50 protein-coding genes and 1 tRNA gene (2 of these 51 only partly in view) are annotated in these 57,671 nt (G+C 62.5%); 28 read left to right on the top strand and 23 right to left on the bottom strand.

What is annotated here, in order from left to right; genetic code table 11:
* The 4 genes from LAN70_09075 to LAN70_09060 form a co-directional block, all read left to right on the top strand.
* A protein-coding gene (locus LAN70_09075; protein ID MBZ5511312.1) for a DUF47 family protein crosses the window boundary here: on the top strand, positions 1-373 show its 3' portion. The gene continues 242 nt to the left of window position 1, outside the view; 373 of the gene's 615 nt are visible here — the last part of the coding sequence; the start codon falls outside the window, past its left edge; it ends in the stop codon at positions 371-373.
* 61 nt (positions 374-434) lie between these two features.
* Positions 435-1,469 carry an inorganic phosphate transporter gene (locus LAN70_09070; protein ID MBZ5511311.1) on the top strand — a complete coding sequence of 345 codons (1,035 nt, stop codon included), beginning with the start codon at positions 435-437 and terminating at the stop codon, positions 1,467-1,469.
* A gap of 141 nt (positions 1,470-1,610) precedes the next feature.
* Entirely contained in the window at positions 1,611-2,777 is a 1,167-nt protein-coding gene (ribB, locus tag LAN70_09065; GenBank protein ID MBZ5511310.1) for a 3,4-dihydroxy-2-butanone-4-phosphate synthase, read from the top strand.
* A gap of 206 nt (positions 2,778-2,983) precedes the next feature.
* Positions 2,984-4,792, top strand: coding sequence for a glycosyltransferase family 39 protein (locus LAN70_09060; GenBank protein ID MBZ5511309.1), 1,809 nt, complete (start codon positions 2,984-2,986; stop codon positions 4,790-4,792).
* Positions 4,793-4,809: 17 nt separating this feature from the next.
* On the opposite strand, the gene LAN70_09055 is transcribed toward LAN70_09060, so the two are convergent.
* A complete protein-coding gene (locus LAN70_09055) occupies positions 4,810-5,814 on the bottom strand; it encodes a Gfo/Idh/MocA family oxidoreductase (protein ID MBZ5511308.1) in 1,005 nt (334 codons plus the stop codon).
* A gap of 561 nt (positions 5,815-6,375) precedes the next feature.
* Here LAN70_09055 and LAN70_09050 point away from each other — a divergent pair.
* The 7 genes from LAN70_09050 to LAN70_09020 all read left to right on the top strand — a co-directional run bounded on the left by LAN70_09050 (position 6,376) and on the right by LAN70_09020 (position 15,034).
* Complete coding sequence (locus LAN70_09050) at positions 6,376-7,731, top strand: homocysteine synthase (GenBank protein ID MBZ5511307.1); 1,356 nt, start codon at positions 6,376-6,378, stop codon at positions 7,729-7,731.
* Between the two features lie 2 nt (positions 7,732-7,733).
* Entirely contained in the window at positions 7,734-8,858 is a 1,125-nt protein-coding gene (locus LAN70_09045) for a homoserine O-acetyltransferase (protein ID MBZ5511306.1), read from the top strand.
* Between the two features lie 207 nt (positions 8,859-9,065).
* Positions 9,066-9,320 carry a 4Fe-4S binding protein gene (locus LAN70_09040; protein ID MBZ5511305.1) on the top strand — a complete coding sequence of 85 codons (255 nt, stop codon included), beginning with the start codon at positions 9,066-9,068 and terminating at the stop codon, positions 9,318-9,320.
* A 240-nt stretch (positions 9,321-9,560) separates the two neighbouring features.
* Positions 9,561-12,629, top strand: a complete 3,069-nt coding sequence (gene fdnG, locus LAN70_09035; GenBank protein MBZ5511304.1) for a formate dehydrogenase-N subunit alpha — start codon at positions 9,561-9,563, stop codon at positions 12,627-12,629.
* 13 nt (positions 12,630-12,642) lie between these two features.
* Entirely contained in the window at positions 12,643-13,524 is an 882-nt protein-coding gene (fdxH, locus tag LAN70_09030) for a formate dehydrogenase subunit beta (GenBank protein ID MBZ5511303.1), read from the top strand.
* Entirely contained in the window at positions 13,521-14,219 is a 699-nt protein-coding gene (locus tag LAN70_09025) for a formate dehydrogenase subunit gamma (protein ID MBZ5511302.1), read from the top strand. The genes fdxH and LAN70_09025 overlap by 4 nt, the downstream gene beginning before the upstream one ends.
* 11 nt (positions 14,220-14,230) lie before the next feature.
* The gene (locus tag LAN70_09020; GenBank protein ID MBZ5511301.1) at positions 14,231-15,034 is read left to right on the top strand and encodes a formate dehydrogenase accessory protein FdhE; all 804 of its coding nucleotides are present in this window, start codon (positions 14,231-14,233) and stop codon (positions 15,032-15,034) included.
* 62 nt (positions 15,035-15,096) lie between these two features.
* Here LAN70_09020 and LAN70_09015 read toward each other — a convergent pair whose 3' ends face one another.
* Positions 15,097-16,092: a hypothetical protein gene (locus LAN70_09015; protein MBZ5511300.1), complete on the bottom strand. Its 996-nt coding sequence runs from the start codon at positions 16,090-16,092 to the stop codon at positions 15,097-15,099.
* Between the two features lie 300 nt (positions 16,093-16,392).
* Here LAN70_09015 and LAN70_09010 point away from each other — a divergent pair, with 300 nt between their 5' ends.
* On the top strand, positions 16,393-16,920 hold the full coding sequence (locus tag LAN70_09010) for a DinB family protein (GenBank protein ID MBZ5511299.1): 528 nt from the start codon (positions 16,393-16,395) through the stop codon (positions 16,918-16,920).
* 200 nt (positions 16,921-17,120) lie between these two features.
* Here the strand turns inward: LAN70_09010 and LAN70_09005 are convergent, their stop codons facing one another.
* Positions 17,121-17,702, bottom strand: coding sequence for a hypothetical protein (locus LAN70_09005; protein ID MBZ5511298.1), 582 nt, complete (start codon positions 17,700-17,702; stop codon positions 17,121-17,123).
* 15 nt (positions 17,703-17,717) lie between these two features.
* On the bottom strand, positions 17,718-18,962 hold the full coding sequence (locus LAN70_09000; protein ID MBZ5511297.1) for a hypothetical protein: 1,245 nt from the start codon (positions 18,960-18,962) through the stop codon (positions 17,718-17,720).
* 568 nt (positions 18,963-19,530) lie between these two features.
* Between LAN70_09000 and LAN70_08995 the strand changes: the two genes are divergently transcribed.
* Positions 19,531-21,534 carry an ATP-binding cassette domain-containing protein gene (locus tag LAN70_08995; protein MBZ5511296.1) on the top strand — a complete coding sequence of 668 codons (2,004 nt, stop codon included), beginning with the start codon at positions 19,531-19,533 and terminating at the stop codon, positions 21,532-21,534.
* Between the two features lie 106 nt (positions 21,535-21,640).
* The gene (locus LAN70_08990; protein MBZ5511295.1) at positions 21,641-22,363 is read left to right on the top strand and encodes a Crp/Fnr family transcriptional regulator; all 723 of its coding nucleotides are present in this window, start codon (positions 21,641-21,643) and stop codon (positions 22,361-22,363) included.
* A 118-nt stretch (positions 22,364-22,481) separates the two neighbouring features.
* Here the strand turns inward: LAN70_08990 and LAN70_08985 are convergent, their stop codons facing one another.
* From LAN70_08985 to LAN70_08955, 7 genes are all read right to left on the bottom strand, one after another.
* Positions 22,482-22,826 (bottom strand): hypothetical protein, encoded by a 345-nt coding sequence (locus tag LAN70_08985; GenBank protein MBZ5511294.1) that lies wholly within the window; start codon positions 22,824-22,826, stop codon positions 22,482-22,484.
* A 105-nt stretch (positions 22,827-22,931) separates the two neighbouring features.
* Positions 22,932-24,209, bottom strand: a complete 1,278-nt coding sequence (locus LAN70_08980) for a hypothetical protein (protein ID MBZ5511293.1) — start codon at positions 24,207-24,209, stop codon at positions 22,932-22,934.
* Positions 24,210-24,426: 217 nt separating this feature from the next.
* Positions 24,427-25,602, bottom strand: coding sequence for a polysulfide reductase NrfD (gene nrfD, locus LAN70_08975; protein ID MBZ5511292.1), 1,176 nt, complete (start codon positions 25,600-25,602; stop codon positions 24,427-24,429).
* A 2-nt stretch (positions 25,603-25,604) separates the two neighbouring features.
* Positions 25,605-26,366, bottom strand: coding sequence for a 4Fe-4S dicluster domain-containing protein (locus LAN70_08970; GenBank protein MBZ5511291.1), 762 nt, complete (start codon positions 26,364-26,366; stop codon positions 25,605-25,607).
* A gap of 52 nt (positions 26,367-26,418) precedes the next feature.
* On the bottom strand, positions 26,419-27,084 hold the full coding sequence (locus LAN70_08965; GenBank protein ID MBZ5511290.1) for a glycine cleavage system protein H: 666 nt from the start codon (positions 27,082-27,084) through the stop codon (positions 26,419-26,421).
* 319 nt (positions 27,085-27,403) lie between these two features.
* Positions 27,404-28,459, bottom strand: coding sequence for a hypothetical protein (locus LAN70_08960; GenBank protein ID MBZ5511289.1), 1,056 nt, complete (start codon positions 28,457-28,459; stop codon positions 27,404-27,406).
* Between the two features lie 23 nt (positions 28,460-28,482).
* Complete coding sequence (locus tag LAN70_08955) at positions 28,483-29,682, bottom strand: thiolase family protein (protein MBZ5511288.1); 1,200 nt, start codon at positions 29,680-29,682, stop codon at positions 28,483-28,485.
* A 496-nt stretch (positions 29,683-30,178) separates the two neighbouring features.
* On the opposite strand from LAN70_08955, the gene mazG reads away from it, so the two are divergent.
* Genes mazG through menC form a run of 3 tightly spaced genes read left to right on the top strand, consistent with a single transcriptional unit; the run spans position 30,179 to position 32,996 of the window.
* Entirely contained in the window at positions 30,179-31,081 is a 903-nt protein-coding gene (gene mazG, locus LAN70_08950; protein ID MBZ5511287.1) for a nucleoside triphosphate pyrophosphohydrolase, read from the top strand.
* Between the two features lie 47 nt (positions 31,082-31,128).
* Positions 31,129-31,845: a GNAT family N-acetyltransferase gene (locus LAN70_08945; protein MBZ5511286.1), complete on the top strand. Its 717-nt coding sequence runs from the start codon at positions 31,129-31,131 to the stop codon at positions 31,843-31,845.
* A 38-nt stretch (positions 31,846-31,883) separates the two neighbouring features.
* Positions 31,884-32,996, top strand: a complete 1,113-nt coding sequence (gene menC / locus LAN70_08940) for an o-succinylbenzoate synthase (GenBank protein ID MBZ5511285.1) — start codon at positions 31,884-31,886, stop codon at positions 32,994-32,996.
* A gap of 60 nt (positions 32,997-33,056) precedes the next feature.
* Here the strand turns inward: menC and LAN70_08935 are convergent, their stop codons facing one another.
* Complete coding sequence (locus LAN70_08935) at positions 33,057-33,950, bottom strand: hypothetical protein (GenBank protein ID MBZ5511284.1); 894 nt, start codon at positions 33,948-33,950, stop codon at positions 33,057-33,059.
* 406 nt (positions 33,951-34,356) lie between these two features.
* Between LAN70_08935 and LAN70_08930 the strand changes: the two genes are divergently transcribed.
* Complete coding sequence (locus tag LAN70_08930; protein MBZ5511283.1) at positions 34,357-34,890, top strand: polymer-forming cytoskeletal protein; 534 nt, start codon at positions 34,357-34,359, stop codon at positions 34,888-34,890.
* Positions 34,891-34,959: 69 nt separating this feature from the next.
* Complete coding sequence (locus LAN70_08925; GenBank protein MBZ5511282.1) at positions 34,960-35,637, top strand: class I SAM-dependent methyltransferase; 678 nt, start codon at positions 34,960-34,962, stop codon at positions 35,635-35,637.
* A gap of 31 nt (positions 35,638-35,668) precedes the next feature.
* Here LAN70_08925 and LAN70_08920 read toward each other — a convergent pair whose 3' ends face one another.
* From LAN70_08920 to LAN70_08900, 5 genes are all read right to left on the bottom strand, one after another.
* Entirely contained in the window at positions 35,669-36,352 is a 684-nt protein-coding gene (locus tag LAN70_08920) for a methyltransferase domain-containing protein (GenBank protein ID MBZ5511281.1), read from the bottom strand.
* A 109-nt stretch (positions 36,353-36,461) separates the two neighbouring features.
* Positions 36,462-38,309: an ABC transporter ATP-binding protein/permease gene (locus LAN70_08915; GenBank protein ID MBZ5511280.1), complete on the bottom strand. Its 1,848-nt coding sequence runs from the start codon at positions 38,307-38,309 to the stop codon at positions 36,462-36,464.
* A gap of 148 nt (positions 38,310-38,457) precedes the next feature.
* Complete coding sequence (locus LAN70_08910) at positions 38,458-38,925, bottom strand: cytochrome c (protein MBZ5511279.1); 468 nt, start codon at positions 38,923-38,925, stop codon at positions 38,458-38,460.
* Between the two features lie 29 nt (positions 38,926-38,954).
* The gene (locus LAN70_08905) at positions 38,955-39,317 is read right to left on the bottom strand and encodes a cupredoxin domain-containing protein (protein ID MBZ5511278.1); all 363 of its coding nucleotides are present in this window, start codon (positions 39,315-39,317) and stop codon (positions 38,955-38,957) included.
* Between the two features lie 9 nt (positions 39,318-39,326).
* Positions 39,327-40,298 (bottom strand): metallophosphoesterase, encoded by a 972-nt coding sequence (locus LAN70_08900; GenBank protein MBZ5511277.1) that lies wholly within the window; start codon positions 40,296-40,298, stop codon positions 39,327-39,329.
* Between the two features lie 118 nt (positions 40,299-40,416).
* Between LAN70_08900 and LAN70_08895 the strand changes: the two genes are divergently transcribed.
* Complete coding sequence (locus LAN70_08895) at positions 40,417-40,968, top strand: sigma-70 family RNA polymerase sigma factor (protein ID MBZ5511276.1); 552 nt, start codon at positions 40,417-40,419, stop codon at positions 40,966-40,968.
* Between the two features lie 9 nt (positions 40,969-40,977).
* Positions 40,978-41,730, top strand: coding sequence for a zf-HC2 domain-containing protein (locus tag LAN70_08890; GenBank protein ID MBZ5511275.1), 753 nt, complete (start codon positions 40,978-40,980; stop codon positions 41,728-41,730).
* 48 nt (positions 41,731-41,778) lie between these two features.
* On the opposite strand, the gene lptF is transcribed toward LAN70_08890, so the two are convergent.
* Positions 41,779-44,097, bottom strand: coding sequence for an LPS export ABC transporter permease LptF (gene lptF / locus LAN70_08885; protein MBZ5511274.1), 2,319 nt, complete (start codon positions 44,095-44,097; stop codon positions 41,779-41,781).
* Between the two features lie 204 nt (positions 44,098-44,301).
* On the opposite strand from lptF, the gene LAN70_08880 reads away from it, so the two are divergent.
* Positions 44,302-46,584, top strand: a complete 2,283-nt coding sequence (locus LAN70_08880) for a glycoside hydrolase (protein ID MBZ5511273.1) — start codon at positions 44,302-44,304, stop codon at positions 46,582-46,584.
* A gap of 48 nt (positions 46,585-46,632) precedes the next feature.
* On the opposite strand, the gene LAN70_08875 is transcribed toward LAN70_08880, so the two are convergent.
* Genes LAN70_08875 through LAN70_08860 form a run of 4 tightly spaced genes read right to left on the bottom strand, consistent with a single transcriptional unit; the run spans position 46,633 to position 48,625 of the window.
* Entirely contained in the window at positions 46,633-47,421 is a 789-nt protein-coding gene (locus tag LAN70_08875; GenBank protein ID MBZ5511272.1) for a hypothetical protein, read from the bottom strand.
* A gap of 11 nt (positions 47,422-47,432) precedes the next feature.
* The gene (locus LAN70_08870) at positions 47,433-48,125 is read right to left on the bottom strand and encodes a hypothetical protein (GenBank protein ID MBZ5511271.1); all 693 of its coding nucleotides are present in this window, start codon (positions 48,123-48,125) and stop codon (positions 47,433-47,435) included.
* Complete coding sequence (locus tag LAN70_08865) at positions 48,122-48,460, bottom strand: redoxin domain-containing protein (GenBank protein MBZ5511270.1); 339 nt, start codon at positions 48,458-48,460, stop codon at positions 48,122-48,124. The genes LAN70_08870 and LAN70_08865 overlap by 4 nt, the downstream gene beginning before the upstream one ends.
* 18 nt (positions 48,461-48,478) lie before the next feature.
* On the bottom strand, positions 48,479-48,625 hold the full coding sequence (locus tag LAN70_08860; protein MBZ5511269.1) for a hypothetical protein: 147 nt from the start codon (positions 48,623-48,625) through the stop codon (positions 48,479-48,481).
* A 375-nt stretch (positions 48,626-49,000) separates the two neighbouring features.
* Between LAN70_08860 and eno the strand changes: the two genes are divergently transcribed.
* The 6 genes from eno (at position 49,001) to LAN70_08830 (ending at position 55,797) form a co-directional block, all read left to right on the top strand.
* Positions 49,001-50,308 carry a phosphopyruvate hydratase gene (gene eno, locus LAN70_08855; protein ID MBZ5511268.1) on the top strand — a complete coding sequence of 436 codons (1,308 nt, stop codon included), beginning with the start codon at positions 49,001-49,003 and terminating at the stop codon, positions 50,306-50,308.
* 205 nt (positions 50,309-50,513) lie between these two features.
* A complete protein-coding gene (gene gpmI / locus LAN70_08850) occupies positions 50,514-52,118 on the top strand; it encodes a 2,3-bisphosphoglycerate-independent phosphoglycerate mutase (GenBank protein MBZ5511267.1) in 1,605 nt (534 codons plus the stop codon).
* A gap of 134 nt (positions 52,119-52,252) precedes the next feature.
* Positions 52,253-53,239 (top strand): D-2-hydroxyacid dehydrogenase, encoded by a 987-nt coding sequence (locus LAN70_08845; protein ID MBZ5511266.1) that lies wholly within the window; start codon positions 52,253-52,255, stop codon positions 53,237-53,239.
* An 85-nt stretch (positions 53,240-53,324) separates the two neighbouring features.
* Positions 53,325-55,265, top strand: a complete 1,941-nt coding sequence (locus LAN70_08840) for a PAS domain S-box protein (protein MBZ5511265.1) — start codon at positions 53,325-53,327, stop codon at positions 55,263-55,265.
* Positions 55,266-55,385: 120 nt separating this feature from the next.
* Positions 55,386-55,462: transfer RNA gene (locus tag LAN70_08835), tRNA-Met, on the top strand.
* A 41-nt stretch (positions 55,463-55,503) separates the two neighbouring features.
* Positions 55,504-55,797, top strand: coding sequence for a GIY-YIG nuclease family protein (locus LAN70_08830; GenBank protein ID MBZ5511264.1), 294 nt, complete (start codon positions 55,504-55,506; stop codon positions 55,795-55,797).
* A gap of 284 nt (positions 55,798-56,081) precedes the next feature.
* On the opposite strand, the gene LAN70_08825 is transcribed toward LAN70_08830, so the two are convergent.
* Positions 56,082-57,671 carry the 3' portion of an ABC transporter permease subunit gene (locus LAN70_08825; GenBank protein MBZ5511263.1) on the bottom strand. Its footprint extends 54 nt past the window's final position, so 1,590 of the gene's 1,644 nt are visible here — the last part of the coding sequence; its start codon lies beyond the right edge, outside the window — the gene reads right to left on this strand; it ends in the stop codon at positions 56,082-56,084.

Raw genomic sequence — 57,671 nt, 5'->3', positions numbered from 1 at the left:
CTCGTCGCTGGATGATGTGCTCGATTTCGTCAATGCCGCCGGACAGCGCCTGGTGCTCTATAAAATCCGCCGTGCTCCGAGTCCGGCCGCTGCACTGGCCGGGTTGATCGTGCGCCAAAGCGAGGAGCTGACCAAGGCGGTCTCCCTGCTGGAGAAGAACAAGCACGTGCTGGAGCACTGCGTCGAGATTAACCGTTTGGAAGACGAGGCCGACAGCGTGTGCCGCGAAGCTATCGCCAACTTGTTTGAACACGAAAAGGACCCGATTGAGCTGATCAAGATGAAGGAACTGTATGAGGTGCTCGAAATGGCCACCGACAAGGCCGAAGACGCCGCCAACGTGCTGGAAGCCGTCGTCCTGAAGAGCGCCTGATCCGCAGCCAAATCAATTCCAACCCACGGGGAACACAAGGCTGGTGAACTCGTCACTCCTACTGGTCGGTGTCACGGTTCTGTTTGCGCTCGCGTTCGATTTTCTGAACGGTTTTCACGACGCCGCCAACAGCATCGCCACCGTGGTTTCCACCCGCGTGCTTTCCCCCAAGCTGGCCGTGGTCTGGGCCGCGTTCTTCAATTTCGCCGCCGCCTTCTTTCTCGGCACCGCCGTCGCGCACACCATCGGCAAAGGCATGATCCAGCTCGACATTGTCACCCAATACGTGGTGCTCGCCGGGCTGATGGGCGCCATCGTCTGGGACTTGCTGACCTGGTTGTTGGGCCTCCCGACCTCCTCCTCGCACGCCTTGATCGGCGGCTATGCCGGGTCCGCCATGGCGCGCGCCTGGGTGTTGACCGGCGATTTTCACCGCACGGTGGGGGTGATCATTCCCAGCGGCTGGACCAAGACCCTGGTGTTCATCGTCGTGGCGCCGTTCATGGGACTGTTCCTCGGCTTCGGATTCATGGTCGCCGTTTCGTGGATTTTCCACCGCAAAGCACCGCGCCAGGTGGACGGCTGGTTTCGCCGCCTGCAATTGCTTTCCGCCGCCGCCTACAGCCTCGGCCACGGCGGTAACGACGCGCAGAAAACCATGGGTATCGTCGCCGGCGCGCTGTACACCGCCGGCATCATGACCAAGGCCGATATGACAGGGAGCTGGGGCAAGTTCAAGTGGCCCATCATCCTGGCCGCCCATGCCGCCATCTCCGCCGGTACCTACTTTGGGGGATGGCGCATCGTGCACACTATGGGCTCGAAGATCACCAAGCTGAAACCCGTGGGCGGCTTCTGCGCCGAAGCCGCCGGCGCCATCACTTTGTTCGGAACCGCGCTCGCCGGCATTCCCGTCAGCACCACGCACACCATCACCGGCGCAATTGTCGGCGTCGGATCCACCCAGCGACTTTCCGCGGTGCGCTGGGGCGTGGCGCGCCGCATCGTGTGGGCATGGGTCCTCACCATCCCGGCTTCGGCCGGCGTTGCGGCGCTCACCTTCTGGCTGATCCGGCTGTTTCACCCCGGCGCGTGAGGCATTTGGTAATTTCGTAATTTGACAATTTGACGACGTGCTGCATGGTGCACGTGTATCGCGACGGTTTTCAAATTACCAAATTACGGAATTACCAAATTACGAAATGGGCCATTCGCCCGTGTAGAATTTCGGTATTCCATGCCTCCCACCTCGCCATTTACCGACGTTCCGGCCTCGATTGAGGAGATCCGCGCCGGGCGCATGGTGGTGGTAGTGGACGACGAGGATCGCGAAAACGAAGGCGACCTCACCTTGGCCGCCGAGAAGATCACGCCTGAGGCGATCAATTTCATGGCCAAGTTCGGCCGCGGGCTCATCTGCCTGGCGCTCACCGAGGAGCGCCTCGACCACCTGCGCATCGGGCCCATGACGGCGGAGAACACCTCGCAATTCGGCACCGCGTTCTGCGAGGCGATTGATGCGCGCGAGGGTGTCACCACCGGCATCTCCGCTCACGATCGGGCGCGCACCATCCGCGTCGCCATCGATCCCGCCTCTCGTCCCGGCGACCTGGCGCGGCCCGGACATGTGTTCCCGCTGCGCGCGCGCCGCGGCGGCGTGCTGGTGCGCGCCGGCCAGACGGAAGCCGCGGTGGACCTGGCGCGGCTGGCCGGCATGGTCCCCGCCGGCGTGATCTGCGAAATCATGAATGAAGACGGCACCATGTCGCGCGTTCCCGACCTGGTGAAATTTTGCGCCCTGCACCATCTGAAAATGCTCACCGTCGCCGAACTCATCCGCTACCGCATGCAGCACGAGCGCTATGTGCGGCGCATCGGCGAGGCGCTGGTGCCGACGCGCTTTGGCGAGTTCCGCATGATCGCCTACGAGAGCGAGGTGGACGGCGGCGAGTCGCACATCGCGCTGCTGCGCGGCGACGTCGAGCATGCCGCCGCTCCCGTGCTCGTCCGCATGCACTCGCATTGCCTGCTGGGCGACGTCTTCGGCGCCACCTGGTGCGGATGTCACCACGTGATCGAGGGCGCGATGCAACGCATCGCCGATGAAGGGCTCGGCGCACTCATTTATCTGCATCAGGGTTCCCAGGGATTCACCCGCGAAAAGCTCGGCGACACCACGGTGCTGACGTTCCATCGCGAACATCGCCTGCCATCGCTGCCGGAGAGCGAGCGCAAGACGCAGCGCGAAATCGGCATCGGCGCGCAGATTCTTTCCGACCTCAACCTCAGCCGCATTCGCCTGCTCACCAACCATCCGCGGAAGGTGGTGGCGCTGGAGGGTTTCGGCATCGAAATTGTCGAGCAGGTCGCAATCCCGTCCTCCAACGCCGTCACCGCCGGCTAACACGTGGGTTGGAGCGCGCTCGCCCCCGAGCGCGACGGTGCGGGTTCGCAGAACCGACAACCGCAAACCGATAACCAACAACCGATAACCGACAACCGACCACCGCACCTGTTATCATTTCAATCTGACGTGCAATGGCGATCCTGCCCCAGACAACTGACACCACTGTTCCCCCGCCGGACCTAGCATCCTCAAGTTCATCCCGCTTGCGCCGTTGGGCGCCGCTGTTCCTGCTGCTGCTCTCCGCTGCGGTCTATCTGGGCGCGGCGTCGCGCCCCGCGCTGCTCGATGACGCCGATGCCTCCCATGCCCTGGTCTCCCGCGAGATGTTACAGCGCGGCGACTACGTCGTCATGTTCCTCAACGGGGTTCGCTACCTGCAGAAAGCGCCGATCCATTACTGGATGGTCGCGCTCGACTACAAAATCTTCGGCCAGACCGAATTCGCCACCCGGCTGCCGGTTGCACTGGCGATGATCGGCCTCACCCTGATGGCCTTTGAATTCGGGCGCCGGTTCTTCAGCGAACGCGCCGGGCTTTACGCCGGGCTGGCCACCGCCACCAGCGTCGGCATGTTCATGTTCACCCGCATCATGATCCCCGAGGCGATCTATGCCTTGGAGTTCACCGCCATCTTCTATTTATTCTTGCGCGGCTGGACGGGATCGTTGCGGCCGCGCAGCGCCTACTGGGGCGTCGCTGTGCTCACGGGCTGCGCTGTCCTCACGCGCGGGCTGATCGGAGTGCTGTTTCCGGTCGGAACCATCGTCGGGTTCATCATCCTGACACGCGGATGGAAACGCTGGCGCGAGCTGCACGTGGTTTCCGGCACGCTGATCTTTCTTGCCATCGCGGTGCCGTGGCACGTCATCGCCGAGTTGCGCGCCCCGGGATTCCTCTGGTCCTACTTCATCAACGAGCACGTGAAGCGCGCCCTGGGCACGCGCTGGCCTCCGGACTACGACGCTACCCCGCTTCCCATCTGGTGGGCGGCGCACCTGGCGTGGTTTTTTCCGTGGAGCCTCTTTCTGCCGCTTGCCATCAAGCAGTTTCCGTCACCGCGGACCTGGTGGAAGCAAATGACGGTAGAAGCGCAAGCGCGGCTGCTGCTGTTCATCTGGTTCGGGTTGGTGTTCATTTTCTTCTCGCTGGTGGTCGGTTCGCGGATGGAGTACTACGCGTTCGGGGGATGGCCCGCGGTCACGATCCTGATCGGCCTCGGCATGGCGCGCGCGGAAGAGCGGTGCGACAAATGGCTGCCGCGCTTGCAGGCCGTGCTCGCCGCCATCGGCCTCGCGCTCGGCGGCGTTTTGACCTGGGCGGTCTGGCAGGCGGCGCGCGTCCGCGCCACCGGCGACATCTCAACCCTGCTGAAGACGCACCCCAACGATTTCTACCGCCTCAGCATGGGACACCTGTTCGACCTGACGCCCCAAGCCTTTGCCGACCTGCGCACGCCCGCGCTGATCGCCGCCGCCTGCTTTTCCGCCGGGTTCGTGGCCACCTGGCTGGTCGGCCGCACTCGCCGCGTGATGACCAGCGCGGTTGTGCTCGGCGTCACCATGGCGGTGTTCATCTTCGCCGCCAATCTCGCCTACGGCGTTTTCGAGCCGCACATGTCGTCGCGCCCGCTGGCGGTCGCCATTCTGAAACATTTGCGCACCGGCGATCAGATTGCCGTCTATGGCGAATTCGATCCCGCCTCGAGCGTGTCGTTCTATACCCATCGCCAGTTGTTGATCTGGAACGGCCGTTACAACAATCTGGAACTCGGCTCGCACTATCCCGATGCGCCCAGGATTTTCTTCACCGACCAGACGTTTCCCGCCATGTGGATGGGTCCGCTGCGCATGTTTCTCGTGGTGCCGCAGGAACAGCGCGCAGCCGCCTACCAGCGCCTGCCGAAAGATCACACCTGGCTGTTAATGGAGAGCGGGGGCAAAGCCGTGTACGTCAACCATCCCCTGACGCCCGGCCAGCCCTCGCTGGCGCAATCGCAGGTCGCCTCGAACTGAGGATTCTGAAGGGCGCTTTAGATCGCCAGATCACCCGATGGGATCGCTTCCGCCCGCCCGCTCTTCATGCTGCGATACGCCGCGTCGAGGATGAGCTGATTTTTCCAACCTTCCTCGCCGGGAACCGGAAAAGCCGCGCGGCCTTCCAAGGCACCGGCAAACGCATCCACCTGCCGGGCATAGGCCAGTTCATTCGAAACCTGTTCTGTCTCGACGCCGCCGGCACGGCGCAATTCAATGGTGATCGGCCCATCCACCCTGAGCCCATTGTCGGCGCGGAGCACGCCGCGTTCACCGACGATCTCGATCGGCGTTCGATACTCCGCCAGCGAGGACACCAGCACCGCTCCCAACCCCGAGCGCCGGAATTCGAGTAACACCAAGGCCGCAGCTTCCATGCTGCCGACCGCGCTGGGGAACGCGCTTGCCGACACGCGGGCAACTTCGTCGTCGAGAATGAAGCGCAGCGCGTCAATGCAGTGCACCCCGACATCGGCGACCGGCCCGCCCCCGGCGACGGTCGCGTCATGGATCCAGGTGCGCGCGTGCGCCGCCACAAGATAGGAAAATTCCGAGCGCGCGAACACCACGCGGCCAATCTCGCCCGCCGCGATGCGCTGGCGGAGCCTCCGCGTACTGTCGGCGAAGCGAAAGATCTGCGCGATTCCCAGCAGCAAGCCCTTCGCCCGGGCGCGCTCTACTATCTGCGACGCCTCGCCGGCGTTCATTGCCATGGGCTTTTCCAGCAGGACCGGCTTGCCGCATTCCAGCGCAAGCAGCGTGTCGCCCAGGTGGCAGTTGTTCGGCGTCGCGATAAAAACGGCGTCCACCTCCGGCGACCGGCACAACTCCTCGGCCGACGCGAAGGCCTGGGGGATGGCGTGCTCACGCGCGGACGACGCGGCCTTTTGCGCATCCCGCCGCGACAGCGCGGTCACGCGCGCGTTTTGAGCCCGGCGGAAGCCGGGCATCAACCGCTTTGCCGCATGCAGGCCGAAGCCGATGATTCCGAAGCGCACCATTTCAATGTGGGTCTCGAAATTACCAATTACCAGCTGCCAATTACAAATTGCCGTCGTCACTCCCGCTGGTGACGTGGGTCACGGAACGGTAGGGCAGAGGGGACCAGACTACAGCTAGAGGTGCCCTGTGCCCATCCTCTTCATGGCGCTGATCGCGCTCGCCGTCTTCCTGGTGATGGGCGGATTGGTGTTTTACGCCGCCTACGCCGAAGGGCGCACGGCTCACAAGGACGACGCGGCCAAGCCGGCGGCGCGTCCCTAGGCGGGATGATCCGCGCCACGACGTCACTGACCGTCACGTGATTTTGTGACTTGGCTCACCGGCCGGTGTATTGACAGATTTTTTCGGACGAGTAATACTTTACGTTCAATGTTCGACGTTGCCCACAACACGACCATGGCCATGTGCACCATTATTAAGTGCATGTGTCGTGGTCTGTGGGTTGCGCGGACGAGCGGCAGAAGCTGAAGCGGTAGCCGCAAAAGTTCAACGACCCACGGTCCACCCGGATCGCGGGTCGTTTTTCTTTTGGCGCCAACAAATTCGAGGAGAGTGCAGCGATGAGCAACGACAACGGCAACCCTCAAAGACGTTTTGCCACCCTGGCGGTGCACGCCGGCCAGGCGCCCGATACCGCCACCAAGGCGCGGGCCGTCCCGATTTACCAGACGACCTCCTACGCCTTCGACGACGCCGATCATGCCGCCCGGCTGTTCGCGCTCAAAGAGTTCGGCAACATCTACACCCGCATCATGAACCCGACCACCGACGTCTTCGAGAAGCGCATCGCCGCTCTGGAAGGCGGCATCGCGGGGTTGGCGCTCGCCTCCGGCCAGGCGGCGGAAACGCTCGCCATCATCACCCTCGCCTCGGCCGGCGACGAAATCGTCTCCACTACCTCGCTCTACGGCGGCACCTACAACCTCTTCCACTACACGCTGCCGAAGCTCGGCATCAAAGTCCGGTTTGTCGATGCCGAAGATTTCGACGGCCTGCGCGCCGCCGTCAATTCGCGCACCAAAGCCGTGTACACCGAGAGCGTCGGCAATCCCAAGCTGGATATTCCCGACCTCGAACGCCTGGCCGCGATCGCGCACGAGTACGGGCTGCCCTTCGTCGTGGACAACACCACTCCGTCGCCCGCTCTCTGCCGCCCCATCGAGTGGGGCGCCGACATAGTGGTCAATTCGGCGACGAAGTTCATCGGCGGCCATGGCACCTCGATCGGCGGCGTCATCGTAGACAGCGGGAAGTTCGACTGGAAAGCGTCGGGCCGCTTCCGCGATTTCGTCGAGCCCGATCCCTCCTACCACGGCGTCAGCTACGCCGAGGCATTCGGTCCGGCGGCGTTCATCATCAAGGCGCGCGTGCAGGGCCTGCGCGATACCGGCGCTTGCCTCTCGCCCTTCAATTCCTTCCTGCTGCTGCAGGGCGCCGAGACTCTGCATCTCCGCATGGAGCGCCACTCGCAGAACGCGCTCGAAGTTGCGCGCTTCCTCCAGACGCATCGCGAAATCGAGTGGGTCAATTATCCCGCGTTGCCGCAGGGCAAGTATTTCGAGCGGGCGCAGAAATACCTGCCCACCGGCGCCGGCTCGCTGGTTACGTTCGGCATTCGCGGCGGCTACGAGGCCGGGCGCGCGCTCATCAATTCGCTCGAACTCTTCAGCCTGCTGGCCAACATCGGCGACGCCAAGTCGCTCGTCATCCACCCCGCTTCCACCACCCACCAGCAACTCAGTGAAGAAGAGCAGCGTTCCACCGGCGTCACGCCCGACCTGGTGCGGCTCTCGGTCGGCATCGAGGACGTGCGCGACATCATCGCCGACCTCGACCGGGCCCTGGGGAAGGGAAGCGCGAAATCGGCGGCGGCGGCGCGCCCGTCGCACGTTGCGGCACAGGCCGCGGGAGACTGACAATGGCTTCAATCGAACCCACTGCCGAAGCAAACTGTAGGCTCGAAGGCGCCTTCCGCCTCGAGGCCGGCGGGGAACTGCCTTCGCCGGATGTGCGTTACGCCGTGTATGGCGAGCTCAACCGCCGCCGCGACAACGCCATCCTCGTCTGCCACGCGCTGTCCGGTTCGGCGCGCGTGGCCGACTGGTGGCCGGAGCTGTTTCCCGGCGTGTTCGACACCTCGCGCTACTGCGTCATCGGGACCAACCTGATCGGTTCCTGCTATGGCGCCACCGGACCGGGCTCACTCAGTCCCGTGACCGGCGTCACCTATGGGCCGGACTTCCCGCTGGTCTCCATCCGCGACATGGTGCGCGCGCAGGCGGGCGTGCTCGACCACCTCGGCATCGAGCGCCTGCATACCGTGGTGGGCGGCTCGATCGGCGGCATGCAGGCGCTGCAGTGGGCGGTGGACTTCCCGCAACGGGTGGAACGCGCCATCGCCATCGGCGCCGCGCCGCTCTCCGCCATGGGCCTGGCGCTGAACCATCTGCAACGTCTCGCCATTCAACTCGACCCCGCGTTTCGCGGCGGACACTACGCCGCCGACGAAGGTCCCGAGGCCGGGCTCGCGCTGACGCGCGGCATCGCCATGCTGTCGTACAAGTCGCCGGAGTTGCTCGGCGAACGCTTCGCGCGCCGCCCCAACCGCAACGGCGAAGACCCGTACCGCGCCTACTCGGACCGCTTCGACGTCGCCGGTTACCTCGATCACCAGGGCAAAAAATTTATCGCCCGCTTCGACGCCAATTCCTACCTGGTGCTGTCGAAGGCGATGGACACCTTCGATCTCACGCGCGGGTATGAGTCGGAACGCGAGGCCCTGCGGCGCATCCGCGCGCGCGTGCTGCTGGTCGGCATATCCTCCGACTGGCTGTTTCCGCCGGAAGATGTGCGCGACCTGGCGCAACGCGTCCGCGCCGCCGGACACGCCTGCGACTACGCCGAGCTGAAGTCGTCGCACGGCCACGACGGCTTTCTCGCCGACATGGATCAACTGGCCCCGTTTATCACCGCCGCGCTCTGGCGCCCGGCGGGTAATCCGGTGCCGATCACGCGGCCGCATCTGGCGCGCGCGGCCAACTAGGAGCGTGCCCCAGAACCTGCTGCGCGAATCTGAACCGCGGCTCGGGGCTCGGCGTCTGACCCAGGACGTGCGCTATCTCACATCCAATAGTGAGCGGCATCACCGCCGCTGGTGCGTCTCCCCGGTACCTTCATAGATAGACGAGGTGCACCGTCCGGACATCCGCGAGCGGCAGCGCCCTGGAAATTTCATCGGGAGAATTGAACCATGGCTTACGTAATTACCGATACCTGCCTGAAGGACGTGCTCTGCGCTGACGCCTGTCCCACCGACTGCATTCATCCCAAGAAGGACGAACCGCAATTCGAGGCCGCGACCCAGATGTACGTGGATCCCGAAGGCTGCATTGACTGCGGCGCCTGCGTCTCGGTCTGCCCCTCGAATTCCTTGTTCCCGGCTGAAGAAGTGCCCGAGGACAAGAAGGATTTCGTCGAGAAGAACGCCAAGTACTACGCAAACTAGTCAGACGGTGTACACCCAACCGGCCCGGGTTCTCCGGGCCTTTTTTGCTGCATGTCATCTGCAGCAGCCTATCGCCTTCGGCCCGACGCCTGAAGCCGGAAGCCACCTTTCAGCCATTCTGCTTGACACGCCTCCGAAAAAGCGATAAACCGTTGGCCACTTTTTGTGGGTGGATGTGTCCCTGTGCGCCGTAAGCGCCACCGTATCTGACCGCAACCGTTTGGGGAGGGAAAGGTCAGTATGAAAACGTCGCGAAGAGATTTCCTGAAAGTCAGTACCGTCGGAGGCGTTGCCGCGTCGGTACTTGGCTTTGACCTCACGCAAGCTCACGCCGAAGTGCGGGAGCTTAAAATCGCCCGCACCACCGAGACCCGCTCCACCTGCCCGTATTGCGCGGTGGGATGCGGGGTGATCATTCACACCCTCGGCGACAAGAGCGGCAACGTCAGGCCCGCGGTCGTCCACGTCGAAGGCGATCCCGACCATCCCATCAACCAGGGCGCGCTGTGTCCCAAGGGCGCGACCATCAAGCACAACATCGTGAACGACCGCCGCATTACCAAGCCGATGTACCGCGCGCCGGGCAGCGACAAGTGGGAAGAGAAGTCATGGGACTTCATGGTGGACCGCATCGCCCGCCTGCTGAAGGACACGCGCGACGCCAAGCTGCGCGAGGCCAACGCGCTCACCGCGGTCGGCGTCATCGGCGGCTGCACCGACAACAACGAGAACAATTATCTGCTGGTGAAAGCGTTCCGTGCGGGGCTGGGCATCATCCCCATGGAACAGCAGGCCCGTATATGACACGGCCCGACGGTGGCCAGTTTGGCCGCCACATTCGGGCGCGGCGCCATGACCAACGGCTGGACCGACATCCAGAATGCTGATGTCGTCCTTGCCATGGGCGGAAATCCCGCCGAAAACCATCCCGTGGGCTTCCGCTTCGTCATGGAAGCCAAGCGCAACCGCAACGCCAAGCTGGTCTCGGTGGACCCGCGTTTCAACCGCACCTCCGCCGTGGCCGACAGCTTCACCCAGATCCGCGCCGGCAGCGACATCGCCTTCCTCGCCGGCCTCATCAACTACTGCTTCACCCACAACCGCATTCAGGAGGAGTACGTCCGCCTCTACACCAACGCCACTTTCATCGTCCACCCGGGCTACGCGTTCAAGGACGACGTCGGCGTGTTCAGCGGCTGGGATGAAGCCAATAAGAAATACGACAAGAGCACGTGGAACTACGACATCGGCAAGGACGGCTTCGCCAAGGTCGATCCCACCATGCAGGACCCGCGCTGCGTCTACCAGTTGATGAAAAAGTTTTACGCGCGCTACACCCCGGAGATGGTCGCCAAGGTCTGCGGGTGCAGCGCCGAGAGCTTCAACAAGGCAGCCGAGATCATCACCTCCACCTATCCCGCCGACAAGGTGGGCACCATCATGTACGCCCTCGGCTGGACGCACCACAGCTTCTCGGTGCAGTTGATCCACATCGCCGCCATGCTGCAACTGCTGCTGGGCAACATCGGCATGGCGGGCGGCGGCATCAACGCCCTGCGCGGCCACTCCAACATCCAGGGCGGCACCGACTGCGGCATGGCTTACCACAACCTGCCCGGCTACATCGCCATCCCGAAGCAGGACGAGACGGATCTCAAGGCGTACTTCGGTCACCTGCTTCCCAAGCCGCTGCGGCCTGCGGTCATGAACTTCGTGCAGAACTACGACCGCTTCTACATCAGCCAGATGAAGGCGTATTACGGCCTGAAGGCGACCAAGGAAAACGAGTTCGGCTACCAGTGGCATCCGCGGCTGCCGCAGGGCGCCGCGCCGGGAACCTACGAAAACTGGAGCTGGGCCTTCATCTTCGACCACATGTACAACGGCAAGATGGACGGCCTGCTCAACTTCGGCATGAACCCGGTGAACAACGGGCCGCACTCCCGCAAGGTGATCAGCGCCCTCAAGAAGCTGAAGTACCTTGTCGTGGCGGAAAACTTTGAGACCGAAACCGCTTCCTTTTGGAAGTCGGAGATCATTGCCCTCGACGAGGAGAAGACCGGCACCTCCGATGTCAAGACCGAGGTCTTCCTCCTGCCCGCCGCCAACTTCTCCGAGAAAGACGGTACCTTCGTCAATTCTGCCCGCTGGTTCCAGTGGAAGTACAAGGCGCTGGATCCACCCGGCGACGCCAGGACCGACCAGGAGATCATCAGCCGCATCTTCCTCAAGGTTCGCGATCTCTACGCCAAGGAAGGCGGCAAGTCGCCGGAACCGGTGCAGAACCTAAACTGGTGGTACACCAATCCGTTCCAGCCTTCGCTCGACGAGGTCGCGCGCGAAATCAATGGCTGGGCGCTCACCGAGGTGAAGAACGAGAAAGACCCGAAAGTGGTTGATCTCAAGCCCGGCGAGCAGTTGGGCAAGTTCTACGACGCCCGCAACGACGGCACCACGCTGAGCGGCAACTGGCTCTACATCGGCTCTTACACACAGGCCGGCAACCTCGCCCAGCGGCGCAACAATGCCGATCCCAGCGGCATGAAGCGCTTCTCCGAGTGGGGCTACAACTGGCCCGCCAACCGCCGCGTGATGTACAACCGCTGCTCCGCCGATGCGCAAGGTAAGCCGTGGGATCCTAAGCGCCCGGTGATCAAGTGGAACGGCGAGAAGTGGGCGGGCGACGTTCCCGATTACAAGCCCGACAGCCCGCCCGAAGCCGGCATGGGGGCGTTCATCATGCTGCCCGAAGGCGTCGCACGCTTGTTCGTCCCGGGCATGTTTGCCGAGGGTCCGTTCACCGAGTTCTATGAGCCCATGGAATCGCCGGTGTCGAACCCGCTGCATGCGGCCACGAGTTCGAATCCTGGCGTCAAGCCCTTCAAGGGCAAGTGGGACCGCCTCGGCAAAGCCGATGAGTTCCCCATTGTCGCCACCACCTACCGCCTGACCGAGCACTTCCATTACTGGACGAAAAACAACGCCTACAACGTGCAGTTGCAGCCGGAATTCTTCGTCGAGATGTCGGAAGAGCTGGCCAAGGAGAAGAGCCTGAAGAGCGGCGACATGGTGAAAGTCACCAGCGCCCGCGGTTCCATCCAGGGCAAGGCGATGGTGACCAAGCGCATCAAGCCCATGCAGGTGGCGGGCAAGACCGTGCACCAGATCGGATTCCCCATTCACTGGGGCTTCCTTGGACGCGGCGAGCAAACCGGCGGGATGGCCAACATCGTCACCCCGACCATCGTGGACCCGAACTCGTTTGCGCCCGAGTACAAAGGCTTCCTGGTGAAGCTGGAGAAGGTATAGGGAGGAGGATGCCATGACGCAAGCACTGGAAATGAAAAACGCTTCCGCGGGCGCCGCTTCCCCGGGCATCCGCTTGACCCAGGTGGTCGCCAAGCTCATTGACACCTCGACCTGCATCGGCTGCAAGGCCTGCGAGGTCGCCTGCCAGGAGTGGAACGATCTGCCGCCGGAAACCACCGTCAATTTGGGTACCTATCAGACGCTGCCCGACATGACGCCGCACGTCTGGAACCTGATCCGCTTCAACGAAGTCGAGGAAGGCGGCAACCTGCACTGGCTGATGCGCAAGGACCAGTGCATGCACTGCGCCGATCCCGGTTGCCTGAAGGCCTGTCCCGCGCCCGGCGCCATCGTGCAGTATGAGAACGGCATCGTGGACTTCGCGCAGGAGAACTGCATTGGCTGCGGCTACTGCATCTCCGGCTGCCCGTTCAATGTGCCCAAGCTCAGCTCGCAGACCAAGAAGGTGTACAAGTGCACCCTCTGCGTGGACCGCGTTTCGGTGGGGCTGGAACCGGCCTGCATCAAGGCCTGTCCGACGAGCTGCCTGCAATTTGGCACCAAGGAAAATCTGCTGCTCAAGGCCAAGAAGCGCGTGGACCAGCTCAAGGCCTCGGGCTTCGCCACCGCCGGAATCTACGATCCGGGCGGGGTCGGCGGCACCGGCGTGGTCAGCATTCTGGCCTATGCCGACAAGCCGGAAGCCTACGGTCTGCCCGCCGATCCGACCATCCCGTGGACGGTGGAACTGTGGAAGCAGCCGCTGAAGTGGATCGGCAACCTGGCGATCATCGGCGGCATCATCGGGACCTTCATTCATTACCTGCGCTATGGGCCGAAGCACGCTCCCCCAGACGGTAAGGTTCCCCAGGCGAACGCAGGAGGTAAACAATGAGCCAGCATCGCATACTTCCCAACGGCGATGTGCTCCGCTACACGCTCACGGAGCGCATCATTCACTGGGTGGCGGGACTGTCGTACGTCTACCTGCTGCTCAGCGGCCTCGCCTTCTGGACGCCCTGGATGTGGTGGCTGGCGCTGTTCCTCGGCGGCGGCCCCGTGGTCCGCTCCGTCCATCCCTGGATGGGCCTGATCTTCACCTTCGGCGTGGTGTACATGTTCGTCATGTGGAGCAAGGACATGTACATCACCCAGCAGGACCGCGAGTGGCGCAAGTTCATCGGCGGGTATGTCCGCAACGAGGAAGAGGAACAGCCCGATCCGCACAAGGCCGTCCGCACCTTCCAGCAGTTTGCCCCGGTGGACCGCTTCAACTACGGCCAGAAGTACCTCTTCTGGGTGATGTTCTGGGGCGGCATCGCGCTCTTCGTCACCGGCATGGTGCTCTGGTTCTCTGAATACCTTCCCTGGAGCCTGCGCTTCCTGCGGTTGCTCTCGGTGATCCTGCACCCGATCGCGTTCCTGGTGACGCTGGGCGGGTTCATCATTCACGTGTATATGGGAACGGCCGTGGTGCGCGGCGGATTCGCCTCCGTGATCCGCGGCGAGGTCTCGCCCTCCTGGGCGAAGTTCCATCATCGCCTCTGGCTGGACAAGATCATTGCAGCCGAGGATACGGTCGAGAAGTAGAGAAGTAACAAATGATCCGTCCGACTTGGGACCAGAGGATCGCGCGCGCCGGGGAACTGGCCGAAGCTTTTCCCTTCGCGGCGGAAGTCCTCGGTTTCTATGCCGGCGTGGCGCGCTATCAGAAAGCGTTGTACGGCTACATTCAACAGGCCCGGGGCAAATCGCTGCTCCCGGGCCATTCCTTTCGCGACTCGCTCGATCTCGTCTTGCTGCTGCCGCGCTTTCCGGGGTTTCTGAATGTGGTCAGGGAAGCGGCGCCGGCGGCGCTGTCGTCGCTGGCGGAACAGATGGCCGCCGAGAAAGAGCCGCGCTGGGAAAAACTGCTGCGCGATTTCTGGCAGCGCTCCGAACTCGGCGAGATCCCCTACACCGAATCATTCTTCGCCCGCGCCTTCCTCCAGCCTTATGCGGAGTTCGTCGCCGACCGGCTGGGCGCGCCGCCGCGCACCGGCAACAGCGCAACCTGCCCGATCTGCGATTCCGAGCCGGTGGTCGGGGTGCTGCGCGAGGAGCAACTTGGGGCCAAGCGCACCTTCATCTGCTCGCTGTGCGCCCACGAGTGGGAATTCCCGCGCCTGGTGTGTCCGGGTTGCGGGGAAGACCGCAATGAAGCGCTCGCGGTTTATACCTCGGAGTACTTCGAGCACGTTCGCGTCGAGGCCTGCGACACCTGCAAGAGCTACATCAAGGCCGTGGACTTGACCAAGTACGGCCTGGCGATTCCGGTGGTGGATGAACTCGCCTCGCTGCCTCTCACGCTGTGGGCGCAGGAGCACGGCTACACCAAACTCCAGCCGAATTTGATGGCGGTGTGAGCTAGTCTTCAGTCGTCAATCTTCGGTCTTCAGCCTGGCGACTGGAGACTGACGACTGGGGACTACTGCTTCGGCCACGGCGGCTGCACCAGCGGCGGAATCTTGGCGATTCGTTGAGGATCGGGTGGCAAGACTTCGAGTTGGCGCGCGAGGAAGTGCAGCCGATCGCGCGTCGCTTCGGCGTTGAGCGCGTGCGGAGCGTCGTAAATTCTTAGCGTCTTGGGCTCGCTGACATACGGCAGATACTGCCTGGCCTGCTCGGGCCCCAGGAACGGCTCGTCGGTGGCGAACTGCAACAGCTTTGGCGTGCCCGCGGAGTGCGAGACGTACTTGCCGGGATCGGTCCAGGAGTACTTGGCGACGAAGGCGTCGAATTTCTCCGGCCCGATTTTTTGCCGGTACGCCTGGTACATCGGCGATTTGGTCGTCACTTCGTCCGACAGCCCTCCGGCCATGATCACTACTGCCTTGAAGCGCTTGTCGATCCCGCTCAAAAAGCCGCCGACTTCGGCGTTGCAACTGTGCCCGGCGTAGACCAGGCGTTTGGGATCAACGTCCTTGCGCGCCAGCAGCAGGTCGGCGCCGCGGCGCATGTTGATTACCTGCTGCACCAGCACGTCAATCTGCTGCGCGTTCAACGGCTCCTTGCTTTCGATGAATCCCGGACGCGTGATCACGTGGTCGGGCAGCAGCGCCATCACGCCCGAGCGTGCCAAAACCACCGCTTCCTCGAGAAACTCGCCGCGGTTCATCTTCTCCGATCCCGGCATGCACCAGTGACCGTAGGTCACGGCAGGGAAGGGTCCTTTGCCCGGCGGCACGACCAGGTAGGCGGTGACGCGTCCGCCGTTGGGTCCAAGGGAGGCGGCGCGATCGCCGGTGGGCACAGCGTACGACAGGTCGTGGATCTTGACGCCTTCGCGGTCTTGAACGCCCGCTTCCTTGATCGCCAGCGGTGCTTTGTTGTCGTAATCCCAGTGCCGCAGCAGTTGGTCGTAGGATTCTTGGGCGAACGCGGTGGAGGCGAAGAGGAGCAAGAGGCAAAGGGAGCGCTTCATAAGAACGAAATATTAGACGATAGCCGACAGCAACACCATTTCCGATTGCCGCTTGTCGATTGCCGATTGCATGGCTGCGAGGCGCGGGCATTACCTTGCGGCAAACCTTAGACGGCGCATACGCCCTCCCCGTGATCTCTCGGGCGTGATAACAAAACAAAGGAGCCATGCGCACAAAACGCAATCCTCCCGAGGGCGACAAAAGGGAGTGAACCCACTGCTACCGGCTGTTGGCAGCCTCGCCCTTGCATTGCACGTTTGCCGCAAGTCGGCGCACAATCCCGTACGACGAGAACTGAGATGACACTCACCGATGTGCTCCTGCATGAAGCGGAAGTAACGTACGACATCACAGAGAAGTTGTTCTGTCGTGTCGTCGACAGGGATCTCTCCTGGAGGCCGGCTACGGGCAAGAACTGGATGACCGTTGGGCAGCTGCTGATGCATTGCGCCAGCTTCGGGTGCGGCAAGGCCATTCAGGGCTTTGTCAAGGGAGACTGGGGGCTGCCCGCGGGTTCCCGACTTGAGGACCTGGGTGCCGAGCAGCATGTGCCACCGGTGGCGGCACTGCCCAGCGTTGAAAGCGTCGAGCAGGCACTCATACTCTTGGCGAGGGACCGGGACTTAACGCTGGGATGCATTGCGGAAACGAAGGAGGCCGAACTGCTGACCAAAACGCTCGCTGCACCCTGGGGTGGTCAGGAGATGACGCTGTTCCAGCACCTGCTGCAGATGATCGCGCACCTCGGCCAGCACAAGGGCCAGCTCTTTTACTACCTCAAACTGATGGGAAAGGACGTGAACACCAGCGACCTCTGGGGGGCTTAAATCGCATGCACCACGCTGCAAGTCGGAGGCTTGTGCCGATCGACCAACTTGCGTTCCGCCGGCTATCGCCTAATATTTCGTCCTCTTATGAAGCGCTCACTTTGCCTCTTGCTCCTCTTCACCTCCCCGGCGTTTGCCCAAAGAATCGTGCGACTACGACTCGGGCGCGGTGGTGAATCTCCCCGCAATCACGGGCACCGTTATGCGGATGCCGTTCGCGTCAGCGATTTCACGGCGCTCAGCGCCTCCGTTGAGAACCCTATACGCTTGAGTGCTGTCTCCCAGTTCCGGGCCAATGCGCCGAATTGCTCGACTTGCGCTAGGCGATCGCGCTCCGGGACGACGATTAGGGCATAGTTAAAGATCAGGTTGCGGACGGACTCTTTCTCCTGGACGCTCCATTCGGCAGCCGCACTCACCCATGAGTTGATCTGCGGAACGCTGCCTGGCGCTGCTATCGGGGGTTGCCCGCCTGGACCTGTGGGAACCTGCAGCAGATCCATGTAGACTTCGTCTCTGAGATCGCCATTCAGGAATCGCAATGTGTTACCGGGATACTTGTAATCGGCATCGGAGATGTAGATGTCTACCGGCGTCGTGCCGGACGGGAAATTCAGTACCACACCCCACGTGTTTGATGGAACGTGCCCCGGGTTCAGATCGTCCGAATCAGCCCCATCGATATATGTCTTGGTCATCGCATCGTAAAGCTCTACCCGAATGCCGCGTACTTGAAGGGAAGCATTGGAACTGTCATACAGGTACACCTTCTTGTCAGGCATCGGACCTCCTCCACTCTACAAACCTGGGACCCATTCCGCGATCAACTTCTCACTGGCGCTGCTCACCTCGAATACGATCCTGTCGGCAGTTCCGGCCAAAAGCACGTAGACACCAACCGGCTGGCGATCGATGGTCTCCGTTGCGTGGAAAGTCAGCGGTTCATTTTCTTTCCATGTGTCATGGCGGAGATGGCCACCGCTCGAGAACTCCACGACACGTTGCCGAATTGAGAGATCCTTCCCTCCAGCGACAGCCCGAATACTGATGCTCAGGTCTGTCAGTGGACCTCTGGGAACTATCAGCCGCGGGAAGCCAAGTAGCGCGAATCCGCGGCGGAGCGGCTGCGGGATTCTCTGACGTGCCACGTCAATACTAGAGCTTGTCGGATCAAGATCGAATTGTTCCGTTAGCTGCGGCTTCAATCTGCCGCGTTTGATGATCGCCAGCGCAAGGCGTGCAGCGTTCTCAACTGCAAGCTCGCGCCAAAGGTTGAAGGCGTCTAGCTTCGCCTTGTCGGCGTTGGCTCGATCCGATATCCCTTTGATCAACAAAGCCTGCGTGGGAGTTTCGCGATGGAAAAACGCGGCATGCATCACACCGCAGCCCTCCATCTCTGTTCCAAGGAGCTTTCCATGTAGACGCAGCAATTCCTCTTTCTTTTTCTCGGACTTGATGACGTCGGTGCCGGAAGCGACCGTTCCCACGTAAATCGAAGGAGAGTGCTCTCTCAAGGCATCGCACGCACTCGCAGTCTCCACTTTGTTCGTCAGCTTAACCCGCCCTGCTTTGTCTGCAGCGCTCTTCGCACCGGATTTTTGCCACTGCTCGAACTCTTCCACACTCACAGACACCGCATGTACCTGGCGAACCAACGCAACTCCACCCGGGTATCCAGCCGGTCGGTATTCCAATCCGGAGTCCTTTACGGCCTTAGGGTCATAGTGGAAGATCTGCTGTCCCACGATAACGTCTCCGAGGTTTAGCTCCCTGTCGAACACACCTGCTATTCCGAGCAGCAAGATGTAGGCCGGATCCCATTGATCTATGACTCTGACCGCCAACCCATGCGAATCTAGTGGACCCATCTGGTCCTGATAACCTAGAACGAGCTCATAATGCGTTCCGTTATCCGCCTGCACCCGCGTTCGATACCAAGTATTTCCGTCTACCGTGATCTCCCGCAGATCTGGGAACAATGACTGCAAGTACTTGAACTCTTCAGTAAGTCCGGTGAGAATCGCGAAGTCCAGCATCGGCATAAAATTACACCTTCATCGAGTGCTCTCCGCACCACTTTGCGATTGCCAAGTAATTGAGCACGACTTGTATTGAACTGCTTTCTAAACCGGCTTGCCTCCTTGGACTCCCAAGCGGTCGCCATTGTACACCCAGTTGCCGGGCGCTTCATCCTTTGCGCAGCAAAGGGTGGACAACTCCCAGCCGGATCTCTTTCTCTGGCCTGACAAATCTGTGTCAAGTCCCTTTGTTATAACTGTTCCCCGCAACTCTCTCGTATCACGATAAATAAAGTTTCTTCGGATGTTGCGGGTTTACCCCTGCCGAACGGCTAGACTGGTTGTGAGCGGAGGAGTGGGCGCAGGGGCATTGCCACTGCGCCTATTCGTCTTTTGGCGCTAGCGCCACTGCATCTTGTGCTCTCGCTCATTGACAAAACAACATCTTCGGGATTCCAGAAAACCCGGAGATAACTTAGGTTTACGAAATATCAAACGCTTACCGCGCGTGACCTCCGAATTTGGTAACTTGTCATTAGGGAGTTTGGTTTTCAATTACCAAATTCCCCGATTACCCAATTACCAATTTCCCATGATTCAACTCTCCTCCGCCGGCAAGCGATACGGCGAAAAGCTACTCTTCGACGACCTGGACTGGCTGGTCACGCCGCAGGACCGCGTTGGCGTGGTCGGCGCCAACGGCACCGGAAAGTCCACGCTGCTGAAGATTCTGGGCGGGCTGGAGACGCTCGACTACGGCGCCATCTCGGTCGCCAGGGGCATCACGTTTGGTTACTTGCCGCAGGAAGGGTTGGCGCTCGCGGGCCGCAGCGTCTTCGACGAGTGCATGTCGGTATTCACCGAGCTGCTGGGCATCGAGCAGGAGTTGCACGCGCTGGCGGGGAAGATTTCCGAGCTCGATCCGGCGAGCGCCGAGTATGCCGAAGTCGCCGAGCGCTACCACCGCCTGGACCACGAGTTTGGCGCGCGCGACGGCTACGCCATCGAAGCGCAGGTGGGTGCGGTTCTGGCCGGACTCGGTTTTCAAAAAGAAGACTGGCAACGGCGCACGGAAGAATTTTCCGGCGGATGGCAAATGCGGATTGCGCTGGCGAAACTGCTGTTGCAGAAGCCCAACCTGCTGCTGCTGGACGAGCCCACCAACCATCTCGACCTGGAATCGCGCAACTGGCTTGAGGAATATTTGCAGGCGTACCCGTATGCCTACGTGCTGATCTCCCACGACCGCTATTTTCTCGACGTCACGGTGAAGAAGATTGTCGAAATCTGGAACAAGCGCGTCCACTTCTATCCCGGCAATTACGACAAGTACCTGGCGCAAAAGACGCAGCGGCTGGAGCAGTTGCAGGCGGCGTATCGCAACCAGCGGGAGCGCATCGAGCAACTGGAGGCGTTCATCAACCGCTTCCGCTACACGGCGACCAAGGCCAAGCAGGTGCAGAGCCGGATCAAGGAACTGGAGCGGATGGAGCGCGTCCACATCCCGCCGGAAGAGCGCACCATCCACTTCAAGTTCCCGCAGCCGAAGCCGAGCGGGCGCATGGTGGCCGAGTTCATCGGCGTCGAGAAGAGCTATGGGGAGAGGCGGGTGCTGCGCGAGGTAAATTTCCTGATCGAGCGCGGCGACCGGATTGCGCTGGTGGGCGTGAACGGCGCCGGAAAGTCCACGCTGATCCGGCTTCTGGCGGGGCTGGAGCCGGTGACCAGCGGAGAGCGTCGCCTGGGACACAACGTCGAGGCGGATTATTTTGCGCAGGACCAGTACAAGCAGCTCGATCCGGAACAGCGCGTGTTCGACGATCTGGAAAAGCTGGCCCCGCGCGCCACGCAGACCGAGCTGCGCAGTCTGCTGGGGTCGTTCCTGTTCACCGAGGGCGATGTGTTCAAGCGCATCAGGGTGCTCTCGGGCGGCGAGCGCAACCGCTACGCGCTGGCGCGGATGCTGATGTATCCCTCGAATTTCCTGCTGCTGGACGAGCCCACCAACCACCTCGATCTGCGCGCCAAGGACGTGCTGCTGGAAGCGCTGGAGAAATTTGCCGGGACGGTGGTGTTCGTGTCGCACGACCGCTACTTCATCGACAAGCTGGCAACCAAGGTTTTTGAAGTCGCGGAGCAGACGGTGACGGTGTTTCCGGGGAACTATGAGGACTTTCGCTGGAGGAAGGAGCAGGAAGGCAAGGACATTCCCTCAGCGGCTAAAGCCGGCAAAGGCGCGGGATTGAACGGCACGACTCCCTCCCCTTCGACTTCGCTCGGGACAGGTTCCGCCGTGCCCCTCCGAAACATCGGTATCGGGGACGATCAGGATGGACGAAGTGGTGAAGCAGGTCTCGGGAGAAAGCGGCTGAATCCGATCAAGCTGCGGCAGATGCAGGAGCGGCAGCAGGAATTGGAAGAAGCGGTAAGCCGGGTGGAGGCGGAGATCGCGCAGTGCGAGAGCGGGCTGCAGACTTTCGTCAGCGTGCAGGAGACGGCGCGCCTGACCGAGTTGCTGGAGCGGCGCCGGTCGGAGCTGGCGCCGCTGGTGGCGGAGTGGGAAGCGCTCTCGGTCGCGCTCGAAAGTAACGCGTAGATCCGCTGCTTCTGCTAGGAATGCGCGTAGCCTGGTGCTATTCTTGACGCCTGTATCCACAAGTTTAGGACCAGCACGCCGCGTCCATGCTGGCCAGGAGAATGTAATGCCGAATGCTGCTCCGTACGGCATGGAGCTGGTGGAAAACTGCTTGATGTGCAAGATGCGCAGCGAGAGTTTTTTCTGCTCGCTGCCGCCCCGGACCCTGGACGCCTTCGAAAAGATCAAATTTCCGTCCGCGCTACCGCGGGCGAGCGTGCTGTTCGTCGAGGGACAACTGCCGCGCGGGATCTACCTGCTGTGCCGCGGGCGGGTGAAGCTGTCGGTGAATTCCAGCGACGGCAAGACGATGATCCTGAAGATCGCCGAGCCGGGTGAGGTGCTGGGGATGCACGCCGTGGTCAGCAACCAGCCGTACGAGTTGACCGCCGAGACGGTGCAGCCCTGCCAGGTGGTGTTCATCAAGCGGGAAGATTTTCAGAAATTCCTGGAAGAGCACGGTTCGGCGTGCCTGCAGGCGGCGCGGCACCTGAGCGACAACTGCCATAACGCGTACGACATGATTCGGGCGATCGGGCTGTCGCACTCGGCGAGCGAGAAGCTGGCCCGCATGCTGCTGGAGCTGGCCAGCGAGGGCGAAGCGACCAAGGAAGGCATCCGGGTGAAGCTGGCGCTGACCCACGAGGAGATCGCGCAGGTGATCGGGACGTCGCGCGAGACGGTGACGCGGCTGCTCGGCAGCTTTCGCAAGAAGCAGTTGGCATCGCTGCGGGGATCAACGCTGCTGATCAAGAACAAGGCGGGGCTGGAGAGGCTGGTGGGATCGTAAAACAGGTTTTGGGCGTTAGGTTTTAGGCGTTAGGAAAAGCAAGATTGCGACAGGTCAGTGAGGTGCGGCTGCGGCCGCGCCTTTTTCATTTCTGATGCGAAAATTCAGGTTGCGGATTTCAGATGTCACCGTCGTAGCGGTGGAGATGCACCACAACGGTGCTGCCGTCGGCGGACTCGATCTCGAGTGCGGGCTGAGCGCCGGCCACGACGCGCACGCGGCGGGGATTGCTGACCACGTGCGTATGGAATGGCCGGAACGGCGTGCCGAGCACGATGGTGATCTGCTGGTGTCCGTCGGTGACGTCGGCGGTGAGTTCCTCCAGGAACGAGTGGTTAGCGGCGCAGTGCTTGCCGCGTCCGCACGATTCTTGCTGCAAGGTGACGTTCCAGCCGAAGTGGCGGAATCCAAAGTTGCCGAGAAAGCTGGGCCACTGCGGGGGCGGGATTTCGCGCGCCGGCATGGAGGGCTCCCCGGGGAAGAACCGACTCGAACAGTGTGCGCCCGTTTTGCACAAATAGTGCAACAATCGGTCCAGAATGGGAGGTGATTCCCAAAAGGGGAATTCCTATTGCGTGAGGCGCAACTTGGCCGCCAGCTTTTCCAGCGCCAACAGACGGCAGGCATCGGGGAGTGAAGAGTTTCGCGATGCCGCAAAAGACTGCGCCCGGTGGAAGATCTCGGTGAGTCTGTGGTGGATCAGCGATTCGGTGGCCGCTTGCTCGGGTGCGGCGTGGTGGAGGCCGTGCTGCCATTCGGCAAACCAGGCCAGCATTCGGGGCGCCGCGCCCAGCAGAGCCGGGATGACGCTGATGCCGCGCGAGGCGAGGATGGACGCTGCCGCGGGAGTGATCGCGTTGGGCATGGTTTCCAGAAGGAGCGAGGCGCGAATGCGAGAGGCGTTCTGGCAATTGACCTGGCGTTCGGCAGCGGCGGCGACCAGAACGTCGCAGGCAGATTCCAGGACCTCGGAGTTGCGCACCGCTTCGGCGCCGTCGAAGCCGTACAGCATGCCGTGGGTTGTGAAATGGGCGGCGACGGCGGCCAGGTCGAGACCGCGCTCGGCGAACAGCCCGCCGGACTTGTCGGCCAGAGCGATGATGCGCGCCCCGGCGTTGTGCAGGAGGTTGGCGAGCGCCGCTGCGGCTGGGCCGAAGCCCTGGAGAGCGACGCGGCGGCCGTCCACCGCGGACGAAGGCTGGTGGCTGGTGGTTGGCGGCTGGGCCGGGCGTGCGATTGGTTTCTGCACTGACAAGGCTTCGGAAATCAAAGTGAACCAACCGGCGGCGAGGGCGGCGGCGGGATCGGGAAGTCCACCGAGAATCGCCGGCTTGCCGACCAGGGCGGCGGGATCAAGATGGCGGCTGGCCGGGGTCCATGCGGCAGCGAATTCGGCGGGGGCAAAGATGTCGCCGCGGACGTCGAGGGCAGCGACGTAATCGCGGACCAGGTGGCGCAATTCCCGTTCGGAAAGTTGCGCCGGATCGCAGACGATGGCGCCGGCGCTGCCGCCCAGCGGCAGGTCGAGCAGCGCGCATTGCAGGGTCATGTGCAGGGCGAGCGGGCGCAGTTGGGCGAAGTGGGCGTCGGGCGCAAGCACGACCGGCCCCAGGCAGCCGGCGCGCGGGTGGTAGTGCTGGACGCGCAGCGCGGCGCAGGTGAGGGCGTCTCCGGAATCGCGCCGCAGCGGGAGATTGACCGTGACCTCGCGTTCCGGGTGCTTGAGACGCTGCACGATCCAGTCTTCGAGGTCGAGCGCGCGGGCGGACTGTTCCAGTTGCGCGGCCGAATCGAGGAGGGGATCCTCTTCCATGATTTCGGGAGGGAGAAGGTCGGCGGGGATCATGGTTGGCCTCCGAAGTGTCTATCGGTCTCTCGGTCGATCGGTCGATCGGTAGGACGACTCAGACACCGGCAGGCCGACTGACCGATGGACCGACTGACTGAAAGACCCCAATGTTGCTCCGGGCGGAGCTGTTCCCCCCTGTGAAGGGCTCCGCCCGGAGGCTGTCAGCTCGCGCGGGACGTGCTGCCTAGGGGACACGTCCCTGGAGCTGCCATGACTAATCCGCGCTCGCGGGCTCGGCCAGCCAGCGGGTGCGGGGCTCGACCCGCTCGACACGCGGAAAAATCTTCAGATGAAGCACGGCCAGGCGGAAGGCAATGACGGCCGCGGCGACCAGCATGATGGTGACCGCCATCTCCGACCACTTGGGAACGTAGTGCGTGCCGGTGGCGCGTTCCAGCGCGGTGATGGAAACGTTGACGCGATGGGTGATGAACCCCATGACCATGACCGCGCTGGCCCAGTAGAGTCCGATGGGCGTTTCGCGCACCTTCTTCAGATTGAACAGCACCACGGGCGCGACGATGAGCAGCGCGATCTCAAGCCAGAAGTAAAACGTTTCGGGCCGCGCCAGGAACAGGTAATGGGTGGCGCCCTGCCGGCCGATATCCACGAAGCGGAACAGGGCGAAGATCACCAGCAGGGGAGTGATGACCCGGCTGAAATCCTTGAGGATGCCGGTATCGAGCTTCACGCCCAGCGAGCGCATGCTGAGATACAGGGCAATGATGACCATGGCGAATCCGGCGGGAATCGCCGAAAGATAAAACAGGGTCGTCTGATAATTGCTGTACCAGAGCGGATATTCCTTGCCCTTGAAGATGATGAACAGGCCGCCCAAGAACGACTGGTGCAACGAAGAGAGCAGAACGCCGATCAGCACCAGGCCAATCAGAATACGGCGGTGCCACTCGAGGGCGAGTTCGCGGATGCGCTGATGAGGAATCTTCTCCAGCAGCGCGGGCGAGAACTCCAGCGCCAGCACGGTGGTGTAGAGAATGATGCACCAGACCACTTCGAAGAGCACCGATTTTCGGTTCCACATGACCAGCGGGTGCCAGAAGTTCCAGGGCAGCCCGAGCTCCCAGGCGTAGCCGGCGACCACGGAGAGATAGCCAAGGAACGCGATCACGACGGCGGCGCGGGAAATGGGATGGTAGCGCTCCATGCCGAGCAGGTACACGGCGCCGGCGATGGCGAAGCCGCCGGCGGAGAGTCCGACGCCGCACAGCGTAGCGACGCCCACCCAGATGCCCCAGGGCTGGCCGTCAGAGAGGTTGGTGGCCGCGCGCCATCCGGCAAAAAACCGGAGGTAGGTGGCCCAGATACCGGCGGCGAAGATGACCGCCGAAATTGCGCGCCACAAAGTGATTTTTTTCATGATCTGCGACATGGCTAGCTCCTTTCCTTCTGTTCCCGTTCGACCGATTCCGCGGCGGCGACTTCACGGCGGCGTTGCGTGATCCAGTAGAGGCCGGCCAGCAGCGAGCCGCCGATCGTCACCACGGTGGGCACTTCACCCAGCGCAGCGGCGGACAGAGTCGGCATCGGCTGGTTCAAGGGTGGCTCAACGAACCCGAGCTGCTCGAAGGGCACGTCGGAGATGTAGAACACCGAGGTGCCGCCCACTTCCTTCTCGCCGTAAATCCGCGGCACGTAGACGCCGGGGTTTTCCACGATGCGTTTGTGCGCTTCCATCAGCAGGTCTTCGCGGCTGCCGAACAACGTGGCGCCGGTGGGGCAGACTTCGGCGCACAGGGTCTGGTTGCCGGCCAGGACGCGCTCGGCGCACATGTCGCACTTGGTGACGTAGGGCGCCAGCTTGCTCCACTCGTACTTGGGAACGCTGAACGGGCAGGCAATCATGCAGTAACGGCAGCCGATGCACTTGGCGCCGTTGTAACGCACCGCACCCTGCGCGGTCTTGATAATGGCGCCGACCGGGCAGACGCTGGCGCAGGAAGGATCTTCGCAATGCAGGCACAGGCGGCGGACGAACTTTTCGCCGCGCGGCTCGACCGTGGTGAAAGCGGTGGCCGACAGCGTCGGCTCGGGGTCGCCCGGCTGCTTGTGTCCGGTCTTGCAGGCCACGGCGCACTGCAGGCAGCCGATGCACTTGGTGATGTCGATCAACAGCCCTTTCGATTCCTTGCTCATCTCAAGCCTCCCAGGCAGTACCTCTATCCGGGCCGGTGTTCCCATCGGCCCGCTACGTCAGGAAAAATTCGCGAATCATGGCGCGCTGCGCGCCGGGCTCGAGCTGGGCGAGCAGGCCGGAAACGGGGAGTCCGCCATCGGCCGCCGCGGCAGGAGCGAGCTGGGATGTCATGGTGGAAAGACGGCGCACGGAGTTTTGCATCCACGAGCCGACCAGGCTTCCCTGCAGCAGGTTGTTCAAGTTCAGGTTGATCTCCGGCGCCTTGACGACGCAGATCCAGCCCGCTTTGTACGGGTCCTTCAGCACGATTCCGGGATCGTTGACCACGTCCTGGTTGACCGAGACCACCACGCCCTCGATGGGGGACAGCAACTCCACCGCCAGCCCGTCGCGCGAGATGGTGCAGATCTTCTGGCCCTGACGCACCCAGCGGTTCAGGCCGACGACTTCGACGCGATCAATCCTGCCGAGCAGGGCGGCGCCGAAGCTGTCCAACCCGATGCGCGCGTTCTGGCGGCCTTCATCCAGCACCCAGGTGTGGCCGGGATGGAAGCAGTAGCCCTTGGGCACGTCGAAGCCTTGCTCGCGCATCATGCTGGGCGCGGGCGGCTGGGGATAAACCCGGGGCTGCACCGCGGCCGCGGGCTGCTCGCGGCGCAGAAAATACGTGATCGACATGATCAGCAGAAAAGTCAGCAGCACAAACAGGATCGACATACGGTCTCCTTATTCGGACAACTCTCGCCCTGGGTAAGTGCACGCGAGGGGCAAAAGGCCGATGGGGAGCGGCGATTGAGGAATAAGGAGTTAGGGAATTCGCACTTCGGAATCAGGAGGTGAATCGCTGCAAAACGCAGTGGGGCGGAGCAAAATGCAGTGCGCAAAATGTGGGGGGACGCCAGTTAGCCGGGCAAGAGGGCGTTTGGGGAGTAGCTGGTGATAAGGCTGATGGAACAACGAAGTCGACTTCGAAGCAGCGCTGCTTGAAGGCGACGGGCAGCGCATGTTCGAACATCGCGCCACCCGTCGCTTTGGCTTAGCGTGCTGTCACCACGCGGTCCCGACGCAGCGAGCGAGGAACGCGATCCAGGCGCGTAATCGTCTCCAGTTCGGGCTTGTTGAGCACGAGGGTCCCTTCAATGACCAGATCCGTTAACGCGGGGCTCTTCATACCATCGCCGACCGGTTCCGTGCTGTCATGCAGCCATGCCAGCAGCGTGGATGGGTCTTTTATGGCCACGACCAGATCCGGGTCCTTCACGCCCTCGTTCCGCACCTGCAATTTCCCCCGGTTCATCACCAGGCCGAACGTCCCGCCGCCGGTGCGGACGGTAACCGTGCGGCGCCAGTTGGCAAGATTGGCGGTCGCCCGCGGGCTGTGCGGAATCATGGCAGCGAGTTTCTGGAAATGGGCCCTGACTTCCTGGAACGTTTTCTGCAGTCGAGCGGTGGGTTTGCCGAATTCCATCTCCGAGAGCTGGCCCCAGTCTATCTCGCTCTCCAAGAGCGGGCGCTTGGCGAGTTGTTTCGGCTTCAGTTCGCTCTGGGGAACGGCAAAGACGTCCAGCATCTCGCCTCGCCGTGAATCGCAGAAGGCGATCTTGACCGGGGTGCCTTTCTTATAGATCCCCGGCCGTATGGTTCCACGCGTGGTGCGGACGCGAACCAGCATGGCCGTATCGCTGAGCTTGCCGGCCGCGGTTTCAAGAAACACCCGGCCGGTGCCAAACGGTTCCTGGCCCTTGAAGCGGCTGGGCGAAAAAACGGTGATCACCGGCGTTGCCGCCATGATGCCGGTGTCCTTGACGTACTCCTTTTTCATCTCGACGAAATTGCATGCCGGGCAGCGCCGCATGAACGGCGGGATGATCAGGTGCCGGCACTCGGGACAACGATGGCCGAACACCTTGCCCTCGTCGCGCAGTGCGCGGAAGAAATCGGAGAATTCGCCCTGGGTGTGCTTCATGGCCGTGAACATGACGTCGTTCCGCTGGAGGTACACGCCGTCCGCTGCCTGGACTTCGGTGATTCCCTCCATGGGGAGCATCGCGGGGGAGATCACCGGCTTGGGTTCGCGCTTTGCGGGAGCCACTGCTTTTCCTGTTTTCGCCACGATTAAGCCCTCCTCTCCAGCACGATGGCCACGCCATACATCGACAGCGACGCGCCGGTGCCATGAATTACGGCATGCTCAAGATTTCTGGCTCTCATTTCGCGCATGGCGCTCCAGGTTGACATCATGTTGGATCCGCCGACGAAATGTCCGCCGAACACGAGTCCGCCCGAGGGATTCACCAGCAGCCTTCCGCCGGGCATGATGATGCCTTCCTCCACCAGGTCATTGGCGCGCCCCAGCGGCACCACGCCCATCTCGGCCAGCGTGATCATCAACTGCGGGATGAAGGCGTCGTGCAATTCGATTACCTGCACGTCTTCGATGGTGATGCCCGCCATCTGCAGCGCTTTCTTGGTGGCCACGTGGTCGGAATAGATGCGGTGCAGGACCTTGTAACGCGTGATGTCGTTGCCCACGAAGTAGGGTTCGTTGGCGGCGCCGACCCCGGTAAGCCAGATAGGTTCGCGGCCGGTCCGCTCCTTGATCTTCTGCGCCATTTCCCCGGAGGCAAAAATCAAGGCGCAGGCGCCCTCGGTGTACACGCAGGTTTCCAGCACGCGAACCGGGTAAACCACATAGCGGGAGTGGAGCACCTGGTCGGCGGTCACTTTCTCGCCGAGACGTTGCGCATAGGGATTGTTTTGCGCCTGCTGGCAGAGGAGTTCCACGATTTTGGCGCGGGCCATGGGCGCCAGGTCCCCCGGATGCTCGTCCATGTAGGCCTGGATGACCTCGGCATAACTTTCGGAGGCATGCGCCCCCAGCGGCCGTTCAAACCACGGATCCCAGGAATAGCCAATGGTCTGAACGACGGCGGGAGTGTTGCTCTCGGCTTCGAAATCGTAGCAATCGAGCGCCTTTTCCACGCCCAGCACGAGCATGAGATCGTACTGGCCGCTGGCGACCATGTTGTAGGCCGCCAACATCGCATAGGCGCCGGTGGCGCCGCCGTTGGAGACCCGCATCATGGGCTTGTTCTGGAGTCCGACAATCCCCTGGAATCCGCTCTCGGGGATCGCCTGGAACTCAAAGATGTCGTTATAGATTCCCGCGACGCCGGCCTCGACTTCCTGGATATGGATGCCTGCGTCGCGAACCGCCTCGCTGACCGCCCATTGTGCCAGTTCCCAGAAGGTCTTCTCCACCCACCGGGAACGGCACGGGGTCATGCCCGCGCCTATTATGGCTACATCCTTCACTGTATGACTCCTGACTTGTTATTTTTGTTCCGCTGAACGCCTGGATGAATCCCAATTCGCGCAGGGCCGGCCCTCAGTCATGCAGAGCCCGTCCTGGTAAAGACAAATGTCACAAAGACCTGACACACACGCCTCGGTGACCGGCATTTGCCGCACTTCTTGCAACGCTTTCATGCCCGCACTCACGCTGCCTGCGCCATTCACGGTAGTGCTCCTCGTCGCCGGGTTGTTACCTCTCCCTACGACCTGGGCTGGTGCAAATTGAATAATTTTGCCCCAGTATTGCAGACATCCGCCTGGTAAGCAATTTACGTGGTATGCCCGGGGGCCAATTTCGTTGCCCCCAATTTCCGCAGACGGGGGGGCCAGTCATCGTGGGGGCGCGGTCCTGGGAGCAGCCAGCACATTAACAGCCCACAACTGTAACGGGGCCAGTTCACCCGATCTCCCGATCACAAGGTGACGTTCGACCCAAGCGTCATTTAGATTAGGAAGGATGGCGACGACAGGCGAACGATTTGAGCGCGCGGTCCAGATCATGGCACGGCTGCGGGCCCCGGGCGGATGTCCGTGGGACCGCGAGCAGACCTTCGACTCGATTAAACCCTTCACGCTGGAAGAGACCTACGAAGTCTTGGAGGCGATTGACAACCGCGACTGGGATGAACTCGAGGGCGAGTTAGGCGACCTGCTGCTGCAGGTGTTGTTCTACGCGGAGATGTCGCAGGAGGAAGGGCGCTTCTCGATCAATGATGTGCTTGACCGGCTGTCGAACAAGCTGGTGGACCGGCATCCGCACGTATTCGGCGACGTCAAGGCGGAAACCGCCGGCGACGTGCTGCGCAACTGGGAAGCGCTGAAGGCGGAAGAAAAGAAGAAGCGGTTAGAAGCCGGCGGCGGCAAGAAAGCGAAAGAAGAAGAGAAGAAGGACTCGGTGCTGGCAGGCGTGTCCTCGGGAGTGCCGGCGCTGCTGGAGGCGTTTAAGCTGAGCTCGCGGGCGGCGCACGTCGGCTTCGAGTGGCCGGAGATTGGCGGCCTGTTCGACAAGCTGCACGAGGAAACGGAAGAACTGCGCCAGGAGTTGAAGCAGTATCCGGCGCCGGGGCCGCGCCCTCCGCAGCGCGGCGTGGCGGGCGCCAGCGGGCTGGCGATCCCCGACGAGTTGCGGGCGGGGCTGGAGGACGAGGTCGGCGACCTGCTGTTCGTGCTGGTGAACATTGCGCGCTACCTGTCGCTGGACGCGGAATCAGCGCTGCGCAAGACCAACCGCAAGTTCCGGCGGCGGTTCCAGTGGATGGAGGAACGGATGCGCGCGCGCGGCAAGAAACTGCCGGAGGCCACGCTGGAGGAGATGGAGTCGCTATGGCAGGAGTCGAAGCAGCAGGAGCGGACGCCGTAGCGCCGGAGCCCATCGTTGTCCGGCGCTGCGAGGCCGACAGCGAGCTGATGGCGTGCGTCGAGCTGCAGAAAGAAGTGTGGGGATTCAGCGACGCCGAGATGGTGCCGCTGCGCCTGTTCATTGTCGCGCAGAAAATCGGCGGGCAGGTGCTGGGCGCTTTCGAGGGCAACGAACTGGTGGGATTCGCGCTCGGCATTCCGGGCGTGCGCGGCGGACATCCCTACCTGCACTCCCACATGCTGGCCGTAAGGCTGAATTATCGCAATCGCGGCATCGGGCAGCGGATCAAGCTGTTCCAGCGGAAGGACGCGCTGGCACGCGGCTTCGAGCTGGTCGAGTGGACCTTCGATCCCCTGGAGATCAAGAACGCGTACCTGAACCTGGAGCGGCTGGGCGCGATTGCGCGCCGCTACAACATCAATCAGTACGGGACGACTTTTTCTCCGCTGCAAGGCGGCTTGCCCACCGACCGGCTGGTGGCGGAGTGGTGGCTGCGGTCGAAGCGGGTGGAGGCGCTGATGGGGCATGGAAGTTTGCCGCGCTTCGATGTGCAGGAGACGATCGGCGTGCCGGGGGAGATTTACGGCTGGAAGGCGTCGGAAGCGGACCGGGGAAAAGCGCTGCAGGTGCAGGAGCGCAATCGGGAGCTGCTGGTGGCGGCGTTTGCGCGTGGATTGGCGGCGCTCGGCTACCGGCGCGATGAGGATGGCAATGGAAGCTTCCTGTTGGGGAAGTGGGATGAGGAGTGGAGTTACGGGAAGTAGGCTTCAGGCTGCAGGCTTCGGGCTTCAGGCGAAAACCAATGAAAATTGAGGCCATCACTCTTCGCGAAATTCGCATGCCGCTGGTGCATTTCTTCGAGACCAGCTTCGGGCGCACCACCCAGCGCGCCATCCTGCTGGTTACGCTGCTCGGCGGTGGCGTGCACGCGTGGGGCGAGTGCGTCGCCGGTGAGAATCCGTTTTACAGCAGCGAGTGGGTGGATTCGGCGTGGGTGACGATGGCGCGATTCCTGGCGCCGGCGGTGCTGGGGAAAGATTTCTCGACGGCACGCGAGTGCCCGCCGCTGCTGGCGCATGTCAAGGGACATCGCATGGCGAAGGCGGCGATCGAGAACGCGCTCTGGGCGGCGGAAGCGGAGGAGAAAAACGTTCCGCTGTGGAAGCTGCTGGGTGGAACGCGTCGGCAGATCGAGTGCGGCGTGTCCATCGGGATCCAGGATTCGGTGGAGCAGTTGCTGGACAAGGTCGAGACCGAGTTGGCGGCCGGGTACCGGCGCATCAAGGTGAAAGTGAAGCCGGGCTGGGACGTCACGGTGCTGGAGCGAATCCGCGCCAGGTGGCCGGAGATTCTGCTGAGCTGCGACGCCAATTCCGCCTACCGTCTCGACGATGTCGAACACCTGAAACGCTTCGACGAATTCCATCTGCTGATGATCGAGCAGCCGCTGTGGAACGACGACTTCTTCTTTCACGCGCGGTTGCAGGAGCAGATCAAGACCGCGATTTGCCTGGACGAATCCATCCGTCACGCGCGCGACGCTGAAGCCGCGCTGCAAGTGGGCGCGTGCCGGATCGTCAATATCAAGGTGGGCCGCGTGGGCGGCTTCAGCGAGGCGCTACGCGTGCACGACGTCTGCCGCGCGCGCCAGGTCCCGGTGTGGTGCGGCGGCATGCTGGAAACGGGCATCGGGCGGGCCCACAACATCGCGCTCTCGACCCTGGAAAATTTCCGCTTTCCGGGAGATGTGTCGGCCTCGAAGCGCTACTGGAAACAGGACATCATCGAGCCGGAGGTCGAAGTCACGCGCGAGGGATTGATTAACGTGCCGGATTCTCCGGGGACCGGCTACCGGGTGCGCGAGGACTTGATTGAGCGGTTGACGGTGAGGAAAGAGGTTTTCGGTTCTCGGTGATCGGTTGTCGGTTTTTGGGGATCGAACGCGCTCCAACTGAAACTGAAACTGAAACTGAAACTACTTCGTCCCATTGTTCTCGGCGATCTCGCCGTCGTGTTTCTTCAGCAGCTCGACGGCTTGTGCGGCGGTCATATCGGGCACGGGGCGGATGTCGGTGGTGGCTTCGTCTTCGTTGATCTTGATGGTCTTGAAGATGAGCACCTTGCCGGTGAAGTGCAGGACCATGTGGCTGGGCTCCCAGTGAGCGCCGTTCGTGCCCTCGACAGGCTTTTGCTCGACGATGAACTGCCCGCCTTGATCGAGGCGGCCGAGGATTCCCCAACCGAAGCTGACGTCGCGGAAGAGATGGGCTTCGATCTTGGCAATGTGGTTGGCGGGCACGGCGATCGCCATCGAGCCCTGCATGCCCTTGTAAACCGCGGTTTCGCGCTGCGGCGGATCGAAGTTGGGGTTGGGCTTGAAATTCAGCATGACCAGCTCACCCCAGGGTTCCTCGTTCTTCGTTCCGGCGTATTCGTAGAGGAAGGCGTCGGGCAGGGCCGCGACCATGTTGCGGGTGCGGCGATCATCGTCTTTCTGGCTCTTCTGCTTCTGCGCAAGCTGCTGCGGGTCGTTGACCAGACGCTGCAGGCGTTTGTCTTCCTTTTCACGATCGGCGGGGCTGAGCGGCTTGCCGTTGATCATCAGCAGGCGGCCGATCACGCCCTGATCGGTTTCGATCATCTCGCGGGTTTCAATGTGCTCGGGCCTTTTCTTGGTGAGCCGGTACATGTAGTGCGTGGTGTCGTTCTCCGGCGCGATATCATTGGCGACGGTTTTGCGCACCAGGTCGGCGGGATTGGCGGGCAAGTCCGGTTTCGGCGGCCGCTGCGCCGCCCCGGTCAGCGTGGCCAGCAGCAGGATTGCCGCGGCTCTCAGTACGAAGGCAATTCGCCTGTGCAGTGTCCGCATGAAAATAGCCGTTGAGTGCTGATGCTAATACAGATTAGACGAGTAGAGGAGCACCTCAGTTGCTTAATGGCAAGCAAGGTGCCGCGGGCGCCAGCCGGATAACAAAGACGCGCCGGCGGGTGGAGGCGAAGCGGCCGACACTTGGTCATGAGCCAGGGACGGGCCCAAGCACAGTTCTTGGAACCGTCGAGGTTCATCGCAGAACTAGCTCATGTTAAAGTAGTTACTAACCGACGAGGGTGGGCATGCTCAGGCGTGAAAAACCTGATTGCCGCTTTCGGCGCGGTTGGATATAGTCGGCAACAGCTTCTTCGGTCTCCTCGCCTGCGCCCGCGTTCTGTTTGCGACCGCGTCGGGATGGCGCCGGCCAGCGACCTTGGTGTCAGTAGGCAGTGGAGGATCACGCATGTGGAAATCACGCAAAGAGGATGAGATTCCCGCCTCAACGCCTAGCGTCTTCAGCTCCAAGGAGGTCCGTCCCGTGGAAACGCCAAAACCTGTAAACGAATTCCGCTCCGAAGTTGCGCACATCGGCAAATCTGTGCTGGTGAAAGGTGAACTGTCCGGCAGCGAAGACCTGTACCTGGACGGCGAGGTGGAGGGCAGCGTCGAGTTGCGCGGTCACAACCTGACGGTGGGGCCGAATGGCCGCGTGCGCGCGCACATCCGGGCCAAGGACGCGGTGGTCCACGGCAAGGTGGACGGAAACATTAATGCCGACCGTGTGGAGCTGAAGAAATCGGCCATCCACGTCGGTAATATCGTCACCCGGCGGGTCATCATCGAGGAAGGCGCGTTTTTCAAGGGTTCCATCGACGTTCAGCGGGAGCAAAAGCCGGAGCCAAAGCCGGCGGTGACCGTGCCGGCCGTGTCCAGTTCCCCGGTGGCACCGGCGAGCGCGCCGGCGGCGCAAGCGTCGCTGTTGGAGCCGAAAAGGTAACCGCGGCGTCGCGTTGCGCTTTGCGTCGAGCCGGAGCACAATGAGCTTAGTCGCTCAAGAAGTTATGGCATGGGTTCGGTGACGCACAATCTGTTTCGATTTTTCCGCAGTGGCGCCGCCGGGAATGGACCCAACCAGCAGCCGTCGGCCGCGCGCGTCAACCGCCGCTCCAGCGGGCTCAACGAGTTTTCCAAGTCCATTGCCGGCCAGGAAGGGCTGTGCATCCTCGACCTGGGGTGCACCTCGGCGACCAACATTTCGCGCTTCACCGGGATGGGTCACAAGGTTTGCACCGAAGACCTGCTCGACGCGGCCTACGATCCCCTGTTGCTCATGACCGGAGCAGACGGAAAGAGAACCGTCGACGTGCCGCGTTTCCTGCGCGACAGCCTGGCCTACCAGGGAAAGATTTTCGATGCCGTGTTGGCCTGGGATGTCCCCGACTATCTTCCGGAGCCGCTGGTAAAGCCGGTGGTGGAACGTCTGTGCGCGCTGATGAAGCCAGGCGGCATCCTGCTGGCGTTTTTCCACACCCGCGATGCCGGACCCGACGCGCCGCATTACCGCTATCACATCGCCAGCAACGACATGCTGCAATTGCAGGCGACCCCGCGCAACGGCCCGACCGTATTCCGCTTGCAGCGGGTGTTCAACAACCGCCACATCGAAAATCTTTTCCGCGAATTCGCCTCGCTGAAGTTCTTCCTGGCGCGAGACAACGTGCGGGAAGTGATTGTGGTCCGCTAGAGGCTCAAGGCGCAAGGCCGGAGCAAGGTATTCACCGCACATCCTTCCACACAATAATTCCCATGCGGTAGAGATAGCGGTTTCCCATCTCGACGGCAGCGGCTTGGGTATTCCCAAGGATTGATTTCAGCTCTTGCGGCGTGTAGGCGCGGCGCACGGAGGCGATGCCGTCGTGCAGCGTCAGGCGGGCAAACAGAGGATAACCGGCGTACATGAGGGCGAGGTGGAGAGGCTCGCGGCGGAGGTCATTCAGCAAAACGGCGACGCGCGCGACGCGCAGCGCTTGGTTGACGAAATGCACGATTTGCTCGCGCTCGAGGTGATGGATCAGCAGGGAACAGGTCACCAGGTCGAAGCTGCCGTCGAGGAATGGCAGCGCCAGGGCATCGCCGGCGACCGTACCGGTACCGTTGCGCGGCAGGTGTGCCGGCATGCGGTCCATGAGGGTGACTCTGATCTGGGCTGGCGGCCGGATTTGACGGGCCGCGGACAAAGAGACATCGCCGGAACCGGCGCCGACGTCGAGCAGGGTAAGTTCGGTGGGGGCAGAAGAGCGTTTTCCAAGGCGCGCAACCACCTGCTCCAGCATGCGCCGGGTGGTGCTGATGCCGCCGAACCAGCGGTTGATGCGCCGCAAGTCGGCGAGCGTTTGCTGGACTTCGGCCGGCGTCGCCGCATCGCTATCCAGCAGTTCCGGGGTGACCACGCGCTTCATAGCTTTTGGCTCTTAGCTGTTAGAGCTCTTAGCCGGAGAAAAAGGCCATCACTGTCCGGTTCCGTTCTGGCTAAAAGCTAAGAGCTAAGAGCTAAAAGCCAAGAAACGGCTACACCGTCTCCAGCTCCTCTTCGAGCAGTTGCTTGTTGTACAGGCCGGTGTAGTAGCCGTTGAGGGCGAGCAGCTCGTCATGCGTGCCCAGCTCAACAATGCGGCCATCGAACAAGACCGCGATGCGGTCCGCACTGCGCACGGTGGAGACGCGGTGCGAGATGAAGATGGTGGTGCGGCCATGCATCACTTCGCGCAGGTGGTTGAGGATTTTTTCTTCGGTGTAGGTATCCACGCTGGAGAGCGCGTCGTCGAGCACCATGATGCGCGGATCGCGGACCAGGGCGCGGGCGATCGCGGTGCGCTGCTTCTGGCCGCCTGACAAGGTGATGCCGCGCTCGCCGACCATGGTGCCGTACTTCTCCGGGAAGGCGGCGATGTCGCGTGCGATGTTGGCGCCCTCCGCAGCCTCCATGATCTGCGTGTCGGTGGAAGTCTCCACCCCGAAAGCGATGTTCTCCCGCACCGTGTCGCTGAAGAGAAACGTTTCCTGGGGCACGAAGCCGATGCTGCGGCGTAACCCCTCGAGCGGGAATTCGCGGATGGGCCGGCCGTCCAGCAGGATGGCGCCTTCGGGCGCGTCATACACGCGAGGGATCAGGCTCACCAGAGTGGATTTTCCCGAGCCCGTCGGGCCGACGATGGCCAGGCTGCTGCCGGCGGGAATCTTGAGGTTGATGTCTCTCAGCACTTGCGTTCCGTTGTAGCTGAAGCTCAGATGGCGGAATTCGAGCTCGCCGCGGATGGAAGGCGCGCTCGCGGGCGAGCGCGCTCCATCGCCATGGACGACGGAGACGTCCGCGACTTCCGGCTTCTGCTCAAACATCTCCTGGATACGCACCATGGAAGCGGTGCCGCGCTGGAAGAGGTTAATCACCCAACCCAGCGCGATGACCGGCCAGGTGAGCTGCACCATGTATGTGTTAAACGCAACGAAATCACCGACCGTCATGCTGCCAGACAGCGATAGAGTCGTCTTGGTCCCCAGGATTGAGACCAGGTCGATTCGCGTTTGTCCCAGCAGCACCTCGCGCCCGCCCAGCCAGAGCACCAGCACCACCGCCATTCCAAGAAGCAATTCCAGGGTCGGCCACAGCATGCCCATCAGCCGCACCAGCTTCAGGCTGCGGCGAATGTATTCCTTATTGGCGGTCTCGAAACTGGCGATCTCGGCGTCTTCCTGGGCAAAGGCGCGGATGATGCGCGCGCCGGAAAAATTCTCCTGCGCCCGCGCAGAGATATCGGCAAAGCTGGCCTGGATTCTTTCGAAGCGCTCATGAATCCGCCGGCCGAAGTACTGCACCACGATGCTGATGATGGGAAGGGGCGCGTAGGTGTAGAGCGTCAGCTTGGGGCTGATGCTGATCATGATGGCGAGCGCGAAGACGCTCAGCACCAGGGTATTGGCGGTGTACATGATGCCGGGACCGAGCAGGTTGCGCACCGCGTTCAGATCGTTGGTGGCGCGCGCCATAATGTCGCCGGTCCGCATGCGCTGGTAATAGGAGTAGGAAAGTTGTTCCAGGTGGCGGAAGAGATCGTTACGCAGGTCAAATTCGATGTCGCGCGAGATGCCGATCATGATCCAGCGGGTCAGGAACTGGAACACGCCCTTCGCGGCGATGACGGCCACCAGCCGCAACGCCCAGATCAGCAACTTGTGCGCCATGACATCGGCGGCCAGCTTGCCGTCGTGCCAGCCCTGCAGGTCGTTTACCGCGCCGCGGATGACCAGTGGGCCCAGGATCCAGATGCCGTTGTTGAGCAACACCGTGATCCCGCCCCAGACAAAACCGCGGCGGTACTTCTTCATGTACGGAAACAGCGGTCGGAGTTCCTTCACCATGGTTGAAATATAGATGTGATTCTAACAGCGTAGGCTTCAGGGGAGAGGCGTTACGCTCCGGGCAAAGAACCTCAACCACGGATCGACACGGATTGTCACGGATGAGGATCTCAAGAAGTTGATCCGTGTAATCCGTGGAAATCCGTGGTTAACGCTTTCCGCCTGGGTCGCCGCTGTACATGGCGGGTTCGCCCAGGCTGCCCTTGGCGGGAAGGTGGCGCAGGTAGGTGACGATGGCCCACACCTCCTCGTCGCGCAGGATGCCCTTGGCCGCGGGCATGCCCGACGGGCTAAGCCCGTTGGTGATGACCCACTTGAGCTGCCCGTCGGTATAGGCCTGCACCGAGGGAGAATTCAATTCCGGGATGGGCGGCGACATGGCGGCGGCGAACGGCACCCCCGTCGCCTGGCCATCAAGTCCGTGGCAGGCGGCGCAGTAGGAGGAGAAAACCTGCTGGCCGCGATGGATGTTCTCCGCCGTCGCCGGCAGGGGATTCTGCTTCTTGGTTCCGCCCACGGTCACCCAACGCTTGATGGTGGTCATCACCGCGGTTTCGGTGCGTCCCGGCGGGCTGACGCGGCAGGCCGCCAGTGCCAGCAGGGAAGCAACCGCCATTGCGAAACCTGCACTACGCCGGGCCACCATCACTCCACGATAACCTTCATGTTCATGGCGGCATGGTTGACGCCGCAGAAGTGGTCGCAGATCAGCAGGTAGGTGCCCGCAGTCTGCGGCGTCAGGTTCACTTCGGTGGTCTTGCCGGGCTGGATGATCTCATCAATCTTCAGCGGCTTCAGAAAGAAGCCGTGGACGACGTCGGCGGAGGTCAGCAGCAGCTTCACCGGCTCGCCCTTCTTGAGCGTGATCTGATTGGGGCTGAATTCGAAGCGCTTGGCGGTGATGTTGATGACCTTCGGATCCTGCGCGCGCGTGCGATGTGGAACGAGCGCGACGACACCGAGAACGAGCAGCACGGCGAGCGTGATTCGGCGATGTGGCAAACGCATGACCCTCTCCTATAGCGTGGGTGTCTTCAAAATTTGCTGGATGCCGTTCAGTCCGGAGTATTCGCGCAGCGTGAGTTCCACGTCCTGCACCGCGATGGGCTGCTTGGGCGCGGCGCTGACCACGCGGATTCCGAGACGCTTGAATGGCTGGTCCTTGTCGAACGGGTAGGGCTTCTTCGCCGGAGCCGTGGGCTCAGGAAACGCGAAGATGAGCGAGCGCGCGGCGTAGTGGTGCGCGTGACCTTCATGGTGCTCGTCGTCGCGGTGGATGTGCCCGTAGAGCACGGTGACGTTTTCGTAGCCGGCGAGCGCGTTCATGACGTCGTCGCCGTCGATGGTGAACCATTCCCACTCCGGCTTGAGGTCGAACAGCGGGCGGTGGGTGAAGACCACGATGGGCGCCGACTTGGAGAAGCGCGCCAGGTCTTTCTTCAGCCAGGCAAGCTGCTCGGGGCCGACCTCGGGCTTGGCGCGGGAGACGTTGTCGAGGGCGATGAAGTGCACGCCGCGATGGTCGAAGGAGTAGTTGCTGGGACCGAAGTTGTCGCGGAACAGCGCGCCGCCATCCAGACCAGCGTCGTGTTCGCCGGGCACGCACATCAACTTCTTCGCCTTGAGGCGGCCGGCGATATCGCGAAAATTTGCCATGCGCTTGGCGTGGACGTCCTTGTCCTCGCTGTCGTGGGTCAAGTCGCCGGTGAACAGGACCAGATCAGGCTGATGCGGCAGCACGTTGACCATTTCCACGGCGCGCTCGAAGGCCTTGGTGCCCAGCGGGTCGGGAGGGCCATTGAAGCCGACATGCGCGTCGCTGAGTTGAATGAAGGAAAACGGTGTAACCGCTTCGCCGCTGTGGCGTCCCAGCAGGCGAAAGGTCTCGGAGGCTTCGGCGGAGGCCAGCGGCGCAACCTGGTACAGCACGCCGATGCCCAGGGCGGCGCCGGAAATCTTCAGGAACGAGCGGCGGTCGAAGTCGGTCATGTGTCCCTCCCGATACGGGCTATCGGCGTGCACAACCGGGCCGGCGGCGGTTTATTCCCGCTGCACGAAATTAATTTGCGGAATAAAATTCAGGCTCGGCGGTTAGCACAGGTGGAATTTGTGGGATAGCGGCAACAACGCGGAATTCGAAGCGCTGGCCCTGCCACTGTTCGATTCGCTCTATAACTTCGCGCACTGGCTGGCGCAGGACCGGCACCAGGCCGAGGACCTTGTCCAGGAAACTTACGCCAAGGCTCTGAAGGGCTTCGGCTCGTTCCGGCCGGGCACGAACTTTCGCGCCTGGATATTCAAGATCCTGCGCAATACGTTCCTGACCTCGCGTAGCGGGCTGAGCGGCGCGCATACCGAGCCGTTGGAACCCGGGGACGAGGACCGGGTGCTGCCGGTTTCGTCGCATACGCCGGAGACGCTGGTGATCACCCAGGACCTCGGCGAGGCGTTGCAGCAGGCGATCGAAGCCCTGCCGGTGCCGTTCCGCGAAGTGCTGTTGCTGGCCGACGTGGAGGAAATGTCGTACCAGGAAATTTCCGAGACGTTGTCCATTCCCATCGGGACGGTGATGTCGCGGCTGGCCCGCGCGCGCAAGTCGGCGCGGCAGAAACTGATGGAGTCCGGCTATGAACAGAAGAAGGGAACAGCGGCGCGATAGACGGAAGATATGAACTGCGAAGCCTGGCAATCAAAACTCGATGCGTATGCCGACGCGGAGCTTCCCCCGGACACGATGCGCTCCATGGCTGAGCATCTGTCCGGATGTCCGGCGTGCACGGCGGAGATTGTGCAGATCATGCAACTGAAGCGCGTCACGGCGACGGCGGGGAAGCGGTACACCCCGGCGCCGGAATTGCGCGCGCGCGTGCTCCGGCAGATTGCGGCCAAGCCGGCGCGCGGCGGATGGCAATGGGCGCTGGGCCTCGCGCTGGCGGCTGTGGTGGTGATTGGCCTCGGGTTGGCGATCGTGCTGCCGTCACGGACGGCGGCGCGCGACCAGTTGATCGCGGGCGTGGTGGATAGCCACATCACCGCTCTGGCCAGTGCCTCGCCGGTGGACGTGGTATCCAGCGACCGGCACACCGTGAAGCCGTGGTTTGCGGGCAAGCTGCCGTTCACGTTTGATTTGCCGGAGTTGACGGGAACGCCGTTCACCCTGGCCGGCGGGCGGATGGTGTATCTCGACAGCGAGCCCGGCGCGCACCTTATTTATGACGTGCGGAAGCATCACCTGTCGGTGTTTGTCTTGCAGGACCGCGGCGATTTCGCGCGGCTGTTGCCGTCGTCAGCAAAGGCGTGGCGCTCGCGTGCTTTCAATGTCGAGACGTGGAACCGCGCTGGGCTGCAGTTTTTCGTGGTCAGCGATGCGGCGCCGGAAGACGTGAGCGCCCTGGCGGAGTTGCTGAAGCGGGCGAATTAGTCTTTAGTCCTGAGTTGTGCCTAACGCCTAAAACCTAAAACCCTGTCCCTACGTCGGCACTTTTAGGATCATGTAACCCCCGGCGAGCGCAAACAGCAGGTCGGGAGACCAGGCGGCCAGGGCCGGGGGAAGCTGGTTGGTATTGCCCATGGCTTCGAACAGGCCGGAGACGATGAAGTAAACCACCGCAATGCCCACCGCGGTGGCCACACCGGCCAGCGCGCCGCGGCGTCCGGCCGTAAGCGCAAACGGCACCGCCAGCATCGCCATGACGAAGGTGATGATGGGGAACGCGAACTTCTTCTGCAACTGCACCCGCAGCCGAACCACATCGAATCCGCTCTGCTGCAGGTCGTGGATGTAGTTCTTCAGCTCCTCGTAATTCATCTCCGACGACTGCTTCACTTCCTTCTTGAAGTAGCCGGGCGGCTCGCGCAGTTCGGCAAAGGTCTCGACATCGAAGGGGCGGTAAGCCTCGATCGCCGAACCGCGGAACGAGCGCTCCCAGCCCTGTTCGAAGATCCACTTCTGGAGCGTGTCGGACCAGTGCGCGCGCGTGGCATAAATACGCTTGTTCAACTCGAAAGTCTTGGGATCGAATTCGAAAATGGAAATGCTGCCGAAGCGATTGCTCTCGGCGTCGAAGAACTCGTAGTAATAAATGTCGGAGCGCTGGCCGAAGATCCACTTGCGGTCGGGACGCAGATAGGTTTGCGCCGGCTTGCCCTTGATCTGGTTACGCAGCGCGTCCTGCCGTTTGTTGGCATGCGGCAGGTAGAGCTGCTCGAAGAAGAAGAGTCCGGTGGCGAGAATGGCGGCAATCACCATCACCGGCAGGATCACGCGGTAGATGCTGATGCCGGTGGCCTTCATGGCGGTGATCTCGTTCGCCTTCTGCATCAGGCCGAAGGTCACCAGCACCGCCAGCAGCACGCTGATGTGGGTGGTGTTGTAGATGAAGTACGGCGTCACGTTGACCAGGTACTGACCGACCATGACCAGCGGCACGCGATTGCGCACGATGTCGCCCAGCAGCTCGAAAAAGGTGAAGACCAGCAGCAGCATGAGGAAGGTGCTCAGGATCATGCCCAGGTAGACGAAGAAATCGCGCAGGATGTAGTCGTCAATGATCAGCGGAAAATGCGCGCTGAACACGCGCTTGCGATTGGCAGCGCGTTCAAACGCCCCGCCTTCGCCCCGGACCGCCGGCACGCGCGCCTTGAACCTGGCTGCCAGTTCCGCCCAGAAATGGCGCAGGGAGAAAATATCGATCGGCATCCGCTCCGAGCGCCACAGCAGGAAGAGTCCGCCGAAGAGGAACACGATGTTGCCCAGCCACAAGCCCGGCCCGGCGGCAATCTTGCCCTGGCGCGCCATCGACATTCCCGCCAGCGAGAGGAAGTAATAGAGGAACACCAGGCCGATGGTGAGCACGAAACCGGTGCTCTTGCCGCCCTTCTTCGCCGAAAGGCCGAGGGGAATTCCCACCAGCGCCAGCACGATGCAGGCGGTGGGAAGCGCCAGGCGGCGGTGGAACTCGATGGCGGACGCCCGGCTCTTCGGCCCGTTATCGCGCATGCGCTGCAGCAGTTCCGAAGTGCTCATCTCGGCCGCCGGGGTAACGCTGCTGGGCGGATTCTGGGGCGCCGGAAGCGGGAGAAAAATTTCGGTCTCCCGGAAGGTGTAAATGTCATTCTCCCGCGGGCGCCGCGGGTCGGTTTCATGCCGCGATGCGTTCTCGAGGTGCAACCGGAGCTTGTCCGGGCCTTCACTGACGGCGACGCCCTTTTGCGCTACGGTGATCATGGGCGCGGAAGGATTGCTGATGTCGGCGACGAATACGCCCTTCCACAGCGCGGCGCCCTCGGCGCTGCTGACGTCCTGGACATAGAGCACCAGGTTCTTGAAGTCTTCGTAGAAGACGCGGGGCTGGATCTCGAACGATACCTGGCTGCTCTTCAGCCGGTTCTGCAGGCGCGCCAGAGCCGACGCGGAGCGCGGCGCGATGAAGACGTTGTTGGCCAGGGCCAGCAGCCAGGCGATGGTCACGAAAATGGCGAGGATGCGGACGAAGGTACCCGGCCCGATGCCGCTGGCGCGCATGGCGGTGACCTCGCTGTCGGCCGCCAGCCGGCTCAGCCCGATCAGGATTCCCACCAGCACCGCCATGGGAATGGTGACGGTGAGCGCGCCGGGCATGGTCAGAAAGAAGATCTCGGCCACGCTGGGCAGCGGCGCGCTGTTGCGCACCACCAGTTCCAGGATGCGCTCCAGGTCCCGCAGGAAAATCACGAAGGTGAAGATCGCCACGCCGATCAGGGCGTGCGAGAGCACCTCGCTCAGGATGTAGCGGGTCAGGATTCTCATGAATAGGCTTTAGGCCTTAGGCCTTGGGCTTTAGGTTTTAAGCCGCCTAACGCCTAAAGCCTGGCGCCCAAAGCCTGAGTCTAGCACGATGTTTTGCCACCACCGCCCCGCGTGAATTACTCTTTACGTTCTCCCAATGTATTCGCCGATCATCACGAAAGCTGGCATTACTGACGACTGGCCACTGGCCACTGACCACTGAGCATGCCCACGCTGCGCATCGCAATCCTCTGGCACATGCACCAGCCTTTCTACAAGGACCTGGTCAGCGGAGACTACCGCCTGCCGTGGGTGCGCATGCACGCGCTCAAGGATTACTACGGCATGGTGAAGCTGCTGGACGAATTTCCCAACGTCCACCAGACCTTCAACCTGGTGCCGTCGCTGGTGACGCAGCTCGAGGAGTACGTCGCCGGCAGCGCGCGCGATCCTTTTCTCGACGTCGCCACCAAGCCCGCCGGGGAACTCTCGAGCGAAGAGCGGCGGTTCGCGCTCGAGTACCTGTTCTACGCCAATCCGACGCAGATGATTGGGCGCTACCCGCGCTATCGCGAGTTGTGGGACACGTTCCGTGGCGCCGGCCAGGACTCCACGCGCGCCGAACGCATGTTCCAGGCGCAGGATTTCACCGATCTGCAAGTTCTCTCGCAGCTTGCCTGGTTCGACGAGTTCTTTCTGGAGCAGCCGGACGTGGCCGCGCTGGTCAAGAAAGAGCGCAAGTTTTCGCGCCAGGACCAGGAATTCGTGACCGCCAAGCAGCGCGAGATCATGGCTGCGGTCCTGCCCGCGTATGCGGCAGCGGCCCGGCGCGGCGGGATCGAGCTCTCGACCTCGCCCTTCTACCATCCCATCCTGCCGCTGGTGTGCGACACCGACCAGGGCGCGGTCTCGCATCCCGGGCTGCACCTGCCTGCCAGTCCGTACCGGCACCCTGAAGATGCGCGCGAGCAACTGCAGCGCGGCCTCGACTTGCACCAGCGCGTGTTCGGCGCGCGGCCGCTTGGGGTGTGGCCGTCGGAGGGCAGCGTGTCGGAGCAGGTGCTCGATCTCGCGTGCCAGTCCGGTATCCGCTGGATGGCCACCGACGAAGGCGTGCTCGGCCGCACTTTGGGCTTTCACTTCGCGCGCGACGGCCACGGCCAGCTTGCGCCCGGCGGCCCCGAGCGCCTCTACGCACCCTACGTTTACGAGAAGGGCGCGACCCGCATGAACCTGGTCTTTCGCGATCACACGCTGTCGGACCTGATCGGCTTCGTGTACTCCGGGATGAACGCGCGGGAGGCCGCCAATCATTTTGTGCGCAGCATCCGGCAAGCGGCCGAGCCGTTGCTGCGGAAGGGAAGCGATGCGCTGGTCGCGGTCATTCTCGACGGCGAGAATGCGTGGGAATATTACCCGCGCTCCGGCCGCGAATTCCTCCGCCGCGTGTACGACGCGCTGCAAAAGGATGCCGGGCTGGAGGCGGTCACAGTCAGCCAGGCGGTGGAGCGACACCGCCATGCGCCGCGGCTGCAGTCGCTGGTGCCGGGCTCATGGATCAACGCCAACTTCGATGTCTGGATCGGAGCGCCCGAGGACAACACGGCGTGGGATTACCTGGCCGCGGCGCGCGCGTTCTACACCCAGGCCGCCCCGATGGCGCCGGCGGAAAAGCGGCGCCTCGCGCTGGAGGAGCTCCTGATCGCGGAGGGGAGCGACTGGAACTGGTGGTACGGCCCGGAGCATCACTCCGCCAACGACCGCGAATTCGACGAGCTCTACCGCAAGCACCTCTCCAACGTCTACCAGAGCCTGGGCGCGGCGCCGCCGGTGTACCTGGCACACGCCATCGCCGGCGGCATGGTGCGTCCGGTGTTCGCCGCGCAAACCGCGTACATTCATCCGCGGGTGGGCGCCGATTTCACGCGCTACTTCGACTGGATCGGCGCCGCCATGTACACCGCCGATCGCCGCGCCGGCGCCATGCACGGCAAAGTGTTCCTGCTCGACGCCATCTACGCCGGCATTGATGAAGATTTTCTCTACGGCCGCCTGGATTTCATCGGAGGAATTCCCCAAGAGGCGTTCGAGCTGATTGTGACCTGCGATCGCGCTGCTCCCGCCGGGAACACCGCTGCCTCCGTTCCCGGTGGAACGCGAAAACTGGTCACCGACAGCGCGCCGGCGTCGTTCCGCCTGGAATTGAAAGTCGAAAACCGCGCCATCAAGAGGTGGCGGCTGCGCCCGGCGGATTCAAAGACGGACATCGCCGGCTCTGACGTGCCCTACAACAATACGGTGCGCGCGACGTTATACAAGAATTTCGAGTTCCAGATTCCGCTGGCGCTGCTCGGCGCCGGCTTTGGCCAGATACTCCGGCTGCGCTTCAGCCTCTGGCGCGACCACCTCCCCGTGGACGCCCTGCCGGTCGAAGGCACGATGGAACTGCCCGTTATATCGGAAGACGAGATGTCGGCAGGCGCGATGAATTACAGCGCGTTCAGCTAGGCAGGCTTTAGGCTCTAGGCTTCAGGCTTCAGGCGGAAAACCTAAGTCTTATTTGCCGGAAATCCGCGCCCACTGCGGCGGTTGACCTTTTGCCGGGCAAGGGGCGCGATACAGCTCCACGGTGAAGCGCGGCTTCTGGCCCGCGGGCGGCGGTAGGTAGTACACCACGCTCGCGCTGATGGATTTGGAAGCAGCATCGGTATCGCAGGTGTCGTCGTAGATCTGCCCGAAATCTTCGACGGTGGCCAGCTTGTCTTTGTCGAACTCCACCAGCCGCGCGGCCTCGATCCATTCGCCCCGCCCGGTGTGGCCGCCTTGCAACAGCAGTTCATGTTTGCCATCGCCATTCAGGTCGTACGTCCGCAGGTTTCCCGTACCCATGGGAGCTTCCACGTTGGCGGTCAACGCGCCCGCCGTGAACACGACCAGGCGGCGGGTCGAGGACACAGGGTCGTGGCTGCACTCGCCCACGTCAATCAGGTACACGGTTTGCTTCAGGCCGGCGGCGGTGAAGGAGCCCTCGGCAGCGCCGCGGATGGCCGGAACAATTTGTCCCGGCGCATTCGCCTCCGGGCCGGCGTTGCACGCGCGCAGGGATGACAGGTAGGAGGGAAAAACCGCGGAGAGGATCTTTCGAGTGGTCGCGGCGTCGACCTCGGCGTCCGCGGCCGGCTCGTGGGGGCGGAAGTCGTAAAGGATTTTCTTGTCGAGGGAAGAGAACCCGCTGTTGGAGCGCGAATACGGTTCCCGGTTGCAGCCGGCGAGGGCCAGCAGAAATGCGACGACGATGGCGAGACGGAACAACATGAGTGCGGCCACGCGTGGGACCGCACTCATTGTAACTGGCGCTATTGTCCGCCGCTGCCGGCGCCCAGCGACATCGGGCGGCTCAGCTCCCAGACGATTTCCGTTCCGGCGGGCAGCACGGCGGAGCGCGACTGGATGAGCCAGTGCACCACCGAGGCGGTTGCGCCGACGCCGGCGCCGATGAGCGCGCCTTCGCCGCCCGCGATGACTCCGCCGGCAATCGCTCCCCCGGCCGCCACGATGCCGGTTTCCTTCCAATCGCTGCCGTCATGGCCGCGGCCCTTCAGCTTGCCTTCATCGTTCACGTCCACGTCCGGACGCGCGTTGGTGTCCACCGCCACCGCGTTCAGCGTGTAGCGGTCGCCGCTCGGCATGATGATGGTGTCAGGACGCAGGTCAATCGTCGGTGTGCCGCGGATCCGGCGGCGGTCCTGGGCCCTCGCGACGCGCCCTTCCAGCGACGCACCCACCGGGATGATGGTGCGGCCATTCAGCGTCACGCCTTCGGTCACGCGCCCGGAAAAACGGTCGCCGGACTTGTTGGTGCGGGTGGAGATGGCCGTTTCCAGTTTCATCTTCACCGCGGTCCCGACCGGCAGCGAAGCCATCAGGTCCGTGCTCGTGGCGGCGCCGGCCGCCGGCGCGATCGCCTCCGGCGCCGGCCTCTCGGATATTTGCGCCGCCAGCGAAACGGCGATTCCCACGCAGAGCAGCAGTGCCAGTAACTTTTTCATGTTGCCTCCTTCGGGATTCCCCGGAGCACTTCCAGAATTGCTTGTACCGGCATGCGGTCGCGCTGGTTCATGCCGACGTAGATCATGCGGATGTTGCCTTCGCGTCCGACGATGAAGGTCGCCGGATGCGCAATGTTGAGCGCGTCGATTCCGATCGCGTGGTACACCCCGTACGCCCTGGTCACACACCGGTCTTCGTCGAGCAGGAACGGAAACGAGATGGGATGCTCGGCAAAATATTTTTCGGGATGGAACATTCCACCGCGCTTTTCCGCCGCGACGTAGACCAACGGCGTCCCGGCCAGTTCATCTTTGATCGGCTCAACCTGAGCCATGCGCTTCACGCAGTTCGGTCACCAGGTGCCGCGCAGGAACTCGATGATCACCGGCCCGCGCTCCAGCAATCTTCCTAGCGATACCTCGCCCATTCCGTTCGCCGATGCCAGCGAAAAGTCCGGCGCGCGGTCCCCGACATTCAGCGTCGCGCTGTGCTGCGCCATCTGTGGCGACTGTAGATCACCGGCGAAAACGGCACAATAACCGACGGAATACCTGAATCAGGGGAGGTAACGCGTCAATGGTCGATGGCCGATGGTCGATGGCAATTCGGCTTGGTTTCATTCTGGACGTATGCGCGCGGTTCTTTCGCTGGCCGATGATGCAAACATGAGAAGCCCACAGACCATCGACCATCGACCAGCGACCGCTTATAATCAGCGGTTTCGGGACTTCCCATGGCGCGCCCAAGTAGCGGTACCGGATATTTAACCGGCGGCAAGTTCGTGCCGCGCAGCGACCTGCCGCACGTTGTGGGATGGAGCACGCCGACTGAATTCAGGCCATTATTTAGAGAAGAAGAACGGACGGAGACATCCATGACTAATATTTCTGAAATTCGCGGACGCCAGGTGCTGGATTCGCGCGGCAATCCCACGGTGGAAGCCGAGGTGTGGCTCTCGGACGGCGCCGTGGGGCGCGCCATCGTTCCCAGCGGCGCTTCCACCGGCGAGCACGAAGCGGTGGAACTTCGCGACGGTGATGAGAATTTCTATCAAGGCAACGGCGTGCTCAAGGCGGTGGAGCACGTGAACACCGAGATCGCCGACGCGCTCGCCAACATGGATGCCGCCGAGCAGCAAACCATCGACACCAAAATGATCGAGCTCGACGGCACCGAGAACAAGGGCCGCCTGGGCGCGAATGCGATCCTCGCCGTCTCCATGGCGTGCGCGCGCGCCGCCGCCGAGGCATTCAAGCTGCCGCTCTACCGCTATCTCGGCGGCCTCAACGCCAACACCCTGCCGTGCCCCATGATGAACATCCTCAACGGCGGCGCGCACGCCGACAACAACGTGGACTTCCAGGAATTCATGATCATGCCCGTCGGCGCCGAGAGCTTCGACGAAGCGCTGCGCTGGGGCGTCGAAACATTTCATACCCTCAAGGGCGTGCTCAAGAAGCGCGGATACAACACGTCGGTCGGCGACGAGGGCGGCTTCGCGCCGTCGCTGAAGTCCAACGTGGAAGCCATCGAGGTCGTGCTGGAGGCGATTACGCAGGCCGGCTATCGCGCCGGCGAGGACATTGCCATCGCGATTGATCCCGCGGCCAGCGAGTTTTTCCAGAATGGCAAGTACGTGTTCAAGAAGTCCGACAACTCGGAGCACACTTCCGACGACATGGTCCGCTACTGGTCGAAGTGGGTGCGGGATTATCCGATTGTCTCCCTCGAAGACGGGCTGGCGGAAGACGACTGGGAGGGCTGGGCCGCGCTCACGAAAGAATTGGGCGACCGCATCCAGTTGGTCGGCGACGATATTTTTGTCACCAATCCGGAGCGGCTGGAGCGCGGTATTGATCTTGGGGTGGCGAATTCCATTCTCATCAAGGTGAACCAGATCGGCACCGTTAGCGAGACGCTGGACGCGATTGATCTGGCGCGGCGCAACGGCTACACCTACGTCATCTCGCACCGCTCGGGTGAAACCGAGGACGCGTTCATCGCCGATCTGGCGGTCGCCACCGCGGCGGGCCAGATCAAGACCGGGTCGCTCTGCCGCACCGACCGCGTCGCCAAGTACAACCAGTTGCTGCGCATCGAGGAAGAACTCGGCGACGCGGCGCGCTTCCTTGGCCTCGAAGCGCTGAACTATCACGGTGAAATTGCGGGAGCGGGAGCGTAGAACAAATCAGCCGCAGATGAACGCTGATCGTTGAATTCCATTACCGTACGTGTGGCACACGCGCCCTCGCGTGTGCAATTTTGAAATTGGTTTGCGACCTTCGCGTTCTTTGCGGTTTGATTTTTCTTTATCCGTGTTCATCCGCGTAAATCCGCGGCCAAGTTTTTCCTGACGACTGAAGACCGACGACTGAAGACTCATGCCGATACCCAAACCTCTCGTCCTCATCATCCTCGACGGCTGGGGGTACGCGCCGCCGTCCAAAGCGAATGCCATTTCCTTAGCCCGCAAGCCCACCTACGACAAGCTGCTCACCGACTATCCCAACACGCTCATCCACACCAGCGGGCGTTTTGTCGGTTTGCCTGACGGCCAGATGGGCAACAGCGAGGTCGGCCACCTCAACATCGGCGCCGGGCGCGTCGTCTACATGGACATCACGCGCATTGATCTGATGGTCGAGAAGGGCGATTTCTTCACCAATCCCGTTCTCATGGGCGCCATGAAGCATGCGCGCTCGGGTGGGCGGCGGCTGCACCTGTTCGGCCTGCTTTCCGACGGCGGCGTGCACTCCCTGAACACGCACCTGTACGCGCTGCTGCGCATGGCCAAGCAGAACGGCGTGGAGCGCGTCTTCGTCCACTGCTTCATGGATGGACGCGACACGCTGCCCACCAACGGCGCCGGCTACATCGAGCAGCTTCAGCAGAAGATGCGCGAGTATGGCGTCGGCAAGATCGCCTCCGTCGAGGGCCGCTACTACGCCATGGACCGCGACAAGCGCTGGGAGCGCGAGCTGAAGGCCTTCAACGCCATGGTGAAAGGCAACGGCGAGGCCGGAAACTACATTGACCCGGCGCAGGGCGTGAAGGAGTCGTACAACCGCGGCGTCACCGACGAGTTCATCATTCCATTCGCCGTTACCGGCAACCGCGGCGAGGCGCTGGCCACCATCCGCGACGACGACGCGTGCATCTGCTTCAACTTCCGCGCCGACCGTGCCCGGCAGATCGCGCGCGCGCTCGCCCGCGAAAGCGGACTCGCCCCCAACGGCGGCCGCGAACTTCCCGACGCCGCCGCGCTCGACGCCACCATCCCGCGCAGCGAGGTCCCGAAAAATCTGCACTACGTCTGCATGACGCAGTACGACAAGGCGTTCACGCTGCCCTACGTCGTGCCACCCGAGGAGCTGAATAACATTCTCGCCAACATCATGGCGAACCAGAAGCTGCGCAACCTGCGCGTCGCCGAAACCGAAAAGTACGCGCACGTCACCTACTTCTTTAACGGCGGCGTCGAGCAGCCGTTTCCGGGCGAGGAACGCTCGCTGGTGCCATCGCCGAAGGTCGCCACCTACGACCTGAAGCCGGAGATGAGCGCTCCCGGTATTGCCGAAACCGTGGTCAACGCGGTGGAGAAGGGCGCGTTCGACGTCATCATCGTCAACTTCGCCAACGCCGACATGGTGGGACACTCCGGCAAAATTCCTCCCACTATCAAGGCGGTGGAAACCGTGGACGCCTGCCTCGCCGAGATCTACCGCGCGGTGCGGCAGAAGGGCGGCGCGATCATCTTGACCGCCGATCACGGCAACGCCGAAATGATGATTGACCCCGCCAGCGGCGGCCCGCACACCGCGCACACCACCAATCCCGTGCCGCTCATCATCATCAGCGAGGCAAGGAAGAGCTTCGGCTTGCGCCCGGACGGCGCGCTCCAGGACATCTCTCCCACCATCCTCGCGCTGCTCGGCATTCCGCAGCCGAAGGACATGACCGGGAAAGACCTGAGGATCACGCTGGGAACTTAGCCACAGAGGACACAGAGGACACTAATTGTTGGAGCGCGGTCGCCCGCAACCGCATTTTGTCTTCGCGACCTTTGCGTCTTCGCGGATGATCTTTTATCCTCCGTGTCTCCGTGTCTCCGTGCTTCCGTGGTGACATGAAAATCCTGATTGTTGTCTACCATCCTTTCGAACTCTGGCAAGCGCCGCCGTGGTTTTCCGAGCGACTGCGCCAGGACTTTCCCGGCGTCGAAGTCGTACAGCGGAAGGAATACGGCGACATCGAAGGCGACCTGCGCGACACCGACATCGCCATCACCTGGTCGTTGCGTCCCGAGCAGTTCCGCGCCGCCCGCAAATTGCGCTGGATACATTCCCCCGCTGCCGCCGTGCACGCGCTCATGATTCCCGAAATCATTGCCGGCGATGTTGTCGTCACCAACGCGCGCGACGTCCACGGACCGGTGGTCGCCGAACACGCCATCGCGTTGGTGCTCGCGCTGGCCAAGCGGCTTCCGTCCGCCTTTCGCTATCAGCAGGAGAGCACGTGGGCGCAAGACCAGATCTGGCGCGAGTCGCCGCGCCCGCGTGAAGTTGCCGGCGCGACGCTGGGGCTTGTCGGTTTGGGAAGCATCGGCCTGGAAACGGCGAGACGGGCCGCCGGGCTCGGCATGAGGGTGATTGCGGTCCGCGAGCACGCCGACAAGCCGCACCATGCATGCGTCTCTAAAGTCTTTGCTCCAAATGAATTAGATGAAATGCTTCGTGTTTCAGATTATGTAGTGCTGGCCGCGCCGCTGACCCCGCGCACGCGTGCCCTGATCAACCGCGATCGGCTGTTGCAGATGAAGCCCGACGCCTACCTGATCAACGTCAGCCGGGGCGCGCTCATTGATCAGGTGGCGCTTCTTGACGCACTGGGCCAGCACCGCATTGCCGGCGCCGCGCTCGATGTCTTTGAAAAAGAGCCGCTCCCACCCGACTCTCCGCTGTGGAAAACAGCCAACCTGGTCATCACCCCGCACACCGCGGCCCTTACCGACAAACTCTGGGAGCGTCATTACGTGCTGGTTTCTGAGAACTTGCGCCGCTTCCTCGCGGGCGCGCCGCTGTTGAACATCGTCGACAAGGCCCGCGGCTACTGAAATTCACCCTCGGTTATTCGGTTATAATGTGCATACTCTCTGGCCCAGGAAACCGCTTGGTGACGAATTTCCCAACCGAAAAGATGTGTCCGCTGCGCGCACCATTGACGCCGAGGACCGCATGGCTCCGGTAGGCGGGGACAGCACTTTGGCGCGGGCGCGGGAGTGGTTCGCATCGCGCCGCAGTTCGCGGCTGTTCCGCTACGGATTTGCGGCTGCCAGCGCGGTGGTGGCTTTCGCCATTACCTGGGCCATCCCGCCGTTGCGTGAGCAGAGTCCCGGGGCGCTGACCTTTACCGCCGTTGTCCTGTCCGCCCTCTATGCCGGACTCGGTCCGGGCCTGTTTGCCACCGCCATATCGGTTCTCATCATCAACGCGTACTTTGTCCCGCCACACCCCTCCCAGGTCCTGCCGACGGCGGTAGCCGATATTGTGCGGTTGACTGTATTCGCCAGCGTGGCGGTGCTGATCAGTTCCCTGAGCGACCAGCGGCGTCGTGCCGAGAAGAAACTTCGCCAGCGCGAGCAGTACTTCCGCCTGCTCATCGAGAACACTTCCGACATTGTCACCATCCTCGGCGCCGACGGCGTGGTCCGCTACCAAAGCCCGTCGCTGGAGCGCGACCTCGGCTATGCGCCCAATGAACTGGTGGGACAAAACGTCTTCCTGTTCATAAGTCCGGAAGACCTTCCCCGGGTGGGCGCCAAGTTTCAATCCGGGGTGAACAAGCCGGGCGCAACTTCGCCGCCGGTCGAGCTCCGGTTCCGCGCCAAGGACGGCTCCTGGCGCACCCTGGAGTGTGTCGGGAAGAATTTGCTGGACGAGCCTTGGGTGGCCGGCATCGTGATCCATTCGCGCGACATCACCGCGCGCAAGCAATTGCTCATGGAACAAGCGGCCCGCATCGAGGCGGAAGCTGCCCAGCGCCGTTTCCACGACCTAGTCGAAGGCCTCGACGCCATCGTGTGGGAGGCGGAGCCCAGCGGGCACTTCACGTTCGTCAGCCGCCGTGCCGAGCAGATCCTCGGCTACGCCCCGGAGCAGTGGGTGAAAAGCGACGGCTGGCTGCGGCACATTGTTGCCGAAGACCGCGAGCGCGTGCTCGACTTGCTGCAGCATCCTGTGCCCGACGTCGCCAACGATTGCGAATACCGCGGCGTGACCTCCGCCGGACGCCTGCTCTGGCTGCGGATGATCGTGTACGCGCTGCGCGACGACAGCGGCAGCGTGGGCCAGTTGCGAGGCCTCATCGTGGATGTCACCGAGCGCCGCCAGGCCGAGGCCGCCTTGCGCACCAGCGAGCGGCTCGCCACGACGGGCCGTCTGGCCGCGTCCATCGCGCATGAGATCAACAATCCGATGGCGGCGGTCACCAACCTGATTTACCTGATCCAGAATGCCCCGGGAGTGGACGAGCCGGCGCGTCAGTACGCGCGGCTGGCCCAGGACGAACTCGCGCGCATGGCGCACATCACGCGCCAGATGCTGGGCTTCTATCGCGAGTCCGCCAAGTCGGTGGCGGTACAGATCACGGAATTGCTCGACAGCGTCCTCGAACTTTATGGCCGCCGCATTCGCCATAGCGGCGCCGTCATCGAGAAGTTGTACGAGCCGGTGCCGCCCATCGATCTCTATCCCGGCGAAATGCGGCAGGTGTTTTCCAACTTGCTGCTGAACGCGCTCGACGCCGTCGGTGAAGGCGGGCGGGTGCGGGTGCACGTCTACGCTTCCGTCGACTGGCGCGACCCGCGGCGCTCCGGCGTGCGCATCGTCATCGCCGACAATGGCCCCGGTATCCGCCGCGAGTATTGCCAGAAAATCTTTGAGCCTTTCTTTACCACCAAGGGACAGAAGGGAACCGGCCTGGGCTTGTGGGTGAGCCAGGGCATCGTCGAAAAGCACCATGGCTCGATTCGCGTCCACAGTGGCCGGCAGCCGGGACGCAGCGGCACGTGTTTTTCCATTTTCCTGCCGCGAGGGCAGTCAGCAAGCGCTCAGGCCGCCGGCGCCGGCAGCGCCGCCTGAAATGCCGCTGCCGGAAACTTCATCACCCGAAATTCCAAATTGGTCACGCCTCGGGCATCTTTCCCGCTGCGCGCGGCGGCGGCGCATTGACCGTTGCCACTCGCGTTGTTATCATCGCAATGCGGGGTGGAGCAGTCTGGTAGCTCGTTGGGCTCATAACCCAAAGGTCGGTGGTTCAAATCCACCCCCCGCAACCAAAGATCTGAGGGCTGCGCCCAGCGCAGCCTTTCTTGCTTTAATGAGTCGCGTCAGCGGAAAGCCATATTTCGTTTACATCCTGTGGAGCGCATCAGGGCAGCGGTTCTATATCGGTATCGGGGAGAACCCGGATGCCCGTTTGCGGCAACACAATGACGGTACCAGCCGAGGTTGGACCTCGCGCCATCGGCCTTGGGAGTTGGTGCACCGTGAGGTGTACGCTGATTACCGCCTCGCTCGTCAGCGTGAGCTGCTGTTGAAGAAGCAGAAAGGCGGCAACGGACTGTTCGAACTTACCGGACTTGATCGAGCACGCTTTCGTCGTGGCTCATAATCCCGCTGAGCGGGATCGGTGGTTCAAATCCACCCCCCGCAACCAAGTTTCCTACTGAATCATCGGGGTCAGCGTTCTCAGCGCTGGCCCTTTCTCTTGTTCATTTCGTGTAGTAACGTGCAGAATTCTCCCCAGCTCTGCCGCAATCCTGCGTTCGTCTGCGGTAACCGCGTGCGTGTAGTCCATCGTGGTTTGTGCATCGGCATGTCCCAGCCGATTCTTCCGCACCGCCATCGGTTTGAGCTTTTTCCCGGTCGGGCCGGTGATGGAACATCTGGCGGGCTTCAGGACTCCAGCTTGAAGCGGGTTGAAGCCAGGGCATAGAGCCGCCGCCAAAGCATACGGTTAATGGTGACCACAATGATCGCCATAACCATAGTCGCCATCAGCAGCATCCGGAAATTTCCATGGTCCGTGGCTTGGCTGATCACCGCACCCAGTCCCACGGTCGAGATTGTCTGGCCGCGAAAGTGAAAGTACTCGGCGACGATGCTCGCGTTCCAGGCGCCCCCGGAGGCAGTTACGAAACCGGTTACCAGATAAGGGAAGATTCCCGGCAACAACAGCCTTCGCCAGCGCTCCACCCGCTTCAAGTGGTAGACGTCGCACACCTCTTTCAAGTCCGTGGGGATGGCCGTCGCCCCGGCGATGACGTTGAACAGCATGTACCACTGCGTACCAAGAAGCAGCAGGACAATCGAACCAATTCCCAGTCCGCCTCCCCAGCGAATCAGGACCAGCAGGATGATCGGGAACAAGGCGGTCGCGGGCACCGACGCGGCGATCTGCGCAATCGGTTGGGCGATGGCGGAGAGTTTCGGATGCAGTCCGATCACGGTTCCTACCGGGATCGTCCAAAGGGCCGCGAGCACGAGAACGAACTCTACACGCAGGAATGTAGCTCCAGCTCCCAGGAAGATGGTGCGCAGATCGGACCATGAGACCGATGCAGCAACCGACAACATCTTCACCACTGCATAGGCGATACCGCCCAGCGCGACAACGCCGACCATCCGCGCAGTCCACCTCGATGCCAGTCGCTTTCCAGGCGTGGGCGCAGATGCGTGAGCTCTCGCAAAGTGCAGGTCCAAGGCCTCGCGAATCGGCATCACCGACTTCCTGGCGGCCAGCGACAGCACGCGCGACCGGCGCAGCAAGTCCAAAATGGGTGACCGCGGCGTCTCGGCGGCTTCCACTTGCTCAAACTTGAACTTCTCGGCCCAGGCGATCACGGGGCGCCAGACCACCCGGTCGATGAGCACGATCACTCCGACCATGACCGCGAGACCGGCGAGGATCGCTCGCGTGTTCCCGGCGTTGGCGGCCGTCTGCAGGTAGGAGCCCAGCCCGGGAAGGCGAAGGTCGCGGTTACCCAGCACAAACATCTCGCAGGCCATGAGGAAGAACCATCCGCCCGCCACCGACATCATGGAATTCCAGATCAGCCCGATGGCTGCGTACGGCAACTCGAGCTGCCGGAACCTCTGCCACCAGCTCAACCGGTAGACCTGCGCCGCCTCGTACATCTCGCGCGGAATGTTCTTCAGCGACGAATAGAAGCTGAAGGTCATGTTCCAGACCTGGCCAGTGAAGATCAGCAGGACGCATCCGAGTTCCACGCCCAGTTGGCGGGTCGGAAAAAGCGCAACCATCGAGATCATGACGCCGGGCAGGAAACTGAGGACAGGAATCGACTGCAAAGTGTCCAGCAGCGGGATCATGAAGCGCTCCGCCTTCCGGTTGTAGGCGGCGACATAGCCGTAGATCAGAGTGAATCCCAGGCTGAACCCATAAGCGATGGTGATGCGCAGCACGGAGTACAGCGCGTACTTGGGCAACGCCGCTGGATGGAGGTCAATTTCCGCTTGGGTGCT

This window comes from Terriglobia bacterium, from assembly GCA_020072845.1.
In the GTDB taxonomy this organism is placed as follows: domain Bacteria; phylum Acidobacteriota; class Terriglobia; order Terriglobales; family Acidobacteriaceae; genus JAIQGF01.
Note: the sequence above shows the minus strand (reverse complement) of the source record. Positions and strands in the feature narration are given on the sequence as shown.

Coding starts and splice junctions, on each gene's coding strand:
- LAN70_09045 (MBZ5511306.1), top strand. CDS start 7,734: ATGGCTTCAATCGAACCCACTGCCGAAGCAAACTGTAGGCTCGAAGGC.
- eno (MBZ5511268.1), top strand. CDS start 49,001: ATGACTAATATTTCTGAAATTCGCGGACGCCAGGTGCTGGATTCGCGC.
- LAN70_08870 (MBZ5511271.1), bottom strand. CDS start 48,125: ATGAAAAAGTTACTGGCACTGCTGCTCTGCGTGGGAATCGCCGTTTCG.
- LAN70_08980 (MBZ5511293.1), bottom strand. CDS start 24,209: ATGATCCCCGCCGACCTTCTCCCTCCCGAAATCATGGAAGAGGATCCC.
- LAN70_08845 (MBZ5511266.1), top strand. CDS start 52,253: ATGAAAATCCTGATTGTTGTCTACCATCCTTTCGAACTCTGGCAAGCG.
- LAN70_08905 (MBZ5511278.1), bottom strand. CDS start 39,317: ATGCGTTTGCCACATCGCCGAATCACGCTCGCCGTGCTGCTCGTTCTC.
- LAN70_09050 (MBZ5511307.1), top strand. CDS start 6,376: ATGAGCAACGACAACGGCAACCCTCAAAGACGTTTTGCCACCCTGGCG.
- LAN70_08900 (MBZ5511277.1), bottom strand. CDS start 40,298: ATGACCGACTTCGACCGCCGCTCGTTCCTGAAGATTTCCGGCGCCGCC.
- nrfD (MBZ5511292.1), bottom strand. CDS start 25,602: ATGTCGCAGATCATGAAAAAAATCACTTTGTGGCGCGCAATTTCGGCG.
- LAN70_08875 (MBZ5511272.1), bottom strand. CDS start 47,421: ATGAGTGCGGTCCCACGCGTGGCCGCACTCATGTTGTTCCGTCTCGCC.
- LAN70_08830 (MBZ5511264.1), top strand. CDS start 55,504: ATGAGTCGCGTCAGCGGAAAGCCATATTTCGTTTACATCCTGTGGAGC.
- lptF (MBZ5511274.1), bottom strand. CDS start 44,097: ATGAGAATCCTGACCCGCTACATCCTGAGCGAGGTGCTCTCGCACGCC.
- LAN70_08930 (MBZ5511283.1), top strand. CDS start 34,357: ATGTGGAAATCACGCAAAGAGGATGAGATTCCCGCCTCAACGCCTAGC.
- mazG (MBZ5511287.1), top strand. CDS start 30,179: ATGGCGACGACAGGCGAACGATTTGAGCGCGCGGTCCAGATCATGGCA.
- LAN70_08860 (MBZ5511269.1), bottom strand. CDS start 48,625: ATGGCGCAGCACAGCGCGACGCTGAATGTCGGGGACCGCGCGCCGGAC.
- ribB (MBZ5511310.1), top strand. CDS start 1,611: ATGCCTCCCACCTCGCCATTTACCGACGTTCCGGCCTCGATTGAGGAG.
- LAN70_08890 (MBZ5511275.1), top strand. CDS start 40,978: ATGAACTGCGAAGCCTGGCAATCAAAACTCGATGCGTATGCCGACGCG.
- LAN70_09055 (MBZ5511308.1), bottom strand. CDS start 5,814: ATGGTGCGCTTCGGAATCATCGGCTTCGGCCTGCATGCGGCAAAGCGG.
- LAN70_08910 (MBZ5511279.1), bottom strand. CDS start 38,925: ATGGCGGTTGCTTCCCTGCTGGCACTGGCGGCCTGCCGCGTCAGCCCG.
- LAN70_08925 (MBZ5511282.1), top strand. CDS start 34,960: ATGGGTTCGGTGACGCACAATCTGTTTCGATTTTTCCGCAGTGGCGCC.
- LAN70_08915 (MBZ5511280.1), bottom strand. CDS start 38,309: ATGGTGAAGGAACTCCGACCGCTGTTTCCGTACATGAAGAAGTACCGC.
- LAN70_08985 (MBZ5511294.1), bottom strand. CDS start 22,826: ATGCCGGCGCGCGAAATCCCGCCCCCGCAGTGGCCCAGCTTTCTCGGC.
- LAN70_08920 (MBZ5511281.1), bottom strand. CDS start 36,352: ATGAAGCGCGTGGTCACCCCGGAACTGCTGGATAGCGATGCGGCGACG.
- LAN70_08990 (MBZ5511295.1), top strand. CDS start 21,641: ATGCCGAATGCTGCTCCGTACGGCATGGAGCTGGTGGAAAACTGCTTG.
- LAN70_08965 (MBZ5511290.1), bottom strand. CDS start 27,084: ATGTCGATCCTGTTTGTGCTGCTGACTTTTCTGCTGATCATGTCGATC.
- LAN70_08970 (MBZ5511291.1), bottom strand. CDS start 26,366: ATGAGCAAGGAATCGAAAGGGCTGTTGATCGACATCACCAAGTGCATC.
- LAN70_09005 (MBZ5511298.1), bottom strand. CDS start 17,702: ATGCCTGACAAGAAGGTGTACCTGTATGACAGTTCCAATGCTTCCCTT.
- LAN70_09040 (MBZ5511305.1), top strand. CDS start 9,066: ATGGCTTACGTAATTACCGATACCTGCCTGAAGGACGTGCTCTGCGCT.
- menC (MBZ5511285.1), top strand. CDS start 31,884: ATGAAAATTGAGGCCATCACTCTTCGCGAAATTCGCATGCCGCTGGTG.
- LAN70_08995 (MBZ5511296.1), top strand. CDS start 19,531: ATGATTCAACTCTCCTCCGCCGGCAAGCGATACGGCGAAAAGCTACTC.
- LAN70_08880 (MBZ5511273.1), top strand. CDS start 44,302: ATGCCCACGCTGCGCATCGCAATCCTCTGGCACATGCACCAGCCTTTC.
- LAN70_09010 (MBZ5511299.1), top strand. CDS start 16,393: ATGACACTCACCGATGTGCTCCTGCATGAAGCGGAAGTAACGTACGAC.
- LAN70_08945 (MBZ5511286.1), top strand. CDS start 31,129: ATGGCGTGCGTCGAGCTGCAGAAAGAAGTGTGGGGATTCAGCGACGCC.
- LAN70_08935 (MBZ5511284.1), bottom strand. CDS start 33,950: ATGCGGACACTGCACAGGCGAATTGCCTTCGTACTGAGAGCCGCGGCA.
- LAN70_08865 (MBZ5511270.1), bottom strand. CDS start 48,460: ATGGCTCAGGTTGAGCCGATCAAAGATGAACTGGCCGGGACGCCGTTG.
- fdxH (MBZ5511303.1), top strand. CDS start 12,643: ATGACGCAAGCACTGGAAATGAAAAACGCTTCCGCGGGCGCCGCTTCC.
- LAN70_09025 (MBZ5511302.1), top strand. CDS start 13,521: ATGAGCCAGCATCGCATACTTCCCAACGGCGATGTGCTCCGCTACACG.
- LAN70_09000 (MBZ5511297.1), bottom strand. CDS start 18,962: ATGCCGATGCTGGACTTCGCGATTCTCACCGGACTTACTGAAGAGTTC.
- LAN70_09015 (MBZ5511300.1), bottom strand. CDS start 16,092: ATGAAGCGCTCCCTTTGCCTCTTGCTCCTCTTCGCCTCCACCGCGTTC.
- LAN70_09020 (MBZ5511301.1), top strand. CDS start 14,231: ATGATCCGTCCGACTTGGGACCAGAGGATCGCGCGCGCCGGGGAACTG.